Origin of the sequence: Micromonospora sp. LOL_015 (assembly GCF_048060275.1) — a bacterium.
Lineage (GTDB): Bacteria > Actinomycetota > Actinomycetes > Mycobacteriales > Micromonosporaceae > Micromonospora_E.
Genome location: NZ_JBHMIO010000036.1, coordinates 1 through 48,502, shown reverse-complemented (window position 1 = coordinate 48,502; position 48,502 = coordinate 1). Strand labels below are relative to the sequence as shown.

General features: G+C 71.4%; 33 protein-coding genes and 1 pseudogene. 19 read left to right on the top strand and 15 right to left on the bottom strand.

Annotated features, from left to right (window positions below):
- Positions 1-73: 73 nt before the first annotated feature.
- The 5 genes and pseudogenes from ACFHWU_RS23215 to ACFHWU_RS23195 form a co-directional block, all read right to left on the bottom strand.
- Positions 74-385 (bottom strand): SpoIIE family protein phosphatase, encoded by a 312-nt coding sequence (locus ACFHWU_RS23215; RefSeq protein WP_416591562.1) that lies wholly within the window; start codon positions 383-385, stop codon positions 74-76.
- A 242-nt stretch (positions 386-627) separates the two neighbouring features.
- A pseudogene (locus ACFHWU_RS23210) lies at positions 628-2,049 on the bottom strand (MASE1 domain-containing protein); the annotation flags it as partial.
- A gap of 75 nt (positions 2,050-2,124) precedes the next feature.
- Positions 2,125-3,435, bottom strand: coding sequence for a low temperature requirement protein A (locus tag ACFHWU_RS23205; RefSeq protein WP_416591561.1), 1,311 nt, complete (start codon positions 3,433-3,435; stop codon positions 2,125-2,127).
- 50 nt (positions 3,436-3,485) lie between these two features.
- Positions 3,486-3,686 (bottom strand): phosphatidylethanolamine-binding protein, encoded by a 201-nt coding sequence (locus ACFHWU_RS23200; protein WP_282232710.1) that lies wholly within the window; start codon positions 3,684-3,686, stop codon positions 3,486-3,488.
- Positions 3,687-3,784: 98 nt separating this feature from the next.
- The gene (locus ACFHWU_RS23195; RefSeq protein WP_416591563.1) at positions 3,785-3,952 is read right to left on the bottom strand and encodes a hypothetical protein; all 168 of its coding nucleotides are present in this window, start codon (positions 3,950-3,952) and stop codon (positions 3,785-3,787) included.
- A gap of 194 nt (positions 3,953-4,146) precedes the next feature.
- On the opposite strand from ACFHWU_RS23195, the gene ACFHWU_RS23190 reads away from it, so the two are divergent.
- Positions 4,147-4,356: a heavy-metal-associated domain-containing protein gene (locus tag ACFHWU_RS23190; protein ID WP_416591560.1), complete on the top strand. Its 210-nt coding sequence runs from the start codon at positions 4,147-4,149 to the stop codon at positions 4,354-4,356.
- Here the strand turns inward: ACFHWU_RS23190 and ACFHWU_RS23185 are convergent.
- The gene (locus tag ACFHWU_RS23185; RefSeq protein ID WP_416591559.1) at positions 4,346-6,637 is read right to left on the bottom strand and encodes a heavy metal translocating P-type ATPase; all 2,292 of its coding nucleotides are present in this window, start codon (positions 6,635-6,637) and stop codon (positions 4,346-4,348) included. The two genes, ACFHWU_RS23190 and ACFHWU_RS23185, sit on opposite strands and share 11 nt — an antisense overlap.
- An 87-nt stretch (positions 6,638-6,724) precedes the next feature.
- The gene (locus tag ACFHWU_RS23180) at positions 6,725-7,018 is read right to left on the bottom strand and encodes a metal-sensitive transcriptional regulator (RefSeq protein WP_278172303.1); all 294 of its coding nucleotides are present in this window, start codon (positions 7,016-7,018) and stop codon (positions 6,725-6,727) included.
- A 105-nt stretch (positions 7,019-7,123) separates the two neighbouring features.
- Between ACFHWU_RS23180 and ACFHWU_RS23175 the strand changes: the two genes are divergently transcribed.
- The gene (locus tag ACFHWU_RS23175; RefSeq protein ID WP_416556654.1) at positions 7,124-7,723 is read left to right on the top strand and encodes a redoxin domain-containing protein; all 600 of its coding nucleotides are present in this window, start codon (positions 7,124-7,126) and stop codon (positions 7,721-7,723) included.
- A gap of 22 nt (positions 7,724-7,745) precedes the next feature.
- Positions 7,746-8,606 carry a cytochrome c biogenesis protein CcdA gene (locus ACFHWU_RS23170; RefSeq protein WP_416556655.1) on the top strand — a complete coding sequence of 287 codons (861 nt, stop codon included), beginning with the start codon at positions 7,746-7,748 and terminating at the stop codon, positions 8,604-8,606.
- A gap of 35 nt (positions 8,607-8,641) precedes the next feature.
- Here the strand turns inward: ACFHWU_RS23170 and ACFHWU_RS23165 are convergent, their stop codons facing one another.
- Complete coding sequence (locus ACFHWU_RS23165; protein WP_416591558.1) at positions 8,642-9,370, bottom strand: AfsR/SARP family transcriptional regulator; 729 nt, start codon at positions 9,368-9,370, stop codon at positions 8,642-8,644.
- Between the two features lie 649 nt (positions 9,371-10,019).
- On the opposite strand from ACFHWU_RS23165, the gene ACFHWU_RS23160 reads away from it, so the two are divergent.
- From ACFHWU_RS23160 to ACFHWU_RS23125, 8 genes are read left to right on the top strand one after another with little or no spacing between them, the layout of a single operon-like run.
- Positions 10,020-10,892, top strand: a complete 873-nt coding sequence (locus ACFHWU_RS23160) for a TauD/TfdA dioxygenase family protein (protein ID WP_416568865.1) — start codon at positions 10,020-10,022, stop codon at positions 10,890-10,892.
- Between the two features lie 59 nt (positions 10,893-10,951).
- On the top strand, positions 10,952-12,151 hold the full coding sequence (locus ACFHWU_RS23155; RefSeq protein ID WP_416591557.1) for a cytochrome P450 family protein: 1,200 nt from the start codon (positions 10,952-10,954) through the stop codon (positions 12,149-12,151).
- Positions 12,152-12,178: 27 nt separating this feature from the next.
- Entirely contained in the window at positions 12,179-12,748 is a 570-nt protein-coding gene (locus ACFHWU_RS23150; RefSeq protein WP_416568867.1) for an FcoT family thioesterase, read from the top strand.
- A 14-nt stretch (positions 12,749-12,762) separates the two neighbouring features.
- Positions 12,763-19,569: an SDR family NAD(P)-dependent oxidoreductase gene (locus ACFHWU_RS23145; protein ID WP_416591556.1), complete on the top strand. Its 6,807-nt coding sequence runs from the start codon at positions 12,763-12,765 to the stop codon at positions 19,567-19,569.
- A 5-nt stretch (positions 19,570-19,574) separates the two neighbouring features.
- Positions 19,575-21,032 carry a polyketide synthase gene (locus ACFHWU_RS23140; protein ID WP_416568869.1) on the top strand — a complete coding sequence of 486 codons (1,458 nt, stop codon included), beginning with the start codon at positions 19,575-19,577 and terminating at the stop codon, positions 21,030-21,032.
- Positions 21,033-21,055: 23 nt separating this feature from the next.
- Positions 21,056-22,666 (top strand): long-chain-fatty-acid--CoA ligase, encoded by a 1,611-nt coding sequence (locus tag ACFHWU_RS23135; RefSeq protein WP_416591555.1) that lies wholly within the window; start codon positions 21,056-21,058, stop codon positions 22,664-22,666.
- A gap of 27 nt (positions 22,667-22,693) precedes the next feature.
- Complete coding sequence (locus ACFHWU_RS23130; protein WP_416568871.1) at positions 22,694-23,548, top strand: alpha/beta fold hydrolase; 855 nt, start codon at positions 22,694-22,696, stop codon at positions 23,546-23,548.
- Complete coding sequence (locus ACFHWU_RS23125) at positions 23,532-30,899, top strand: SDR family NAD(P)-dependent oxidoreductase (RefSeq protein ID WP_416591554.1); 7,368 nt, start codon at positions 23,532-23,534, stop codon at positions 30,897-30,899. Before ACFHWU_RS23130 ends, ACFHWU_RS23125 begins: the two co-directional genes overlap by 17 nt.
- 45 nt (positions 30,900-30,944) lie before the next feature.
- Here ACFHWU_RS23125 and ACFHWU_RS23120 read toward each other — a convergent pair whose 3' ends face one another.
- The 3 genes from ACFHWU_RS23120 to ACFHWU_RS23110 form a co-directional block, all read right to left on the bottom strand.
- Positions 30,945-31,883, bottom strand: coding sequence for a beta-ketoacyl-ACP synthase III (locus ACFHWU_RS23120; protein ID WP_416556657.1), 939 nt, complete (start codon positions 31,881-31,883; stop codon positions 30,945-30,947).
- A 94-nt stretch (positions 31,884-31,977) separates the two neighbouring features.
- The gene (locus tag ACFHWU_RS23115; RefSeq protein ID WP_416556658.1) at positions 31,978-32,469 is read right to left on the bottom strand and encodes a carbohydrate-binding domain-containing protein; all 492 of its coding nucleotides are present in this window, start codon (positions 32,467-32,469) and stop codon (positions 31,978-31,980) included.
- A gap of 66 nt (positions 32,470-32,535) precedes the next feature.
- Positions 32,536-33,234, bottom strand: coding sequence for a LysE family translocator (locus tag ACFHWU_RS23110; protein ID WP_416591553.1), 699 nt, complete (start codon positions 33,232-33,234; stop codon positions 32,536-32,538).
- A 591-nt stretch (positions 33,235-33,825) separates the two neighbouring features.
- Here ACFHWU_RS23110 and ACFHWU_RS23105 point away from each other — a divergent pair.
- Positions 33,826-35,325, top strand: a complete 1,500-nt coding sequence (locus ACFHWU_RS23105; protein WP_416568874.1) for a SulP family inorganic anion transporter — start codon at positions 33,826-33,828, stop codon at positions 35,323-35,325.
- A 6-nt stretch (positions 35,326-35,331) separates the two neighbouring features.
- Here ACFHWU_RS23105 and ACFHWU_RS23100 read toward each other — a convergent pair whose 3' ends face one another.
- The 4 genes from ACFHWU_RS23100 to ACFHWU_RS23085 all read right to left on the bottom strand — a co-directional run bounded on the left by ACFHWU_RS23100 (position 35,332) and on the right by ACFHWU_RS23085 (position 39,988).
- Complete coding sequence (locus ACFHWU_RS23100; protein WP_416556661.1) at positions 35,332-36,600, bottom strand: cytochrome P450; 1,269 nt, start codon at positions 36,598-36,600, stop codon at positions 35,332-35,334.
- Positions 36,601-36,612: 12 nt separating this feature from the next.
- The gene (locus tag ACFHWU_RS23095; RefSeq protein ID WP_416556662.1) at positions 36,613-37,161 is read right to left on the bottom strand and encodes a DUF5825 family protein; all 549 of its coding nucleotides are present in this window, start codon (positions 37,159-37,161) and stop codon (positions 36,613-36,615) included.
- A 1-nt stretch (position 37,162) separates the two neighbouring features.
- A complete protein-coding gene (locus tag ACFHWU_RS23090) occupies positions 37,163-39,016 on the bottom strand; it encodes a RiPP maturation radical SAM C-methyltransferase (protein ID WP_416591552.1) in 1,854 nt (617 codons plus the stop codon).
- 213 nt (positions 39,017-39,229) lie between these two features.
- On the bottom strand, positions 39,230-39,988 hold the full coding sequence (locus ACFHWU_RS23085) for a ferritin-like domain-containing protein (RefSeq protein ID WP_416556664.1): 759 nt from the start codon (positions 39,986-39,988) through the stop codon (positions 39,230-39,232).
- Positions 39,989-40,280: 292 nt separating this feature from the next.
- Between ACFHWU_RS23085 and ACFHWU_RS23080 the strand changes: the two genes are divergently transcribed.
- The 7 genes from ACFHWU_RS23080 (at position 40,281) to ACFHWU_RS23050 (ending at position 48,342) form a co-directional block, all read left to right on the top strand.
- The gene (locus ACFHWU_RS23080) at positions 40,281-41,516 is read left to right on the top strand and encodes an MFS transporter (protein WP_416591551.1); all 1,236 of its coding nucleotides are present in this window, start codon (positions 40,281-40,283) and stop codon (positions 41,514-41,516) included.
- A 142-nt stretch (positions 41,517-41,658) separates the two neighbouring features.
- Complete coding sequence (locus ACFHWU_RS23075; RefSeq protein WP_416591550.1) at positions 41,659-42,666, top strand: thiamine pyrophosphate-dependent enzyme; 1,008 nt, start codon at positions 41,659-41,661, stop codon at positions 42,664-42,666.
- A complete protein-coding gene (locus ACFHWU_RS23070) occupies positions 42,663-43,616 on the top strand; it encodes a transketolase C-terminal domain-containing protein (protein WP_416591549.1) in 954 nt (317 codons plus the stop codon). Before ACFHWU_RS23075 ends, ACFHWU_RS23070 begins: the two co-directional genes overlap by 4 nt.
- On the top strand, positions 43,613-44,917 hold the full coding sequence (locus tag ACFHWU_RS23065; RefSeq protein WP_416591548.1) for an aminotransferase class III-fold pyridoxal phosphate-dependent enzyme: 1,305 nt from the start codon (positions 43,613-43,615) through the stop codon (positions 44,915-44,917). Before ACFHWU_RS23070 ends, ACFHWU_RS23065 begins: the two co-directional genes overlap by 4 nt.
- 471 nt (positions 44,918-45,388) lie before the next feature.
- Entirely contained in the window at positions 45,389-46,621 is a 1,233-nt protein-coding gene (locus ACFHWU_RS23060; RefSeq protein ID WP_416556669.1) for an RCC1 domain-containing protein, read from the top strand.
- A gap of 348 nt (positions 46,622-46,969) precedes the next feature.
- Entirely contained in the window at positions 46,970-48,145 is a 1,176-nt protein-coding gene (locus ACFHWU_RS23055; RefSeq protein WP_416591547.1) for an IS701 family transposase, read from the top strand.
- Positions 48,073-48,342 carry a transposase gene (locus tag ACFHWU_RS23050; RefSeq protein ID WP_416591546.1) on the top strand — a complete coding sequence of 90 codons (270 nt, stop codon included), beginning with the start codon at positions 48,073-48,075 and terminating at the stop codon, positions 48,340-48,342. The genes ACFHWU_RS23055 and ACFHWU_RS23050 overlap by 73 nt, the downstream gene beginning before the upstream one ends.
- The last annotated feature ends 160 nt before the right edge of the window (positions 48,343-48,502 follow it).

The following is a 48,502-nucleotide window of genomic DNA, read 5'->3' as shown; positions in this document are numbered from 1 at the left end:
CCGGGCAGCGACACGCCGAAAGTCGTCACCCGCCCACGGCCGACTTTGATACACGCCCTAGTAGGCCGTCGGATCACCAGACCAGCATCGCCGAGTCGGGGACCGCGGTCTGGGCCTGGGTCCGTGGCTGCGCGGTCAGCCGGAGCGGTAGCGACCGGGCATCGGTCAGGTAGCGGCTGGTCCCGCCGGCCACCAGCAGCGGCGGCAGGTGACCGGCGCAGGCGTAGCTGAGTATCCGGTTGGTGGGGCTGTACTCGGCGTACCCGACGGTCGCGAAATCGGCCCCGTCGATCGTCTGGCAGGCAGTGTCCAGTGCCTCCAGCACCTCGACCGGTGACGCACCGGTCTGCGCCACCGAGCGCAGCGACTGCTGCAGCCGGCCCATGTGATCGCCGACGACAACCCGTGGCCGACGACATCCCCTACCGCGATACCCACCCGGTTGCCGGGCAGTTCGAACACGTCGTACCAGTCGCCGCCGACGTCGCGGCCGTGCTCCGCCGGCCGGTAGCACACGGCGGCCGTGACGCCCGGCAGGTCCGGCGAGATCTGCGGCAGCAACGCCCGTTGCAACTGGTGCGCGGCAGCGTGCTCGGATTCGTACATCGCTGCCCGGTCGACGGCCTGACCAGCGAGTTCGGCGAGGGTACGGGCGATCGAAACCACCTCCGGGGTGATCGCGTCGTCCCGGCGGAACGCGAACGCCAGCGCACCGAGGCACCGGTCACCGACCTTGACCGGCACCGCCAGCAGGCTGCGGGTGCCGGTCCGTGCGTGGGCATCGGCGAGTGCGGGGTAGCGCGCGTCCAGCGCCGCCCGGGTCGGCAGCTGGACCGGCCGGCTGGTCCGGATCACGTCAACGACCGGCAATCGGCCCGGCTCGTCGAGGGGGAGCGTGGCGAAGCCTCCGGCGATCTGTTCGGCGAGGGTCGCCGTCGGCCAGCTGCGGACCGAGCCGCCGGCCTGATCGGTGAGCGCCACCGCGCCGTGGTCGGCGACCAGACCGACGCCCCGGTCGACCAGCACCCGGATCACCTGGTCCGACGTGGCGGCGGTGGCCAGCCCGGCGGTGACGTCCTGCAGCGCCTGCAGCCGTCGGCGAGCAACCACTTCACGACGTGACTCGGCCTGCGCCCGGTCCCGCTCCGCCACCGCGATCGCCAGCGCCCAGGCGCCGAGTACCACCACCGCCAGGTAGACCTGCAGCGACGCCGCCTCCAGCCGGGGCTGATTCGCCAGCACCGACCACGGCCCGTGCCCGGCGGCGCTGAGCAGGTTCGCGGCGAACGCCATCACGAACCCGGCGGCCCCGATGGTCGCCACCCGGCCCCGGAAGCCGACCGCGAGCAGTACCGGCACCGGCAAATAGGACAGCGGCACCTCGCGGGGCCAGAAACCGATGACGGTCAGCGCTCCGGTGCCGGCCAAAGCCGTACCGCCCCGGACCATCCGCCACGGTCGGACCCGGCCACGGACCGCATCGAGACCGACCAGCGCGGCGCCGAGGGTGAGCACCGCGAGCCCGTCGCCGGCCCAGAACCGGCCCATCGCCGGCCACCAGGCGCCACCGGTGCCGACCGCGCTGGTCGTGGCCCCGATCACCGCGCCGACCAACGGGCCGAAGCCCACCGGGTAGAGCAGGAACGCCGCCGCGTCGCGGTACCGGGTCAGATCGATCCGGCCCGGTCGCAGCCATCGCAGCCCGGCGGCACCGACCAGCGGTTCGACGATGTTGGTCAGCGCGAAGCCGAGTGCGACCGGCGGGCCGATCCCCTGCCACAGGTCGATGCCGAACTCGGTGAGACCGACGGCACCGAGGATCCACGGCCAGTGTCGGCGGCGGGTCAGCACCAGCGCGCCGAGGGTCACCCCGGCCGGCGGAAAGAACACCGCGCCGACGGCCGAAGCGTGGAACAGCAGCCAGGCGCAGCCGGAGCCGAGCGCGTACGCGGCGGCGACGCAGAGCGCGATCAGCGCCGACCGGCCCAGCCGCCCGGTCCGGTGTCGCCAGCGTGCCGGCTCGCCGGCGACCTGTGTCAAAGCTGTCATCCTCCCCGGCCACGCACCAGGAGATCTACCTGGTTGCGCATCAGACGATAATGACAGCGTCGGGCGCCGTACGGCTCACTGGTGCCGTCGGCGCCAGTTGGTCTCCTCGCTCTCCAACGCCTGCTGTTGGGCGAGCTGGCTGCCGCGTAGCGACCGGCGGTGGCTGCCGCCGCGTAGGTTGTCCACCGCGGCCGCGGCGACGGCGATCAGGCTGAGCAGGGCGAGCGCGGCGAGCGGCGGCATGAACGGAGCCATCGGCAGCAGCGCGGTGACGACCAGGACGGGCAACACGCCGAGCGGATCCACGGATCGGACCGTCCGCGCCTGGAATGCGAGCAGGGCCAGCAGGTAGAGCACGACACCGCCGTACAGCACCCACAGGTGGACCGGATCGAGTACCGCCCGGTCCTGGTCGCCGGTGTCGCTGGCCAGGTAGGCGAGGACCTGTTTGATGCCCAGGGACAGCAGAATGACCCCGAGGACCATCGGGAAGTGCAGCAGGGTGTACGCGTCGCGGGCTAGTCGGAGCCGGGTGATGCCGTGGGTGCGGTGCAGCACATGTTCGGCCGCGATAGAGCGGGAGTCGAAGTACCACCACCAGAGGGCGCAGATCAACGCGATGCCGAGCACCACGCCGGCGACCAGGGGCAGCCTCAACGGTGTTCCTGCCAGAAGTTCGGCGCCGATCCCGATCGAGATGACCGACTCGCCGAGAGCGATCAGCACGATCTGGGCGTGCCGTTCCGCCCAATGCCCGGCCGAGACGACGGCGAGGGCCCTGGTCCGGATCACCACCGCGTAGGCGATAGCGACGGCAAGTCCCCACAATGTGACAAAGGCGGCTATCCGGGCATTCCCGGTGAACTGTCGCGGCAGGAGCGCGGCCACCACCAGCAACCCGCAACTGAGGAGCAGCGCTGGTGCGCTGCGCCACCACATCTCACGCAACGAAGGATGGTTCCGCGCGGCATGCCGCAGCGCCACCATCTCCAACGTCCAGATTATGAAATAGCAGGCTGGGAATACGAGTTGCCCGGGGATGGAAAGCGGAGCCGATGGCGGCGTCTCCGCGACCTTGTCGTCGGTGCCGGGCAAGGTCGCGACGGAGACGAAGACCGCCGCCATGATCGCAAAACCGATGACCGGCATGATGCCCTGGTCGGCCCGCAGGTTGTTGCCGAGGACGGCGAACCGTGACCAGGCCAGCCAGAGCGCGGCGAGCAGCAGAATGAAGCCCAACAGGACCAAGGCGTCGAGGTCCTCTGCCACAAGTGTGTTCAGGTGGATGAAGGCGAAGACGAAGACCAGGTCGAAGAAGAGCTCCAACCGGGTGACTTTGGCACCGGGCGCCGCCGGCTGGACCCGGGACCGCCCTCCGTCACTCACCCCACCATGATGCGGAACTGACCGAATCCCATGGCATTTTTGGACCTATTTCATGACGATCGGCGTTCCCCTTTCGGGCCGAGACCCCGTTCGGTACGCAGCACGCCTTGGCGGTCAGCCTGCTCCTGCAGAATCTCGTTGGCGAGCTCGTCGGCACCCGCGTCGTTCGCCGTACCCGAGTTCTCCAAGTCCTTGCGTAGCCGGGCGCGCTGGTTGTCGTACCCCTTGCTGCCTGGTCGTTTCCCCGACATCGTGCCTCCTCGCGGTGACCTGTCCGACTCGGTGTGGCCGTTTGATCGGGCGGGTACCCGCTTCGGCACCGGGTACCCGCCGCAGGACCGGGTATCAGCTACGGGACCGGGAACTCGATCAGGTAGACCGGCGTGCCGACCCGGGTCGTGTCGGCCGGCTGACGTCCGCCCGCCGCGTCGACACCGCCTGGGACACCGCCGAAGTTCGCCGTCGACCGGCACTCGTCCTGCCCGGTCGGGTTGCTGCGCAGCGACAGGTTGGACAACGTCCGCCAGAAGTTGACCAGGGCGATGCAGTCGCCGGGGAATGAACTGTTTCTACCCGCTGGATCGGTCTTTGGCTATGGGGCGCTGGCCGGTCGCCGGCCGACGGTGGTGCCGGATCCGCCAACATACGCATTCCCGGTAGGGGTAAGCTCGCGGTCGAGTCGGATCGGAACCAGTCGCGAGGGAGAGACAGATGGCGGTCAGCACCTACACCGTGCAGGGGATGACCTGCAGCCACTGCGTCGGTTCGGTGTCCACCGAGATCGGCGGGATCGCCGGGGTCACCGAGGTGGACGTCGACCTGGTTACCGGCCGGGTCACCGTCACCAGCGAACAGCCGGTCAGCGACCAGGCGATGGCCGCCGCCGTCGAGGAGGCCGGCTACGAGCTGGTCACCGGCTGAGCACGACCGGCCGGAACCGGCGCAGCCGCAGACTGTTGGCCACCACGAACGCCGACGACATCGCCATCGCCGCACCCGCGATCATCGGGTTGAGCAGGCCTGCCGCCGCCAACGGCAGCGCCGCGACGTTGTAGGCGAACGCCCAGAACAGGTTGCCCTGGATCGTCCGCAGGGTGCGGCGGGACAGCCGGACGGCGTCAACGGCGGCGGTCAGGTCGCCCCGTACCAGGGTGAGATCGGCGGCCTCGATGGCGGCGTCGGTGCCGGTCCCCATCGCCAGGCCGAGATCGGCCTGGGCCAGGGCGGCGGCGTCGTTCACCCCGTCACCGACCATCGCGACCACCCGACCGTCGGCCTGCAGCCGTTTGACCGCGTCCACCTTCTCGGTGGGCAACACCCCGGCAATCACCTCGTCGACCCCGACCTCGGCGGCGACCGCCCGGGCGACGGTGACGTTGTCCCCGGTGAGCAGGACCGGGGTGAGCCCGAGCCGACGCAGCGCGGCGATCGCCGGCCGGCTGGTCGGCTTGACCCGGTCGGCGACGGCCAGCACGCCCCGGGCCCGACCGTCCCAGCCGACCATGACCGCGGTCCGGCCGGCGGCCTCGGCGCCGGTCATCCTGCCGGCCAGCGCCGCGTCCACGGTCAGGCCCTCGTCAGTCAGCAGCGCCGGCCGACCGACCAGCACGGTACGTCCGTCGACGGTGCCCCGTACGCCCAGTCCGTGCCGGCCGGCGAAGTCGGTCACCGGCGGTAGCGGCCCGACCCGTTCGGCGGCGGCCCCGGCGACCGCCCGGCCGACCGGGTGCTCCGATCCGGCCTCGACCGCACCGGCCAGCCGGAGCAGTTCGTCGGGATCTGGGTCGGTGCCGTCGACCAGCACGTCGACCAGCGTCATGGTGCCGGTGGTGACCGTGCCGGTCTTGTCCAGCAGCACGGTGTCCACCCGGCGGGTGGACTCCAGCACCTCCGGGCCTCTGATCAGCACGCCGAGCTGGGCGCCGCGCCCGGTGCCGACCAGCAGCGCCGTCGGGGTGGCCAGGCCGAGCGCGCAGGGGCAGGCGATGATCAGTACGGCGACTGCGGCGGTGAACGCCACGGTGGCCCCGCCCCCGGTGGCGAGCCAGTAGCCGAGGGTGCCGACGGCGAGCGCGATGACGATCGGCACGAAGACGCCGGAGATCCGGTCGGCCAGCCGCTGCGCCGCCGCCTTGCCGGCCTGCGCCTGCTCCACCAGCCGGGCCATCTGGGCGAGCTGGGTCTCGGCGCCGACCCGGGTGGCCGTCACCACCAGGCGGCCGCCGGCGTTGACGGTGGCGCCGACCACCGGGTCACCGGGAGCGACCTCGACCGGCACGGACTCGCCGGTGACCATGCTGGCGTCGACCGCCGAGGAGCCCTCGGTCACCACACCGTCGGTGGCGATCTTCTCGCCGGGCCGGACGACGAACCGGTCACCCACCGCGAGCTGGTCGACCGGAATCCGGCTCTCCGCGCCGTCGCGCAGCACGGCGACATCCCGGGCACCCAGTTCGAGCAGGGCCCGCAGCGCCGCGCCGGCCCGGCGCTTGGCCCGGCTCTCGAAGTAGCGGCCGAGCAGGATGAAAACGGTCACCCCGGCGGCGACCTCAAGATAGATGTTGGCGGCGGCCATGCCCCGGTCGACGGACAGGCTGAACGGGTGGGTCATGCCGGGGGTGCCGGCGGTGCCGAAGAACAGCGCCCACAGCGACCAGCCGAGGGCGGCGAGGGTCCCCATCGACACCAGGGTGTCCATGGTCGCCGCGCCGTGCCGCAGATTCGTCCAGGCGGCCCGGTGGAACGGCAGGCCGCCGTAGAGCACCACCGGGACGGTCAGCGCCAGGCTGACCCACTGCCAGTAGGTGAACTGCCAGGCGGGCACCATCGCCAGGGCCACCACCGGCACGCTGAGCGCCAGTGCGACCCAGAGCCGGGTACGCAGCGAACGGAGGTCGTCGGAGACGGCTGGCCGGTCGGTGCCCGCCGAGCCGTCGGCGTCCCGATCCGTCGGCGGCGGAGCGGGCAGCTGGGCGGTGTAGCCGGTACGGCGTACGACGTCGACCAGCTCACCGGCGGTCACGGTCGGACTCTCGACGGTGACGCTGGCCTTCTCGGTGGCGAAGTTCACCGTCGCGGTCACCCCGTCGATCCGGTTGAGCTTCTTCTCGATCCTTGCCGCACAGGACGAGCAGGTCATCCCACTGATGCTCAGCTCGATCCGGGTCGCCGTCGTGGCCCGGCCCGCTCTGGTGCTGCTCATGCCGTCCTCCTCGCCTGCGGTGATGGCGGGACCTACCATACCCCTAGGGGGTAGATCGTCACGGGTTGGGCAGCGGGTGTGACGAGGTCAACCTCGCTTCATCAGCCGACCGACCGCCGCCATCATCTCGGCGGCCATTTCGTCCGCCCGGCCCTCGGCGGAGCCCTCCTGCATACAGTGCCGGGCGTGCCCGTCCAACAGGCCGAGGGCGACCTTGTCCAGAGCTGCCTGGATGGCGGAGATCTGGGTCAGCACGTCGATGCAGTACCGGTCGTCGTCGACCATCCGCTCGATGCCGCGCACCTGTCCCTCGATGCGGCGCAGCCGAGCCTGGAGCTGGTCCTTGGACGCGGTGTAGCCGCGGGTGGTCTGGCTGGTCATCCTCGTAGGCTAGCGACCCCCAGGGGGTATCTGCGGGGAATGAGCCGGCGGGCAGGTACGGTTACCGGACAATCGTCGGACGGCGGATGGCGGGACGGAGCAGACATGATGCGGATGCGGTCGATGATCATCAGCCTCGTCGTCGCCGGCTCGGTGGCGTTGGCCGGCTGCGGCACTTCGGCTGACGGGGACGGCACGCCGCCGTCCGGCGGGACCGGTACCAGCACACCAGCCGGGGACACTGACCCCGAAACCGGCGCAGACACCGACAATGGTGCCGGTACCGACGGTGGCGGTGTCAGCGCCAGCTATGCCTTCACCGCAGACACCCTGGCCGGTGACACCTTCGACGGGCGCAGCCTGGCCGGGAAACCGGCGGTGCTGTGGTTCTGGGCACCGTGGTGTCCCACCTGTCTCGGCCAGGCCGCCCGAGTCAACTCGTTGGCCGCCGACTACGCCGACACCGCAGGCGTGGTTGGCGTGGCCGGGCTCGACGGGGTGCCGGCCATGCACGACTTCGTCGAGCTGGCCGAGCTGTCCGGCTTTCCGCAACTGGCCGACGAGCAGGGCGCGGTGTGGCGGCACTTCGAGATCACCGCGCAGAGCACCTTCGTCGTCCTCGACGCCGATGGCGAAGTCGTCGACAAGGGGCATGTCGACGTCGACGCGCTACCCGGCATGCTCGACCGGCTGATCGCCGGCTAGCCGACCTCCGCCACCCAATCCGATGACCGACGCACCCCTCGCACTCGCCCTGGCGGCAGGCACCCTCGCCGCGGTCAACCCATGCGGGTTCGCGCTGCTGCCCGCGTACCTCTCCTTCCTGGTGAGTGGCGACGACGCGGCCGCCACCGGTCGGGGGGCCGCCGTCGGTCGGGCACTGACCACGACGGCGGCGATGACCACCGGGTTCGTCGTCGTCTTCGGGGTGTTCGGCCTGGTCGTGGCGCCGGCAGCCGGGGCGGTGCAGCGCCACCTGCCGTGGCTGACCATCGGCATCGGGCTGCTGCTGATCGGGCTCGGCGGGGTGCTGCTGGCCGGCCGGCAGCTGCCCGGCATCGGCATGATGCCGTCCCGTGCCCCGGCCACCAGCCGGTCACTACTGTCCATGGTGGCGTTCGGGATGGCATACGCCGCCGCGTCGCTGTCCTGCACGATCGCTCCATTTCTGGCGATCGTGGCGGCCAGCTTCCGCGCCGGTTCGGTCGCCTCCGGAGTGGCCCTGTTCGTGGCGTACGCCGCCGGTATGGGGCTGACCGTCGCGGTCGCGGCCGTCACCGTCGCGCTGGCCCGCGACGGGCTGCTGCGGCGGGTACGCCGCGCGGCTCCGCTGCTGTCCCGCGTCGGCGGCGCGTTGCTGGTGGCCGCCGGCGGTTACGTCGCCTGGTACGGCTGGTACGAGATCCGGCTGCTGCGCGGCGGGTCGGGCGGGGACCCGCTGATCGACGGTGCCGGCCAGGTCCAGCGGTGGCTGGCCGCCACGCTCGACCAGGCGGGGGCGGCCGTCCTGGCCACGGTCCTGATCGTGCTACTGGCCGGTGCCGGCCTGCTCCGGCTGGCCCGGTCCCGTCGTCGGGGCCGCAGGTAGCCGTCCGCCGGAGTCAGAACGCGTGCGGATCCCTGTCAGGACGCGTGCAGGTACGACGGGTCGTCGAGCCATTCCCGGCGGTCCAGGATCGCCCGGTGGAGTCGTTGCACCAGCAGGTTCGGCTCCAGGCCGAGACCTTCGACGAGGTTGGCCCGCAGCCGGTTGTAGACCATCAGTGACTCGGCAGTCCGGCCACTCCGGTACAGGGCGAGCATGAGCAGGTAGTGCAGCCGTTCGGACATCGGGTATTCACCGACGGACCGGTAGAGGTCGGCGACGACGTACCCGTGCCGGCGCAGTATGAGCGCGGTCTCGAAGTAGCGTTCCTGGGTGGCGACCCGCCGCTCGGTGATCACGTGCGCGGTCGCGGCAAGCACCGGCAGGTCCCGCAGGTCGGCGAGGGGCGGGCCCTGCCACAGAGCGAGCGCCTCGCCGAGCAGGGTGGCGCTGCCGGGCAGGTCGCCGATCGACTCCGCCTGCTGGGCCCGGGTAGTCAGCTCGTCGAACGTCCGCAGGTCGAAGGCGTACTGGTTCAGGTTGAGCAGGTAGCCGGGTGGACGGGTGGCGAGATCGTCGGACGCCAACCCGGCCGCCTTGAGGTGCTGACGCAACCGGCAGACGTAGACGTGCAGTGCGGTGAGCGCGGTGCGTGGCGGGTCGCCGGCCCAGATGGTGTCGATCAGCTGGTCGGTGGACACAGTCCGGCCGGAGTGTACGGCCAGGTACGCTAGTAGAGAGCGGACCTTCAACGCCTGCGGGGTCATCACGACTCCGTCAGATGTCTCCAGTCGCAGCGGTCCGAGAATGCAGAGTTTCATGACAGCTGCCTTCGCAAGGAAATGAATCAGGGCGGCGCCACGGTAAAAATCTGACGCACTGAGGTCTGCTGTTCCGAATCGTTGTTGTGATTGGGTCGCCGAGCCCTCGGGCCCCCGTATGTGCCCGCCCCAGGCTACCACCGCCACCACAGCAGGTCGATGTACAACATCCATCTTGACCGATGTCCAGCGATGCGCAAAGGTGTTAATTCTCGGTCAACGTGTCCATACTTCGCCATACTGTCCATTGGCTGACATCACCGCGTTGCGTGGCCGGTCCGACCGGTGTCCAGCGGGTCTCCGACCCGCGTCGATCGGCTGTCGCGATGGTGCTGCATGCCAGCTGGCCTGGGGTGGCCCGGTCGCGCCAGCGTGAGCCAGGGTGGGCTCTCTGCCGTCTCCTGGCCGGCGGGCCGTGCGGGTCGAGGTCGCTCCGGTCCGTGCTCGCGTCCTATCTGATGAAACGTGCTGTGTGAGCCGATAGATCATTGATGATTATTAATCGTCTTTTAATCGCGGTTTAAGTGGCCCGGGATACGATGGCCGCAGAATGCGAGGGCCTGGCCATGTTAACGCAAGCCGTAGGAGGCTGTCCATGCTCGTGTCCGAACCCAGTGGCGGGCGGATAGGTGTCACGGTCACCGGTTTCGAGGTCTCCAAATCGTCAGCCGACGACGTCGCGACCATCAAGAGGCTCGTCTACGAGAAGAAAATTGTCGTGCTGAAGAACCAGAGCCTGTCGCCGAGCGAGTTCGTCGCGCTCGGCCGCCGGCTCGGCCAGCCAGAGACCTACTACGAGCCGATGTACCACCACCCCGAGGAGCGGGAGATCTTCGTCTCCTCGAACGTCAGCGAGGGAGACAAGCAGATCGGGGTGCCGAAGACCGGGAAGTTCTGGCACGCCGACTACCAGTTCATGCCCAAGCCGTTCGGCATCACGCTGATCTACCCGCAGGTCATCCCGACCAGGAACCGCGGCACCTACTACATCGACATGGGTGAGGCGTACGCCCGCCTGCCGGAGGACCTGCGGCAGGCGCTGTCCGGCACCCGGTCCCGGCACAGCGTCCGGCGGTTCTTCAAGATCCGGCCCTCCGACGTGTACCGGCCGCTCGGCGAGGTGATCGAGGAGGTCGAGGCGAAGACCCCGGGCGTCAGTCACCCCACGGTCTTCCGGCACCCGGTCACCGGCGAGGACGTCCTCTACAACAGTGAGGGATTCACCTACGCGATCGAAGGTGACGACGGCACGTTGCTGCAGCGGGTGTTCGAGGAGACCGGCCAGCTCGATCCGAACTTCAGCCACCCGAACATCCACCTGCAGATCCCCGAGCGGGGCGACCTGCTGATCTGGGACAACCGGTCGCTGATCCACCGGGCACTGCACACCACCACCCCGGAACCGACCGTGTCGTACCGGGTCACGGTGCACGACGACCACCCGTTCCACGACGGCGTCGCCCGCTGATCCCACCACTGCCCCGCCGGCTGTCCCGAACGACCGGCTTTCCCGAACGAAAGGCCGCCATGGTTTCCCGCTGTCCGGTGCACAACCTGCCGTCACCGTTCGACTCCGACTTCCACACCGATCCGTACCCCGTCTACCGGGGACTGCACAGCGAGGGTCCGGTCCACCGGGTCTGCCTGCCGGACAACAGCAAGATCTGGCTGATCACCCGCTACGAGGAGGCCAGTGAGGCGCTCAAGGACCGCCGGCTGGTGCGTAATCGCCGGCACGCCGGACCGGAGTACGAGAACGATCTGCTACCCGAGGTCGTCCGGTTCGGCAACCTGCACATGGAGGACGGGGACATCCACACCCGGCTCCGACGCTTCATGAACTTCGCCTTCACCCCCAAACGGGTCGAGGCGATGGTGCCGCGTATCCAGCAGGTCGTCGACGACCTGCTGGACGAGTTCGAGCGCAACGGCGGCGGGGACATCATGTCCGGCCTCGCCGCCCCACTGCCGATCACCATGACCAGCGACATCCTCGGGGTACCGGAGCGGAACCGGGCCAACTTCCGGGAGTGGAGCGACGCCATGCTCGGCGACGATCCCGCCGCCGGCCGGGCCGCCGCCGGCCAGTTGCTCCAGTTCGTGCTGGAACTGATCGAGCTCAAGAAGCGGGAGCCCGCCGACGATCTCATCTCCTACTGGCTCAACGCAAAGGACACCGAGGGTGAGCCGCTCACCGAGCAGGAGATGACCGGGATGACGTTCTTCCTGCTGCTCGGCGGATACGACACCACCGTGGGGCAGATCGGCGCCTCCACCCTCGCCTTGATCAACTACCCGGACAAGGCCGAGGAGCTGCGCAACGACCCCGGGCTGATCGTCAACGGCGTCGAGGAACTGATGCGTTTCGACGGGTCGACCCACAGCGGTATCCGCCGGTTCGCTCTCGAGGACGTGACCATCGCCGGCACCAACATCCCCGCCGGCGATACCGTGATCATCTCGCTGGGCGCGGCCAACCGGGACCCGCTGCGCTACGACGATCCCGACGAGATCGTCCTCGACCGCGAGCAGATTCAGCAGCTCGGATTCGGCCGCGGCCCGCACCACTGCCCGGGCAAGGAACTCGCCCGGCACGAACTGCGCATCGCCCTCGGCGAGCTGGTCCGGCGCTTCCCGAACCTGACCTGCGCGGCGCCGACGGAGCAGATCGAGTGGCGTCCCTCCTGGTTGATCCGGGTGCCCCGGTCGCTGCCGGTCACCGTCTGATCCACATTCGCCACGACCGGAGACCACGTGCAGACCAGTCACCGCGTACCCGCCGCCGCGGCCGCGTACCCGAACGATCCGGAGTTGCTCGCGCTGGTGCTGCGGCCGTACCGGCCGAACTGCAAGTACCTGCTGTCGGCCGAGCTCACCGTGCACGGTGAGCCGGTCGACGGCGGGCTGCTGACGGCCAACTGCGGGTTCGAGATCCCGGAGTCGTGCTACATCGACGACACCGGCCACTTCAACTCGGTCGAGTTCAACATCTGCTACAACCAGATGCTCTACTACACGGTCGCCAAGGCGGTGCGGGACAAGGCTGTCCGCCCGTTCACACACTGGACCATGGACGACTACTGGCAGCGGCAGCTCGCCGACTTCCTCATCACCAACTTCCAGAGCACGTTCCGGCGGGCGATGCGTGGGCGGCGGTTCTCCGGCGAGCTGGAGATCGTCGAGATCGCCGAATGGGGCGGGAGCGACCTACGGGATCCGCTGCTGGTGCTGCACACCCGGTGCCGTTACTGGGACGAGCGCGGCGGCACCTGTTCCGGCGAAGTCCGGGTCGCCATCGCCAATCCACCCCCGACCGGACAATGACGCGGAGGAACCCCGTGGCTGCAGACCTGGTCGAGCGGCTGCGTGCCGTACCGCCCTTCGAACGTTGGGCGGTGCTGCGCGCCGAGGTGCTCGCCGAATTCCGTACCACCCTGCTGATGTCCGCCGACGACGAGTTGCCGGTCGACGCCAACTACTTCGAGCTGGGCCTGACCTCGCTCGGCGTCACCGAGATCAAGCAGCGTCTGGAACGGCGTCTCGGCCGGGCGGTGGAGGCCGTCTCGCTGTTCAGCCATCCCACCGTGGCGGACCTGTTGGACAACCTGGTCGTCGACCTGCCGGAGCTGTTCGCCGACCCCGACGGTCCCGCCGGTGCCGGCGCGCCGCCGGATCGACCGGCGGCCGCTGTGCAGACTGATTTCCGGTCGGCAACCGACCAGCAGGCGCTGCTACGCGAGCTGCTGTTGGAGAAGTACGAGCCGATCGCGATCGTCGGCATCGGGCTGCGGATGCCCGGCGACAACGACACCCCGGCCGGGTTCGCCGAATTCCTACGCCGCGGCGGCTCCGGCACGGTTCCCATCCCGGCGGACCGCTGGGACGTCGACGCGTACAGCTCCGCCGAAGGCGGACCCGGCAAGGTCCGGACCCGGGCCGGCGGCTTCGTGTCAGGGTACGACCAGTTCGATCCCCGGTTCTTCAACATCTCCCCCAAAGAGGCCCAGTACATGGACCCGCAGCAGCGGCTGGTGCTGGAGACGGGGTGGGAGGCACTGGAGCACGCCGGCATCGACCCGACCGGGCTGCGCGGCGGTGACGGCGGCGTGTACGTCGGTGTCAGCTGCGTCGATTACACGTTGGAGGTCGAGGCGCTGCGGTACGAGGAACTCGACGGGTACGTCGGAACCGGCACCGCGCACAGCGTCGTACCCGGACGGCTGTCGTACTTCCTCGGCTGGCGCGGACCGAGCCTGGCGGTCGACACCGCCTGCTCGGCGTCGCTGGTCGCCCTGCACCTGGCGGTGACCGGGCTGCGCCGCCGCGAATGCGGCATCGCTCTGGTCGGCGGGGTGAACTCGATCCACCATCCGCGCAACCACATCGTCTTCACCCAGGCCGGCATGCTCTCCCCGGACGGCTTGTGCAAGACGTTCGACGACGGTGCCGACGGCTACAGCCGTAGCGAGGCTTGCGGGATGGTGGTCCTCAAACGGCTGTCCGACGCGCGCCGCGACGGCGACCGGGTGCTGGCGCTGGTACGCGGGTCGGCGGTGCGCCAGGACGGCGAGAGCGGCGGCTTGACCGTGCCCAACGGGTCCGCGCAGGAAATGGTCATCCGGTCCGCGCTGGCCGCCGCCATGGTCGAACCGGCGGACATCGGCTACATCGAGGCGCACGGCACCGGCACCTCGTTGGGCGACCCGATCGAGATGGGCGCGATCCGTGCCGTGTTCGCCGACGGGCTGCGGGCCGATCCGCTGGTGGTGGGCTCGTTGAAGACCAACATCGGGCACGCCGAGGCCGCCGCCGGGATCGCCGGCGTGATCAAGACCGCGCTGCAGCTGCATCACGACGAGATCTACCCGCACCTGCACCTGGACCGGCCGTCCCGACACATTCCGTGGCAGGACGCCCCGGTCACCGTGCCGGACGGGTTGCGGCAGTGGCCGGCCGGCGCCCGCCGAGGGGTGGTCAACTCGTTCGGTTTCGCCGGCACGATCGCCTCGGCCGTGCTGGAGCAGGCACCACCCGTTGCGGCCACCGAACCGGAGCTGGCGGCCGGCCCGCCGCAGGTCTTCGCGATCTCCGCCCGCAGCGACCGGGCGCTGCGCAACCAGCTGGAACGCTACCGCGACCACCTCGCCGCCCACCCGGAGCAGCTGCTCGCCGACATCTGTCACACCGCGACCACCGGCCGGGCACACTTCCCGGTCAGGCTGGCCGCCGTGGTACACGACCGGCCGGATCTGGCTGGCCGGATCGACCGGTGGCTGTCTGCCGCCGGCGGTGCCGACGGTGGCCGGGAGCAGCCACGCCCGGGGAACGTCGCGTTCCTGTTCACCGGCCAGGGTTCCCAGTACGTCGGCATGGGAACCGCGCTGGCCGCGCGGTTCCCGCTCTTCGCCGGGCTGCTGCACGAGTGCGACGAGCTGTTCGCGCCGTACCTCGACCGGTCCATCCTGGAGGTCATCGCCGGGCACGGCAAGGATCCGGCCGAGCTGCACGAGACCCGCTACACCCAACCGGCGCTGTTCGCCCTGGAATACGCCGCCGCCGGACTCTGGCGCTCCTGGGGCGTGCAGCCGGACATCCTGATCGGGCACAGCGTCGGCGAGATCGTCGCAGCCACCGTGGCCGGCCTGTTCAGCCTGCCGGACGCGGTCCGGCTGGTGGCGGTCCGGGCCCGGCTGATGCAGGCGGTCACCGCGCCCGGCGGCATGGTGTCGGTGTCCCGGCCGGCCGAAGAGGTCGCCGACCTGCTGACCAGTCATCCGGATCTTGGCTTCGCCGCCTTCAACGCACCCGACCAGTGCGTGGTGTCCGGTGGTCGGGAATCCCTCACCAAGCTCACCGCCGCCCTGGCCGAGCGGGGCATCTCGGTCCGCGCGCTGCCGGTGTCGCACGCGTTCCACTCGCCGCTGATGGCAGAGGTGGCCGAGGAGTTCCGCGACGCCATCGCCGACATCCGGTTCGGTCCGCTGTCGCTGCCGCTGATCTCCAACCTGACCGGCGAGGTGGCCGACCACGCCGCCCTGACCACGGCCGACTACTGGGTCCGGCACATCGCCGAACCGGTCCGGTTCGCCGCCGGAATCCGGGCCATCGAGCAGCGCGGGACGCACACCTTCGTTGAGGTCGGACCAGCACCGACCCTGATCGGCCTGGGCCGACGCGGGGTGCGCCGGGCCGCCGACCACGTCTGGCTGCCCAGTATGCGCGCCGCAGACGACACCGGTGAGACGCTGCTCGGCGCGGTGGCCGCCGGATACGCCGCCGGCCTGCCGGTCGCCTGGGCGCAGGTCCGCCGGGGCGCGCCCGGTCAGCGGACCGACCTGCCGACGTACGGCTTCGACCGGCGCCGCTACTGGCTGCCGATCACCGGTGAACGGCACCTGCGGGCGGCGACCCCAACGGAGCCGGCCCGGGCCCATCCGCCGCTGCTCGGCCCTGAGGTGTCGACCCCGGATCAGCGGGCCGCCGGAATCCGCGAGTTCGCCACCCGGATCGGACCGGACCAGCCGGCGTACCTGGCCGACCATGTGATCCTCGGTCAGCCGGTGTTCCCGGCCGCCGGATACGTGGAGATGCTGCTGGCCGCGCAGGACGCGGTGTACGGCGAGACCAGCCGGCCGTTGCTCGACGTCGACATCCGCGAGCCGCTGCTGCTCGACCACGAACGCCCGGTCGAGCTGCGGCTGCGGCTGCGCGGCGAGCCGACCGGCGGTGCCACGGTGGAGATCGTCAGCACCGAGCCGAGCGCTGCCGACCACGGCCTACGACGCTGCCACGCCACCGCCACCATCGCCGCCGCCGGCCCGCCATCCGACGAACTGGTCGAGGCCGGCTCGCGGATGGCCGAGGTGCACGCCGCCGCCGGCTACCCGGCGGCCGACCGGCCCGGCGCCGACCTCTACGCCGAGTACGCCGAGCTGGGCCTGGAGTACGGCCCGTCGTTCCAGCGGATCGAGTCGATCGGTCGGCTGGACGAGGCGACCGCGGTCTCGGCCATCCAGGGCTGGGACACGGGTGCGCTGGACCATTTGCCGCCGGCCGTACTCGACAACGTGATCCAGTCGCTCGGTCCGCTGATCGACGACGGACAGACGTACCTGCCGGTGCGGTTTCGGTCGCTGCGGCTGCTGCGCAAACCCAAGGGCGAGCGGCTGCGCGGGCTGGTCCGCCGTACCGGCGTGGAGCAGGCCCGCGACGGCGAGTTCACCGCCGACCTGGCCATGTTCGACGGCGACCAGCCGGTGTTCGTCGTCCGTGGACTGGCGTTTCGTCGCGTCACCCGGACCCGCGACGACGCGCGCGGCCTGTTCCACCAGGCCCGGTGGCTGAAGCGGTCGTTGCCCCGCCGGCCGACCGAGGTCGACCGGCGGATCCTGCTCGTCGGCGCCGCCGGACCAGACGAGGGCGTCGCACCTGCCGTCGGCGCCGCGCCGGGAGACGGCCGTACTGTGCCGGCCGGGGTGACGGTCACCGTGGCCCCGGACGCCGACCGGGCCGTCGCGATACTCGCCGAGCAGCCGACCGACGTCTGCTGGTTCTGGCAGGCCGAGGACGGCCCGCTGGACCTCGACCGGTTGCGCCGGGAAACCGAACACAACCTGTCCGGCCTGCTGCACCTGCTGGCCGGGCTGGACCGGGCCGGCTTCGGACGTGACCAGCGGTTGTGGCTGGTGACCAGCGGCGCGCAGCAACTGCCCGACGACCCGGTGACCGACCGGCAGTTGCCCGCCGCCACCGTGTGGGGGTTCGGGCTGTCGCTGTGGACAGAACACCCCGCGTACCGGGTGACCCTGCTGGACCTGCCGCCGGACGCCCCGGCCGGACCGGCCCTGCTCGACGAACTGCTCGCCGGATCCGACGAGTATCAGGTCGCGTACCGGGCCGGCGGACGGCACGTTCGCCGGATCCTGCCGGTACCGGCAGATATGCCCGGCGACGGAAACACCGAACTCGCCGCCCGGGAGTCCGAGGGGCTCGCCGGTCTGCGGATGGTGCCCACCGACGACCCCGCCCCGGTCGGCGACGAGATCCAGGTACGGATGCACGCCGCCGGCCTCAACTTCAAGGACGTGCTGAACGCACTCGGTCTGCTCCGCCAGCACGCCGACACCACCGGTACGCCGTACCAGCCGCTGCCGCTCGGCTTCGAAGGCGCCGGCACCGTCGTCGCGGCCGGACCGCAGGCACGGTTCGCGGTCGGTGACGCGGTGATGATCAGTCACCTCGGCTGCCTGCGTCGCCGGGTCACCGTGTCGTCGGAGCTGGCCGTCGGCAAGCCGGACAACCTGGACTACGCCGAAGCGGCGGGGATCCCGACCGCGTACGTCACCGCGCACTACGCGCTGCACGAACTAGCCGGGATGAAAGCCGGTGACCGGGTGCTGATCCACGCCGCGGCCGGCGGTGTCGGGCAGGCCGCGATGCAGCTTGCCCGGCTCGCCGGTGCGCAGGTGTACGCGACGGCCAGCCCGCACAAGCACGACCTGTTGCACGGCCAGGGTGCGGTGGCCGTTTTCAATTCCCGCACCCTCGACTTCGCTGACGAGGTGCTGGCCGCCACCGGCGGGGCCGGCGTCGACATCGTGCTGAACAGCCTGAACAAGGAGTACATCCCGGAGGGCATCCGGGTCCTCGCCGCGGGCGGGCGGTTCGTCGAGCTCGGCAAGCTCGGTGCGTGGACCGCCGAACAGGTCCGGGCGGTACGGCCCGACGTGGCGTACCACCACTTCGACCTGAGCGAGTTCGCCCCGGAGCGGCTGCGCCAGATCAACCACGGCATCCTCACCGACCTCGCCGACCGGCTGGCCCGGGGCGAACTGCGACCGCTGCCCACCACCCGGTACGAGCTGGACGAGGTCGAGGAGGCGTTCAGCCTGCTCAGCCGGGGCGGCAACGTCGGCAAACTGGTGCTCGTCCTGCCCGGGCCACGACCGCCGGCCCCGGCGCACGGCCCGGTCCGGCCGGACCGCACGTACCTGATCACCGGCGGGTTCGGCGCGCTCGGCCTGCTCACCGCCCGCAAGCTGATCGCGCTCGGTGCCCGGCACCTGGCGCTGGTCGGCCGCCGCGAGGTGCCCGACGCCGAACTGGCCGAGCTCGCCGAACGGCTCGGCGGGCGGGCGCGGCTGACCGCGCACCGGTGCGACCTGGCCGACCCGGCCGACGTGAGCCGGCTGGCCGCCGCACTGCGCGCAGCGCGGCACCCGGTCGGCGGGATCCTGCACGCCGCCGGTGTCCTCGTCGACCGGCCGGTGGCCCGGATGACCTGGTCCGACGTGGCCACCGTGTTCGGCCCCAAGGTGTACGGCAGCTGGCTGCTGCACCACACCTTCGAGGCCGAACCGGAGCTGGACTTTTTCATCGGCTACTCGTCCGTCGCCTCGGTGCTCGGCAGCGCAGCCCAGGCCAACTACGCCGCCGGCAACGCGTTCATCGACGCCCTGATGGACCTGCGCGGCCGTCAGGGCCGACCGGGGACGAGCATCAACTGGGGGCCGTGGGGCGAGGTCGGCATGGCGGCCGGGCTGGACGCGCGACTGGCCCGCGGCATCGAGGCGCAGGGCATGCGATTCCTCCGCCCGGCGCAGGGCACCGGGGCGCTGGCCCGCCTGCTGACCGCGCCGACCACGCCGGTGATGGTCGGCGAGTTCGACTTCGACCGGCTGGCCGGCAGCCGGCCGCTGCCGAACCCGCTGTACGAGCGGGTCGCCCGGGGCGCCACCGAGGCCGACACCGGCTTCCAGGTCGACCAGGTCGTCGGGCTGCCCCGCTCGGAACGGATCGCCGCGCTCAGCCTGCTGGTCCGTAGCCGGCTTGCCACCGCACTGCATTTCGACGGCGCGGACGACATCGGCCCGGACACCCGGTTCGCCGAGCTCGGACTGGACTCACTGGCCGCTGTCGAGCTGAAGAACGTGCTGGAGTCACTGCTCGGCGTCGCGCTGCCCACCGGCATGGTCTTCGACCATCCATCGGTGGACCAGCTTGTCGCGTACCTGGACGGTCTGCTTGCCGGCGGACCGCAGGCCGGTGATGGTTCGGCGGTCGACCCGCGGCGCCCAGACGACGGCGTGGCCGCGCTCAGCGACGACGACGTCGCCGCGCAACTCGCCGTCCTGCAGGAGGGCTGACCGCGGTGCGTGACTACATAGCCTCCCTTCAGCAACTGTCCAGACAGCAGCTCGTGCTGCTGGCCGCCCGGCAGCGGGCCCGCGAGACGCAGGGCATCGCGGTGGTCGGCACCGCCTGCCGGTTCCCCGGCGCGATCAACGACCCGTCGGGGCTGTGGCAGGCGCTGCTGGCCGGCCGGCAGGTTCCGGCGGAACGCGCCGGTGCGCCCCGGTTGAGCACCGGCCGGCCGAGGTGGAACCTGGCCGCGCCCGACCTCGCCCCGCACGCCGAGCTGCTGGCCCGAGGGGTGTACGTGGCCGACGTCGACCTGTTCGAGCCGGAACGGTTCGGCGTCACCGACGACGAGGCACGCTATCTCGATCCGCAGCAGCGGCTGTTGGTGACCTGTGCCGACCAGGCCCTGCGCGACGCCGGGGTGACACCATCGGCGCAGACCCGGACCGGGGTGTTCGCCGCGGTCAGCACCGTCGAGTACCACTATTCGTTGCTGCGCAACGGGGTCGGAGCGGACGGGCTGTCCCCGTACATGGGCACCGGCGCGGCGCTGAGCGCCACCGCCGCCCGCGTCGCGGTCGGCCTCGGCCTCACCGGGCCGATGCTGACCACCGACACCGCCTGCTCCTCGGCGCTGACCGCCGTGCACCTGGCCAGTTCGGCGCTGCGGCGCGATGAGTGCGACGTCGCGTTGGTCGCCGTCTGCCACCTTCAGCTGGCGCCGTTCACCACGGTGGTCTTCGATCAGGCCGGGATGCTCTCGCCGACCGGCCGGTGCCGGCCGTTCGCCGCCGACGCCGACGGGCACGTCCGAGGCGAGGGCTGCGCGGTACTGGTGCTCAAACGGGCACCGGACGCCCGCGCCGACGGCGATCAGCCGTACGCGGTGATCCGTGGCAGCGCGGTCCACCAGCACGGTCGGCGGCCGACGATGACCGCGATGGCCGCGGCCGGCCAGCGCACCGTCATCGAACTGGCGCTGCGCGACGCTGACGTGGACCCGCACCAGGTGGGGTACGTCGAGGCGCAGGCCAGTGGCGCCAAGGTGGGCGGGGTGATTGAGGCGGAAGCGACGGCGCAGGCGTACCGCCGGGACGGGGCCGGGGCGCCGCCGCTGCTGATCGGCTCCAGCAAGGCCAACCTCGGCTACCTGGAGACGGCTTCCGGCGCGGCGAGCCTGCTCAAGACGGCGCTCGCGCTCAGCCACGGCGAACTGCCCGGCCAGCCGGACTTCGACGCCCCGGATCCGGACATCGCCTGGGAACGGCTCCATCTCGACGTACCACGCAAGCGGACGCCGTGGCCGGCGGGGGAGCGCCGGCTCGCCGGGGTGAGTTCGTTCGGCTTCACCGGCACCAACGCCCACGTGGTCATGGAGGCGGTGCCGCAGGCACCGGCCCGGGCTGGGCTGCCCGCCGGACCGGTCACCGGCCGGTCCTACTGGCCGGAGTCGTACACGTGGGCCTGACCGAACAGGAAGGAACGCCAGCCATGTCCGCGTACCATCCGCAGTTGCAGACCCTGCAGGACGTCGTGTCGTTCCACGCCGCCGCCCGGCCGGACCATCCGGCGGTACGGTGCGAGGACCGCCGGATCACCTACCGGGAGCTGGATGAGGCGAGCAGCCGGATTGCCCGCGCGGTGCGGGCCGCCGGCCTGCCACCCGGTGCCCGGCTGGCGTACCTGGGCAAGGAGTCGGAACACTACTACGAGATCCTGTTCGCTGCGGCGAAGTCCGGCACGGTGCTGGTTCCGATCAACTGGCGGCTGGCTCCCGGGGAGGTGAGCCACATCCTCACCGACTCCCGGACCGGGATCCTGTTCGTCGAGGACGAGTTCGCCGAGCAGGCCGCCCGGGTGACCGCCGAGCTGGAGCCGGCGCCGCTGACCGTACGGCTCGACGGGCCGGGCGGGCGCGGTGCCGGCCTGCGCGCCTTCGCCGTCGGCGGTACCGGTTCCGCCGCCGTCGACGTCAGCGCGGCCGGTGTTGGCGAGGATCTCGGCGGTGGCGGTCCGGAGATCCCGGTGGCGCAGCTCTACACCAGCGGCACCACCGGGCTGCCCAAGGGCGTCGTGCTGGCCCAACGCAGCTTCTTCGCGGTCCGGGACGCGCTGGCCGGTGCCGGCCTGAACTGGATCGACTGGCGTGACGACGACGTGGCCCTGATCGGGATCCCCGGTTTCCACATCGGCGGCCTGTGGTGGGCGACTCAGGGGTTCGCCGCCGGGGCCACCCTGGTCGCGTTGCGGATGTTCGTCAGCTCGGACGCGATAACGGCGATCGAACGCCACCGGGTCACCACCGCCTGTGTGGTGCCCGCGATGCTGCAGATGATGCTGTCCGAACCGGGTCTGGACGTGTCCCGACTGGCCTCGCTACGCAAAGTGGTCTACGGCGGCTCGCCGATCTCCGAAACGCTGCTCAAGCAGTGCGTCGACGAGATCGGCTGCGACTTCGCGCAGATCTACGGACTCACCGAGACCGGCAACACGGCGGTGTGTCTGCCACCGGAGGCGCACGTCGGCGCCGATCCCCGGCCGCGTGCCGCCGGCCGGCCATACCCGGGCATCGAGGTCAAAGTGATCGACGGTGCGGGCCGGCCGCTGCCGACCGGTGAAATTGGCGAGATCTGCCTGCGTACCCCGGCTCGGATGGTGGAGTACTGGCAGTTGCCGGAGGCGACCGCGCGGACCCTGGTGGACGGATGGATCCACACCGGCGACGCCGGATACGTCGACCCGGACGGCTTCATCTACATCTGCGACCGGATCAAGGACACCATCATCGTCGCCGGGGAGAACGTCTACCCGGCCGAGGTGGAGAGCGCCCTGGCCCGGCACCCGGCCGTGCTGGAAGCGGCGGTGGTGGGAGTGCCGCACGAGCAGTGGGGTGAGGCGGTGCACGCCTTCGTGGTGTTCCGGCCGGAACTGCATGCCAAGCCACGGGAACTGATGCTTTTTCTGCGCGGCGAAATCGGTTCGTTCAAGATCCCGACAAGCTACGAGGAGATAGACGTGCTTCCGCGCAATCCCAGCGGGAAGATACTACGGCGGGCCCTGCGCGACCGGTTCTGGAGCGACATGGCCCGGCAGGTCAACTAACCGCCCGGTCCACTATTGGGAGCGCCGATGTCCGTACTGGTCAGCAAAGGTCTCAACAGCCTGTCGTACCTGTCACCCGCGCTGGCCGGCCGGGTCGCGTTCCGGTTGTTCACCCGGCCGGTCCGCCGCGCGTCGGTGCGGCCGGGTGAACAGCCGGTGCTGGCTGCCGCGACGGTCGGCGCGATCGACCTCGACAGGCAGCGGGTGCGGACCTACCACTGGGGTGACGGGCAGCGGACCGTCCTGTTCGTGCACGGCTTCGAGGCGCGGGCCGCGTCGTTCGCCGCGTTCGTGCCGCCGCTGCTCGACGCCGGGCTCAGCGTGCTGGCGTACGACGCGCCGGGGCACGGTGACTCGGCCGGCACCGGCGTCACCATCCTGGACCACCGGCGGATCATCGAGCGGCTGCACGGACAGCACGGGCCGTTCCACTCGATCGTGGCGCACTCGTTCGGCGGCCTGTGCGCCTACTACGCGGTCCGGTGCGGGGTGAAGACCGGCCGGCTGGTCACCATCGGTGCGATGAGCGACTTCGACGCGCTGCGACTGGCGTTCTGCGAACGGCTGTCGCTGCGACCGGGGATTTCGCGGCAGCTCCAGTTGCGGACCGAGCGGCTCTTCGCGCCGCTGACCGACATCTGGCAACTGTTCTCGCCGGTGCACCGGCCGGAGGAGATCGACGTGCCGCTGCTCGTGATGCACGACTCCGTCGACCGGGAGATCGCCGTGCGGCACGCGCACCGGCTGGCCGCCGCCTACCCCACGGCCCGGCTGGTGATCACCGAAGGGCTCGGCCACCGGCGCATCCTGCGTGACCAGACGGTGATCTCCACCGTGCTGGACTTTCTCACCAGTCGAGGAAACCGTGATACCCCACAATGACCCGTCCGCCGCGCCGCCTGCGCCGATCGCCGTCGTCGGAATGTCCTGCCGGCTGCCCGGCGCCGACGGCATCGCCGAATTCTGGGCCCTGCTGCGGCGCGGCGGCACCGCGTTCAGCGGGGTACCCGAGGAACGCCGCCGCGACTGGCCGCCGGACGCGCTGCCGCCGGCCGACGTCGGCACCGACCCGCAGGGCGGCTTCCTGACCGGGGTCGACCGGTTCGACGCGGCGTTCTTCGGCATCTCGCCGCGGGAGGCCGCCGCCCTGGACCCGCAGCACCGGCTGATGCTGGAGCTGGCCTGGGAGGCGCTGGAGGACAGCGGCCAGCCACGGCAGCGGTGGGCCGGTCGGCGGGCCGGGGTGTTCGTCGGGGCGATCGCCGACGACTACGCGGCCCTGGTGCACCGGGCCGGGCCGGCGGCGGTCGACCGGCACACCTTCACCGGCCTGCAACGAGGGCTGATCGCCAACCGGGTGTCCCGCCTGCTCGGCCTGACCGGCCCGAGCCTGACCGTCGACGCCGGCCAGTGTTCGTCACTGCTCGCCGTGCACCTCGCCTGCGAACAGCTGTGGGCCGGAGATGTCGATCTCGCTCTCGCCGGCGGGGTGCATCTCAACCTGGCCCCCGACGGCTGGCTGGCTGCCGCCCGGTTCGGCGTGCTGTCCCGCAGCGGCGCCAGCGTCCCGTTCGACACCGCCGCCGACGGGTTCCGCCGCGGCGAGGGCGGCGGGCTGGTCGTGCTCAAGCCGCTGCGGCTGGCCGAGGCGGACGGCGACGACATCTACTGCGTCGTGCTCGGCGGAGCGACCAACAACGACGGCGACGACGCGGATCCGGCGGTTCCCGCCGTCTCCGGCCAGGAGGCGGTGCTGCGGCGGGCGTACCGACGGGCCGGCGTGTCGCCGGCCGACGTGCAGTACGTCGAGCTGCACGGCACCGGCACCCGGCGGGGCGACCGGGTGGAGGCGACCGCCCTCGGCGCGGTGGTCGGCCTAGACAGGCCCGCCGACCAGCCGGCGCGGGTCGGCTCGGTGAAGGCCAACATCGGGCACCTCGAAGGTGCGGCCGGCATCGCCGGGCTGGTCAAGACCGCGCTCAGCATCCGCTACCGTGGTCTGCCCGCCCATCCAGGCCGCACCGGCACCGGCCCGGCGACGGGCGCGAGCGCGGGCCGGGCCGATGACGGGGACGACCCGGGCGCCGGCCGGCTGCCGCTGGCCGACCTCGGTCTGCGGGTGCAGCCGGAGTACGGGCCGTGGCCGGTGCCGGAGCGACTGCCGCTGGCCGGCGTCAGCTCCTTCGGTATCGGTGGCACCAACTGCCATCTCGTCCTGGCCGGGGTGCCGCTGCCAGCTGCGCCGCCGCCACGAGCGGCCGTCGGCCCGGCCGTGGTCTGCCCGCTCAGCGCCCGGTCCGACGCGGCGCTGCGGGCGCAGGCCGACCGGCTGCACCGCTACCTGGTCGGCCATCCGGAGGTTGACCCACGCGACGTCGCGTGCTCGCTGGCGACCACCCGTACGGTGCTGCCGGTACGGGCCGCGGTGGTCGCCGCCGACCGTGGTGAGCTGCTCGCCGGGTTGGCCGCGGTCGCGGCCGCCAGCCCGGCAGCCGGCACGGTGGCTCCCGGCACCGCACCGAGCGGCGGGTACGCCGAACCGGTGCGGCTCGCCCACCGCCACGTCGCTGGCGACCCGGTCGACTGGCCCGAGGCCCCGGCCGTTGGTCGGGGTCGGCGGATCCGCCTGCCGAGCTACCCGTACCAGCGGGAACGCCACTGGCTGCCGGCCATCAACCCGCCGGCGGTGAACCCGCCGACCGCCCAACGGCCGGTGGTCACGTCGCCGGCCGCCTCCCGGCCGGCGGCGAATCCGCCGTGCGCCCCGCGACCGTTGCCGGTCGGCCTGGGTGGCCTGTCGGCCACGCTGGCCGCCGTACGGCGGCACGCCGCCACCGTGCTCGGCCACCCGGATCCGGCCGGCGTCGACCCCGAACTGCCGTTCCGGGAACTCGGCCTGGACTCGCTCGGGGGTGAGCAGCTACGCGACCGACTGGCCGCCGAGACCGGCCTGCCCCTGGCATCGAGCCTGATCTACGACCATCCGACGCCGCAGCGGCTGGCCCGACACCTCGCCGACCGGCTCGGCGGCACGGACGCCGCCGGTCCGAACCCCGACCGGCTCGGCGGCACGGACGCCGCGGTCGACGAGCCGTTGGCCATCGTCGGGATGGCCTGCCGCTACCCGGGTGACGCCGAGTCGCCGGACGAGCTGTGGCGGATCCTCGTCGACGGGGCCGACGTGACCGGCGACTTTCCCACCGACCGGGGCTGGGACGTGGACCGACTGTACGATCCGACGCCCGGCCGGCCCGGCCGGACCTACACCCGGCGCGGCGGGTTCCTCACCCGGGCGGACCGGTTCGACGCCGACTTCTTCGGCATCAGCCCGCGTGAGGCGCTGGCTATGGATCCGCAGCAGCGGCTGCTGCTGGAGGTCGGCTGGGAGACGCTGGAAAGCGCCGGCATCGATCCGACGATGCTGCGCGGCGAGCGGGTCGGTGTGTTCGTCGGTGCGACCGCCGGGGACTACGGACCCCGGCTGCACGAGGCGCCGGACCAGGTGCGCGGCCATCTGCTGACCGGCACCTCGGCCAGCCTGCTGTCCGGTCGACTGTCCTACGTGCTCGGCTTCGACGGGCCGGCGGTCACGGTGGACACCGCGTGCTCGTCGTCGCTGGTCGCACTGCACCAGGCGGCGCGGGCGGTGCGGGCCGGCGAATGCCCGCTGGCTCTTGCCGGCGGCGTGGCGGTGATGTCTACCCCCGGCATGTTCCTGGAGTTCAGCCAGCAGCGGGGACTGTCGCCGGACGGGAGGTGCCGGGCGTTCGCCGCCGGTGCCGACGGCACCGCCTGGAGCGAAGGCGTCGGGCTGGTCCTGCTCGAACCGCTGTCCCGGGCCCGGCGGCTCGGTCACCCGGTGCTCGCCCTGCTGGTCGGGTCGGCGGTCAACCAGGACGGAGCCAGCAACGGTCTGACCGCCCCGCACGGTCCGGCTCAGGAACGGGTGGTCCGCGGCGCGCTGGCCGCCGCCGGGCTGCGGCCGGACGACATCGACGCGGTCGAGGCCCACGGCACCGGCACCCGGCTCGGTGACCCCGTCGAAGCGACCGCTCTGCTCGCCGTACACGCCGGACGGGATCCGGACCGGCCGGTGCGGCTCGGCTCGTTGAAGGCGAACGTCGGGCACAGCCAGGCGGCGGCGGGCATCGGCGGCGTATTGAAGATGATCCTGGCGATGCGGTACGGGATGCTGCCGGTCACGCCGCACCTCGACGAACCCACGCCGCTGGTGGACTGGTCGGCCGGCACCGTCCGGCTGCTCACTGAGCCCGTGCCGTGGCCGCCGGGGGCGCGGCCGCGAAGGGCGGGGGTGTCCTCGTTCGGCATCAGCGGCACCAACGCCCACGTGATCCTCCAGGAGGCGCCGACCGATGAACCCGGGCCGGCACGGGCGGCAACGGCGCCGGCCGCGCCGCTGGCCGGTATGGTCCTCTGGCCGCTCTCCGCCCGGACCCCGCAGGCGCTGGCGGAGCTGGCCGGTCGCCTGCACGACCGGCTCGCCGCATCGGTCGCCGGAGCCGGCACCGGAGCCGGGGACGACCCGGCGGACGTCGGACACGCGCTGGTCACCGGCCGGGCATCGCTGTCCTGTCGGGCGGTGGTGGTCGGGGACGACCGGGAGGAGTTGCTGCGGTCGCTGGCCGCACTGCGGTACGGCGAGCCGGCGCCTGGGCTGGTCCAGGGCACCGCCGTCCCTGGTGGCACCGCGTTCCTGTTCCCCGGCCCGCTTCCTGCGGATGAGACAGCCCGGCTCGCGTCCATCCGCGCCACGGTGGCCGGGCTCGCCCGCCGGCACCGGGTGTTCGCCGAAGCGTTGCGCCAGGTGGCCGGACACCTCGACCCGTACCTGCCCGGCCCGCTGCTGACGATCCTGACCGGGGACCCGGATCCGTGTCCGGTCGGCGGCCGGCACCGGGTCGCCGACGCCGTCCTGTTCGCCGGGTCGCTGGCCGCCCACCAGCTGGTGACCGATCTCGGCCTGCAGCCGGACGTGCTGTTCGGCGAAGGGGTCGGCGAGGTGGCCGCCGCCCACGCCGCAGGCGTGCTGGCGCTGTCCGACGCCTGCCGGTTGGCCATGGCACTGAGCGACCTGACCCGGCCGGCCGACGCGACACCGACGACGGACCCGACGGGGGGTGCCGCCGTCCCGGCCGACTACGCCGAGGTCCTCGGCTCACTCACCTTCGCCGCCCCGCGATTGCCGGTGGTCTCTCCGCTCACCGGGGCGCCGGTCCCGGCCGAGGTGATCACGACTGCCGGGCACTGGCTGCGGTACGGCCACCGGCCAGTCGACGTGGCCGCCGGTCTGCAGCGGCTAACCGACGACGGGATCCGCCGCTACCTGGAGCTCGTCGCGGGATCGGCACCCGCCGGGCGATTCCCGGCCGGCGCCGGGGACCCGCCGCCGCTGGTGTTGCCGGCGGCGATCGGTGACGTCAGCGGGGCGGGTGGCCCCGCCATCGCCGTGGCCCGGATGTACTGTGCCGGCGCCACCCTGCGGCCGGTGGTGCCGCCGGATGGTCCGGTACGCCGGCCGGTGGCCCTGCCGACCTACCCGTTCCAGGGGCGGCGGTACTGGCTGGAGCCGTCGACCGGGCCAGCCGGGGGCCGCAGCACCGATCTGGAACCGACCGGGCATCCACTGCTCGGTGCCGTCGTCGAACTGCCCGACACCGGTGACGTGGTGGCGACCGCGCGGCTCGGTCCGACCGAGCAGCCGTGGTTGGCCGACCACGTGGTGGACGGGGCGGTGCTGGTGCCCGGCGCGGTGTTCGTCGAGTGGGCTCTTCGGCTGGCCGGTCGGTTCGGCGCCGGGGCGGTGGCGGAGCTCGTGCTGGAGTCGCCGCTGCTGGTGGCGCCCGGCGCGGCCGAGGTCCGTCTGGTGCTGCGGGCTGCCGGGGCGGACGGCCGGCGACGGTTGACGGTGCATTCCCGGCCAGCGGCGGACCCGGGCGGGCGGTGGACCCGGCACGCCAGCGCGCTGCTGGGCGACCCGGCGGCGGACGCCGCCCCGACCGCCCCGACCGCCCCGACCGCCCCGACCGGCAGCCAACCGGTCGACATCGGACAAATGTACGTCGACCTAGCTGGCCGCGGCTTCGACTACGGCCCACGCTTCCGGGTCGTCCGGAGGCTCCGGATCGACGGCGACGAACTGTCCGGCGAACTCGACGACGATCCAGCAGACAGCGGATACGGCGTCCACCCGGCTGTCTTGGACGGTGCGCTGCAGGCCGTACTGACGGCCGAGGCGTCCAGCGGCACGCCGCTGCCGTTCGCCTGGCACGGCGTACGCCAGCTTGCCGCCACGACCGGTCGGCTGCGCCTGTACGGTCGGCGGCTGGCCCCGCTGACCTGGTCGCTGCTGCTCGCCGACGGAGCCGGTCGGCCGGTGCTTACTGTGGCGTCGGTGATCTTCCGCCCGGTCGCCGCCGGGACGCTCGCCGCGCCCGGGGAGCCGGCCCGGCCGGTGCTGCTGCGGCCGGTCTGGCGGTCGGCGTCGCCGTCCGTCGCCCCGGCGGTCAGCGGCCGGTGGAGCCTGCTCGGTGCCGACTATCTCGGGCTTACCGGGGCGGTGAAGAGCCGGCTGCAGTTGCACGCGCACGCGTCGCTGCACGAACTCGACGACGAGTTGCGGGCCGGCGCGAACCCACCCGAGGTGGTCCTGGTCTGCGGCGTCGACGACGGCGACGGCGAACGGCGGCTGGCCGCCTCGGTCCGGGCGAGCGCGCAGCGGATCGTCGCCCTGGTGCAGAGCTGGATCGCGGACGAGTCGCTGGACGACAGCCGGCTGGTGGTGGTCACCCGTGGGGCTGTCGCCACCGAGCCGGGCGACGACGCGGACCCGGCCGGGGCCGCCGTATGGGGCGTACTGCGCGGCGTGCGGGCCGAGTACCCGGACCGGTTCCTCCTGGTGGATGTGGACGACGGTGACGACAGCCCGGGGGCCCTCGCCGAGGCGCTCGCCGACGCGGTCGCGTCCGGCGAGCCGGAGCAGGCGGTACGGTCGGGTCGCCGGCTGCTGCCCGGGCTGGAACCGGTGCCACGCCTGACGGAGGAACAGCCGGCCGGCGCCGTCGACCGGGCGGTCGACCCGGTCCGCTGGTCCACCGGCACCGTGCTGTTGACCGGCGGGACCGGTGCGGTCGGTTCGCTGCTCGCCGGGCATCTCGTGGACCGGCACGCCGTACGGCATCTGGTGCTGGTGAGCCGGCGCGGCCCGGACGCTCCGGGTGTCGCCGAGCTGGTGGCCCGGTTGGCCGCCACCGGTGCCGAGGTGCGCGCCGTCGCCTGCGACGTGATTGATCCGATGGCGGTCCGTCGGCTGCTGGCCGAGGTGCCGCCGGACCGGCCGGTACGGGCGGTGGTGCACGCCGCCGGCGTTGTCGACGACGGCACGGTCAACCTGCTCACCCCGCGTCGGCTGGACCGGGTCCTGCGGTCCAAGGTAGACGTTGCGGTACGCTTGGCCGAGCTGCTGCCCGACGGGGCGCCGGACGCGGATCTCGTGCTGTTCTCCTCGGTGATCGGCCTGACCGGCGGTGCCGGTCAGGCCAACTACGCCGCCGCGAACGCGGCCCTGGACGCGCTCGCGTACCGCTGGCACCGGGCCGGTCGGCGGACGCTGTCACTTGCCTGGGGGCTGTGGGGGCTCGGCTCGGGCATGGGTGCCGCGCTGTCCCCGACGGATCTGCGCCGGATGGAACGCGCCGGGCTGGCGGCCCTGTCGGCGGAGCAGGGGCTGGCGCTGTTCGATGAGGCAGTCCGTCGACCCGAACCGGTGCTGGTGCCGGTACGGCGGTATCCGCAGCCACCGGGGCACCGGCGGACCGGGCTGGCCCGCCTGCTGCCGGAGACCGGGCCGTCGGCCGTCGGTCAGTCCGCTCGGCAGCGGTCCGGGCGGCTGGCCGGGGACCCGGCGGAGGTGGCGGCCGGTCAACCGGACGACGTACGGGCGACGCTCGCCGGGCTGGCTCCCCGGCAACGGGAGGAACATCTCGTCGGGCTGGTCCAGCAGCATGTCGCCGAGGTACTGGGACACGGCACACCGGAGGCGGTCGGCGTCGACCGCGAACTGTGGGATGTCGGGTTCGACTCGCTCACCACGGTCGAGCTCGGCAACCGGCTGACCCTGGCCACCGGGCTGCGGCTGCCGCTCTCCGTGACCTTCGAGAACACCACGGTCCGGGCGTTGGCCCGGCAGCTGGCCCGGTTGCTCGAGGCGCCGTGATGGCGGCGGTCGACGGTGGCCGGTGCCGGCGGTGACAGCCGACGGTCACGGGCAGCGGACGACCTGACCTCCGTAGGACAGGCCGCCGCCGAAGCCGAACAGCAGGATCGGTGCGCCGGACGGTATGTCGCCGCGCATCACCAGCTTCGACATCGCGATCGGAATGCTGCCGGCGGAGGTGTTGCCGGACTCGACGACGTCCTCGGCCACGATCGCGTCCGGTGCGCCGATCCGTTCCGCGAGCGATCTGATGATGCGCAGGTTCGCCTGGTGCGGCACGATCGCGGCGAGGTCTGCCGGGGCCACCCCCGCCCGTTCGCAGACCTGCCGGGCGATGGTCGGCAGCATCGTCGTCGCCCACCGGTAGACCGCTTGGCCGGCCTGCTGGAAGGTGCCGGACCGCCCCTCGATCCGTACCGCGTCGGACATCTCCGGGACCGAGCCCCAGACGACCGGACCAATCCCGGGCTGGTCGGCGGCGGTCACTACCACCGCTCCAGCGCCGTCGCCGACCAGCACACACGTCGTACGGTCGGTCCAGTCGGCGAAGTCGGACAGTTTCTCCACTCCGACGACGATCGCGTTGCGAGCCGCGCCGGCACGTACCGCGTGATCGGTTGCGGCCAGCGCGTAGGTGAACCCGGTGCAGGCGACGTTGACGTCGATGACCGCCGGGTGGCCGAGCCCGAGGCGGGCGGCGACCCGGGCGGCCATGTTCGGCGACCGGTCGATGGCGGTGCAGGTGGCGACCGAGACGTAGTCGATGTCGGCAGGGGACAGGCCGCTCTGGGCGAGTGCCTTGCGGGCGGCGTGCGCCGCCATCTCGTCGACGGTCTCGCCCGGCTCGGCGATGTGCCGGGTCTGGATCCCGACCCGGGACTGGATCCATTCGTCGCTGGTGTCGACCATGTTGGACAGATCGTCGTTGGTGAGGATCCGGCTGGGCTGGTAGTGCCCAACGGAGAGGATGCGTGAGCCAGTCATCGGAGTCCTTCCGTGGATACTCCGGCCTTCCGGCCGGAGCGGCAACGGAACCCCTACGGAGCAGGGCTGGCAAGGCCGATCCGCCGCCAGTCGACTATAGTGCCTCCCGCCGCGCAGCCGAGACATCCGCCATGGCCTGACTGCATTGAATAGTTGACTCGGCGTCTGGGTGGCGATCGTGAGCATGGCCGGGATCGAGGTTTGCCGACGACTCACCTCGGGCGTCGTCTCCGGCGACAACCCGTACGGTGCCGTTGGTGATGGTGAGCCGGCCTCGGTCCGCCTCGGTGTCGTCGGACTTGATGCCGTCACCGCCGGCGGTGACATTGAGGCTTCCCCTGGTGATGTCGAGGAAGTCCTTGCCCGGATGCCGTCGTTGACAGCGTCGACCGTGATCGTGCCCGACTCGATGGCGCGGCTGAACAGGGCGGCGTTCGGCTCGTCGGTGTCCGGGTCGGGATAGCCGTAGTCGGTCGCGTCGGTGAGCCGGCTGGTGGTGCCGGTGGCGAGCGTGATCACGACCTAGTCGGCGTCGGTGACCTGCAGTGGTGCGTTGCTGGAGTTGGTGATGGCAGCGCCGGGACACGCGCGTGAACACATCGATATCACTAGATGAACTTCGGTGGTTTTGGCGAACCGCGTTCCAGCCCGACTACCTCGATCCCAGGCGCGCGGGAGGCTCCGGGCCGTCGAGCAGCAACGTCAGTTCGGTGGCGAGGTGCAGGCTCAGCCCGAGCAGCGTGAGTCCGGTCAGTACGTTGAGCGTGCGGGCGGCCACCGGTCGCCGGAGGAAGCCGCCGGCCCGGTCGACCGTTACCGCCAGTATCGGATACCAGATCATCGCCAGTAGCACGATCAGCAGAGCCAACATGGCGGTAGGCGGCCCGACCGGCACCCCGGTAGGAACGAACTGCGGAATCAGGCTGGCGAAGAACACGAACACCTTGGGATTCGTCACATCGGTCACCAGGCCTTGCCGGTACGCCCGCCAGACGCCGCTACCTTGGATCCGACGATGACGGCGTACGTCATTTTCGCCGCGGACCGCCCGGCCGGACGGCGGGTCCGTTCTCGGTCGACTGCAGAGCAGCCGGATGCCCAGATAGCAGAGATAGCCCATGCCGACGAACTGGATCGCCCGGTAGGCGGTCGCTGAGGCAATCATCAGCGCCGCGATTCCGAGTGCAGCCAGTGACGAGTGCAGGAGCAGTCCACTGATGATGCCGCCGGCGGTGGCCAGCCCCAGTTTGCGGCTGTCGAGTGCGTTGCGTACCACCATGGTGAAGTCCGCTCCCGGCAGGACGACCATCGCGGCCGCCACGCCGATGAACGTGACGAGGTTGCCGCTCAACAAAGGCGGCACCCCTCAGGCATCTTTGACAGTTGCATCGTGGGGTGCCTCCTGATGGCGCGGTCAGGCATGCGTCGATCTGCGCGTGGGGACGAGTCACATCCGGGTGTGCGCCGCCCGTCGCACCAGGCCCCGGGGGAGAGACCGACATGACCATACACCGGCCGGTGCATGCCCAAAAGAGGGAAAAGTCAGGTAAGCGGATCCGGAGTGCGGCGCCAACCCATTCGACCTAAATGGAACTGCAACGTGCCGACTGGCCGTGTACAGTCGCGATACGAATCCCGCCACTGGTGGGGTCGGCGTCCTGGCCCCGCCGCCGCGCCACCATCCGGCAATGGTGACGATTGCCACTCCGCGTCCATCCCTACCCGTCCGCGACGGTAGATTCACCCTGCTGCCCGTGCTAGTCGACCGGCGCGGCGAGGGATGATTTCCGAGGCGACGACGCCAGGAAACAACCAGGTCATCTTCTCGGGGCATCGTGATCGTGACGGATCGTGTCGCCATGACCACCGGGATCGGTGCTGGTCCGCGAATCCCGACACGAGACCCTGCGCGCGGCCGCGCGCCCTGATCGGAAAAGGCTGTATGTCTGCGTTCTCCCCTGCGGCGTTCCGGCCGCGTCTGTCCCGCCCGTCGTGGTTGTCCCCGAAGGTGTTCCGTACCGAGGTCCTCGCTGGCCTGGTGGTCGCGCTCGCGTTGATCCCGGAGGCGATCTCGTTCTCCATCCTCGCCGGGGTCGACCCACGGGTCGGGTTGTTCGCGTCGTTCACCATGGCGGTGACCATCGCGGTCTGCGGTGGCCGGCCGGCGATGATCTCCGCGGCGACCGGCGCGATCGCGTTGATCGTCGCCCCGTTGGCCCGCGACCACGGGCTCGGCTATCTGCTGGCGGCGGTGATCCTCGGCGGGGTGCTGCAGGTGCTGCTCGCCGTGCTCGGCGTCGCCCGACTGATGCGGTTCGTCCCGCGCAGCGTAATGGTCGGCTTCGTCAACGCCCTGGCGATCCTGATCTTCGCAGCGCAGGTGCCCTACCTGATCGGGGTGCCGTGGCTGGTCTATCCAATGGTCGCCGTCGCGCTGGTGATCATTGTCGGGCTGCCCCGGCTGACGAAGGCGGTGCCGGCGCCGCTGGTCGCGATCGTCGTGCTGACCGTCGTCACGGTCGTCGCCGGCTTCGCTGTGCCGACCGTCGGTGACCAGGGCGCTCTGCCGGACAGCCTGCCGATGTTCGTCCTGCCGCAGATCCCGTACACCTGGGCGACCCTGCAGGTGATCGCCCCGTACGCGGTCGGGGTCGCGCTGGTCGGGTTGATGGAGTCGTTGATGACCGCCAAGCTGGTCGACGACATCACCGACACCCACTCGAACAAGACCCGCGAGTCGTGGGGGCAGGGCGTGGCGAACATCGTCACCGGCTTCTTCGGCGGCATGGGTGGCTGCGCGATGATCGGCCAGACGATGATCAACGTCAAGGTGGCCGGTGCCCGGACCCGGCTGTCGACCTTCCTGGCCGGGGTGTTCCTGCTGGTCCTGGTCGTCTCCCTGGGCGACGTCGTCGCCCGGATCCCGATGGCCGCCCTGGTCGCCGTAATGATCATTGTCGCGGTGTCGACGTTCGACTGGCACAGCGTCGCCCCCGCCACCCTGAAGCGGATGCCGTGGGGGGAACTCGCGGTGATGGTTTCCACCGTCGCCGCAGTGCTGATCACCCACAACCTCGCGATCGGCGTGATCATCGGTGTCCTGACCGCCATGGTGATCTTCGCCCGCCGGGTCGCACACATGGTGGAGGTCACGAGCGTGCTCGACCCCGACGGCACCACCCGGATCTACTCGGTGCACGGCGAACTCTTCTTCGCCTCCAGCAACGACCTCGTCTACCAGTTCGACTACGCCGGCGACCCGGACCGGGTGATCATCGACATGACGCACGCGCACATCTGGGACGCCTCGTCGGTGGCCGCGCTCGACGCCATCACCACCAAGTACGCCAGTCGCGGCAAGACCGCTGAGATCATCGAGCTGAACCAGCCCAGCGCCCGAATCCACGGCACCCTCGCCGGGCAGCTCAGGGTCGGCCACTGACATCGGTCAGGCCGGCGGTACGCCGCCGGCCGCACCGGTGGACGTCCGGCCCGTCGGCCAGTCGACCGGCAGCGCGAGCGGGCCGCGCACGATGGTTCCGGCGCGCCACCGTACCCCGTCCGGGTCGGCCAGCCGCAGACCCGGCGCCGCCGCGACCAGCGCGCCGACCACTTCCTGGATCTCCATCGTCGCCAGCCAGGCCCCGAGGCAGCGGTGCGGACCGTAGCCGAAGGTGACATGCCGGGCCGTCGGGTGACGGTCCGGGTCGAAGGTATCCGCGTCCGGGAACACCTCGTCGTCACGGTTGGCGGAGATGGTCGAGGCGAACACCGCCTCCCCGGCCCGGACCGTCACCCCACCCAGCTCGACGTCCTCGGTCGCCACCCGGGGCAGCCCGCTGCCGCCGTTGAGCGGCACGAACCGGAGCAGCTCGTCGACCACCGCCGGCACCCGGTCCGGCTCCCGGCCCAGCAACTCCCAGAGGCGCCGGTGGCGCAGCAGCAGGTACGCCGAACTGGCCAGCTGGCTGGCCGTGGTCTCGAACCCGGCGGCGAGCAGGGTCACACCGAACGACACCAGCTCCTGCTCGGTCATCCGGTCGCCGTCGTCGGTCGCCCGGACCAGCATGCTCAGCAGGTCGCCGGTGGCCGACTCACGGCGGTGCGCGATCAGCTCCCGCAGGTAGTCCTCCAGTGCGGCGGCGACCGACCGGAACTCATCGGCCGGCATCGGCCCGGGCATCAGCAGCGCGTGCGTCCAGGCGCGGAACCGGTCGCGGTCGGCCAGCGGTACGCCGAGCACGTGGCACAGCACGGTCAGCGGCACCGGCAACGCGACAGCCGCGTACAGGTCGCCCGGTGCCGGGCCGGCCAGCAGCGCGTCGATCCGTTCGGCGGCGACCTGCCGGACGTTCGGGCGCAGTTGCTCGATGCGCCACTGGGCGAACGCGCTGGCCGCGATGCGTCTCAGCCGGCCATGTTCGGGTCGGTCCAGATCCAGGATGGTGGTGGCCACCGGCGGGGCCTCGGTCTGCCGGGGCACGTCCGGACCGCAGGCGGCGGCCCGGCTGAACCTGGGGTCGGCGAGCACCGTCGTCACGTCGGCGTACCGGGTGGCGAGCCAGGCGTCGCCGCCGTACGGCAGCCGGATCCGGGACACCGGGCACTCGGCGCGCAGCCGGGCCAACCGTGGGTCCAGCTCCAGCTCGTCGTAGTCACGGAACGGGTACAGCGGCGGGTCGTGCGGCTGCGGGACGTGCGGCGCGGAGGCGGTCACGGTCGAACCGCCTCACACTGCCACGTGCGGCACCGGCCAGTGCCGCATCCGGTAGGGCAGGATCAGCACTGCGTCGCCGGCGGCGCAGGCCAGCCCGGCTTCGACGGCGACGGCGGCCGCGTCGACGTCGCCCGGCGCCGGCACCCCGGACGGGTCCTCGGCCAGCCGCAGGAACGCGTCCGCGCCGTCGGTGATCACCATCCGGCTGGCCTGGACCCCGGGCCGGACGTCCTTGACCACCACCATCCCCGGCCCGCGACGGTAGTAGCAGCTGCCGTACCGGTAGGCCAGGCCCCATTCGCCGGCGTAGGCCCGGCTGGCCTGGTCGGTGCCGGCCGACGGCGCGACCAGGTGTACGTGGGTGTCCAGCGGGAACGACGGCCGCCCGCGCAGGGTCCAGCGCAGCCGTACCGCGTGGCTGGTCACCGCGCGCAGGAAACGCAACTGGGCCAGGTCCTGCTCGGGGGAGTGGCCGAAGTCCAGCGGCTCCGGCAGGGTCACCGTCCGCAGCGACCAGGCGGCCAGATCGGTACGGTCGGTGAGTAGCGTCGCCGTACCCATCTCAAGCCACCTTGACCGGTTCGGCGGTGGTCGCCAGGGTTATCCAGCGGCCGTTCTCCTCGAAGACCAGCCCGGCGTCGTCGAGTTCGGCCAGCCACCGCGCCAGCCGGTCGGTCTCCACCGGCAGCCCGGCGGCGGCGAGCCGCCCGGCCAGGGCCGGGACGGTACGGCCGTGCTCCAGTTCGGCGTAGGCGCGGCGCAGCCGGGGGTCGGCGATGCGGTGTTCGTGGTCCGGCCAGCCGACCCGCCGGTCGACGATCACGATCTCGTCGGCGTCCAGGCCGGTGAGCAGCTGCAGCGCGCTGGCCGGATAGCCGTCGGTCCAGCGTTTGAGGAGCTCGTTCAACGGCTCGGCGTCCTGCTCGGACAGGCCGGCGGGTTCGGTGTCGAACAGGTAGACCAGGTCGGCCAGCTCGTTCTCGGGCAGGCCGTAGACGTGCTGGTAGAGCCGGGCGGCCCGGCGGGTCGGGAAGCCGAGCACCGGGTTCTCGAAGTACGGGCTGAAGCGTTCGAGCAGGATTCGCGACGAACCGGCCGGCGGCTGCAGGTGCATCAGCCGAGGGAGCTGACGCAGCACCGAATCGTAGTCGACGCGGCGTTCACCGGGGAACCCGTACAGCCAGTTCCACGACACGGTGAGCCCGGCGGACTCGCAGTCGCGCAAAGTCCGTACGTTGTGGACGCCGGAGACGCCCTTGTCCATCAGCTTGAGCACCGGGCTGACCAGCGATTCGATACCGGGCTGTACGTGGGCCACCCCGGCCGCGCGCAGCGCGTCGATCTCGGTCGGCCGTAGGTTGGACTTGACCTCGTAGTGCAGCCGCAGGTCCCAGCCGAGCGCGGCGACGCGGGGCAGGAACTCGGCGTAGTAGTGGTTGTCGATGATGTTGTCGACCATGATCACGTCGAGGGTCTGGTGCCGGCCGACCAGCTCGGTCATCTCGGCGATCATGCGTTCGGCGGGCTTGGCCCGGAACGTCATCGCGGTGCCGTTGAGCCCGCAGAAGGTGCAGTGGTGCTTCTCGCCCCACCAGCAGCCCCGGGCGCCCTCGAGGACCAGCTTGGGTTCGATGTACTCGCCGACCGGCGATGCGGCGAGCTGGTCGAACCAGTCGTCGAAGTCCGGGGTGGGGATGCGTGCCGGGGGCAGCAGCGCGCCCTGCGGGTTGTGCCGTGCGGTGCCGTCGGCCCGGTGCCAGGACAGCCCGGGTATCCGCGAGAGCCGGGCGTCAAGGTCGTCACCAGCGTCGAGCGCGTCGAGCAGCATCGGGAACGCGACCTCGCCTTCGCCGCGTACCACGAAGTCGACGAACGGGAAGTTGCGGTGCAGGGCGATCCCCATCGCGCCGTCGCAGTTGCCGCCCCCGAACGCGATCCGTACGCCCGGGTCGAGCTGGCGGATCCGCCGGGCGACCGCGAGACTCGGCACGTTCTGCATGAACGTGGTGGTGAAGCCGACCAGCCGGGGATTGTTGGCGAGGATCTCGGCGGCGGCCAGCTCGACGAAGTCGGCGGCGTACTGGCGCATCGCGGTAGGGCCGGCTATGCCGGTACCGTACTCGGCCGCGTAGCGGCGCAGCGTCTCGACGCCGAACTCGGGGTCGTCGTGCAGCACCCCGGCGAAGACCCAGTCGCCGAGGCCGTCGAACAGGCCCACCTCGGCGACCTCGGTGTAGTCGGCCGGGCTCAGCTCGCCGCCGCTGCTTCCCATCAGGAACTCGGCCCAGCGCAGGCTGCCGTGGTACGCCGTCGGGGCGGGCCGCCCGGCGGCGACGGTCACCGCCTTGAGCAACCCGATCGGCAGTGATGGTGATTCGATGGCCTGCCAGGGCATGGCGACCAGACATACGGACATGGGCCGGGCCTCCAGTTGGTGAGCGCGTCGTACCGAGGTGCGCCGGATGGGGCGGGACCGCCCCATCCGGCCGATCACGTCTTCGGCCCTCCACGCGGTCCTAGCCACGCTTCGCCGGCCGCGGTCACTTCTCGGCCTTCCGAGTCGGGACCAGGTACTTGCAGGTGCCGTGAGCCGGCGTCTTGATGGTGACCTTCTTGATGGTCAAGATCTTCACCTCCCTCCGTCCATGTCGACTCCGCCGGCGCTCAGGCGGGCCCGGTGCCGGCGGAGAAACCAGTGCCGCAGCCGGTCGGGCTCGCGGCCGGTCAAATCGGCGAGGGACACCGAGATCTTGTCCAGGTAGGTCAGTCGCATGCCGATCTCATGCCACTGCGACCCGTACTCGCGCCACAGCTCGCGCCCCTCGCCCGTGGCGGACTCGCGGGCCAGGTAGTTCAGGCCGATCGCGACGTGCTGGATCTCGTCGCGGCGTACGTGGTGGTAGAGCAGGCCGAGCGGGTCACCGGCGAACACCTCGTGCAGCAGGATGAACTCGTCGGCGGCGAACCCCTCCAGCATGGTGTGCACCAGCGCCCGGCCCAGGTACGGCAGCCGGGTCAGCGCCGTGTCCAGCGGCTCCATCAGCTCGGGCGCTTCCGGCTCCGGCTCACCGCCGCCGACCAGCTTCGCGTACTGGTAGAAGGCGTCCGCGTGTCGGGCCTCGTCGGCGGTGGCCAGGGCGAGGCTGAACCGCAGCGGCGCGTCCTCGGTCTGCGCGGCCAGTGTCGCGGCGGCGACCAGCCCGGCCTGCTCGGCGTAGTAGCCGCGCGAGGACATCCGCCAGGCCAGCTCGGCCCGCTCCCAGCTGGGGTCCGCCGGCCCGTCGGCGATGATGTCCGCGGCGCGCCACGGCGTCTTGTCGCGGGTCATGCCGAAGACGCGGTACGCCAACTCGTTGCAATCAAGATCATTGGCATCGATGAGTGCCATTGGCAACTCCCCAACAGGCTTGCCGCCCAGCGTCGGTCACGGGATTACGACAAGCAGGAGATTCTCGGTGCGCTGATTCGTGTGCCTCGGCGAGGATGCGCGCCGTCTGCGGCGCACGATGTGATGAGCATAAATGACCTCGCGCCGGAACGGCAAGCATTACCGGGCCGTCCAGTGGTCGGTTCGCGGCCAGGAAACGGGCGAAGGGTATTTACCTTGATCACCGTGACTTCCGATGGTGACCGCGGCTGTGGGAAGGTGACCCGACCGACCGAGCCGAGGAGTGGTGCCCATGCCCGGCCGTCTCGCCACGTCGATCGCGGTGGATCGACCGCTGCGCCCGGCCGTCGCCGCTCAGGCCGCCAGCGTCGTCGGTACCCACGTCGCCGCGCTGGCCCTGCCGACCGTCGCGGTGGTGGCGCTGCACGCCTCGCCGGTGGCGGCGGCCACCCTGTTCGCCCTCGAGTACGGCGCCCAGGCGCTCGCCGCACCGCTGCTCGGGGTGGTCGTCGACCGGGTCGTCGACCGGCGCCGGCTGCTCATGGCCGCCAGCGCCGGAACCGCCGCCGTGGTGCTGGCCGTACCGGTCGCCGCGCTGGCCGGAGTGCTCTCGCTGCCGCTGCTGTACGCCGTGGCCGGCCTGTCCGGCATCCTCGGTGGGCTGGTCACCATCGGCCTGCAGGCCACCGTGCCGCAACTGGTCGAACCGGACCGGCTGGTGCCGGCGAACGCCGCGCTGGCCGGTGCCCAGTCGGCCGGCCAGATCGCCGGGCCGGCGCTGGCCGGCTGGCTGGTGCAGACCCTCGGCGGGGCGCTGGCGATGTCGGCGAACGCTGCGGCGCAGGCGCTGGCCGCCGCCGGTTTCGCCGCGCTGCGGCCCCGGCCGGGCGGGACGCCGCCGGTGCCGGAACATCCACTACGGGCGTTGCGCTACGGAGTGGCGGCGCTACGCGGCCGTCCGGAGCTGGTCCGGATCGCGGTCACCGCCGCCGCGCTGAACCTCGGCGGGTCCGCGATCGGCGGCCTCTACGTGCTGTACGCCTACCGGGTCCTCGACCTGTCGCCGTGGGTGCTCGGGTTGACCTTCGCGGTGAACAGCGTCGCCGCCGTCGTCGGCGTGGCCACCGCGCGACGGGTGATCGCCCGGCTCGGCCATCCCCGGGTGGTCCCGGCGTTCGCCCCGCTCGCCGGGGCCGCTCTGATGCTGATCCCGCTGGCCGCCGTCACGCCGTCGGTGCTGACCCTGATCGTCTACGAGATGATCTTCGGGTACTGCGCCACGGTCTGGCTGATCGCCTCAGTGTCGCTGCAGCAGTCCGTGGTACCCGGCCCGCTGCTGGGCCGGGTGCTCGCGTTGAGTCGGGCGCTCGCGGTGCTGGCGGTGCCGGTCGGATCGCTGCTCGCTGGTGTCGCGGCGCAACTCTGGGGGCTGCTGCCCACCCTGATCTGCTTCGCCGCCGTAGCTTTTCTGGGCACCGTCACCGTCGTTTCCCGGCGGGTGGCCACCCACAACCTGACCTCATCCTGACCGGACCCCGACCAATTCCAGTATTGCGACCAGCGTCGATCAGTAACCTATAATTAGCAACATTCAGCAGGTGATCATGATTGCTTCCGATGCGGCCGGTGCATGGTTCTCCGCCGGCGCAGGGACGGGGAACGCCCAGACGATGGACCTGTCGGACGCGTACCGCGAGATGGTTCGGATCAGGGTTTTCGAGGAGCAGGTTCTGCGGTGCGCCGCCGCCGGCCAGGTGCCCGGATCGGTCCACCCGTGCACCGGGCAGGAAGCTGTCGCGGTCGGGGTGCTGGCCGCCCGGCAGCCCGACGAGTGGGTGGTGAGCTTCTACCGGTGCCACGGGCACGCGCTGGCCGCCGGGGTGGCGGCCGCTGGGCTGGCCCGGGAGATCCTCGGCCGGGTCGGCGGGGTCTGCGGCGGCAAGGCCGGGTCGATGCACATCGCCGACCGGTCCCGCTACCTGCTCGGTGCCAGCTCCATTGTGGCCGCACAGCTGCCGATCGCGGCCGGAGCAGCGCTGGCAGAGAAGACCGCCGGCAGCGGCCGGGCGGTCGTCGCGTTCTGCGGTGACGGCGCGTTCGGCGCCGGTGCCGCCTACGAGACGCTCACCGTCGCCGCCGTGCTCGGGTTGCCGCTGCTGCTGGTCTGCGAGGAGAACGGCTGGCAGGACCACACCCCGAGCGACCTGGTGCGGCACCGTACCCCCGGTGAGGTCGCCCGCGGCCTGGGGCTGGACTGCGACGAGGTCGACGGCAACGACGTGGCCGCGGTGCACCGGGCTGCGGCGGCGGCCCTGGCCCACTGCCGGGCCGGCCGCCCGCAGGTCCTCGTCGCCCACACCTACCTGCGGCACTTCCATGCCCAGATCGGCCCCCAGCCGCCGGGTGAGTACCGTCCGGCCGCCGAACGCGAGCGCTGGCTGGCCCAGGATCCGCTGTCCCGCGTCGAGGCGGCCCTCGCCGGACTCTCCGCCGAGATCCACGAGCGGACCGTCGAGATTCGCGAGCAGGTCACCGCGGAGCTGGCCGAGGTCTTCACCGACGCGCTGGCCGCCGACCGACCGGATCCGGCGAGCGCGGTCACCGCGGTCACCGCCGCGGCCTGGCCGCCCGGTGCCACCTGGCCGGAGGCCGTCACGGTGCGGGAGCCGGTGGCATGACCCGCCGGCACCCGTCCGTCGGGGCGGTCCGCGGCGCCCTGGCCGACCAGCCCACGATGAGCATGTTCTGTACGTACCAGCAGCCCGACCTCATCGAGCTGTTCGGTGCCGAGCGGATGGTCCGGCTGCCGATCGCTGAGAACACCATGCTCGGCATGGCGGTCGGGATGGCGCTGCTCGGCCGCCGGGTGCTGGTCAGCATCGCCCGCGCGGCCTTCCTGTTCACCGCCTTCGACCAGCTGGTCAACGAGGCCACCAAGTGGCGGTACATGTCCGACGGGCAGTTCACCGTACCGGTGGTGGTGCGCGGGCTGACCCAGGGCGGCGAGCAGCTCGGTGCCCAGCACGAACACGCCGCGCACGGCCTGCTCAGCCAGATTCCCGGGCTGGTCGTCGCGGTTCCCGGGTCACCGAACGCCGCCGCCGGGCTGCTGCGCACCGCGCTGGTGCACCCGGATCCGGTGGTGGTGCTGGAATCGCCCCGGCTGTACGCCGCCGACTGGGCGTCGCTGCCCGAGCCGGAGCCGACCGACGCCGCGCTGCCGTTCGGCGTCGCCGGCCGCGCCCGCCCCGGCCGCGACCTCACCCTCGTCGGCATCGGCAACACCGTCGCCACCTGCCTGCGGGCCGCCGCCGTCCTTGACCGGGACGGGCTACACGCCCAGGTGGTCGACCTGCGTACCGCCGCACCGCTGGACCTCGACGGCGTCACCGCCATGGTCCGGGCCGTCGGTGGTCAGGTGATCCTGGTCGACGAGGCCCCGGCCGGCGTCAGCGTCATGTCCGCGCTCGGCCTGCATCTGGTACGGGCCGGCGCGGTCGCGCCGCACCGGCTCGACCTGCTCGCCGGTGCGCCGGTCCCGGCGCCGGTGAGCCCGCCACTGAGCGCCGCCCTGCTGCCGGACGAGGAACGCGTCGTATCCGTCGCCCGCCGAGGAGTCACCCGATGATCGACCGGTCCACCTACCACGCCTGGCACGGCATCACCCCGATGGGCGAGTTCCTCGCCGACTCCGACCCGGACATGTTCCTCGTCGGCGGCGACGGCAGCTACGCCGTCGACCAGGCCGGCCGACGTTACCTCGACGCCCGCTCGTCGATGTGGAACGTCACCCTCGGTTACTCGTGCGAGCCGGTCAAGGCGGCGATGCGCCGCCAGCTCGACGAGCTGCCGTCCGGCACGGTCATGCGCTACGAGCATCCGCCCCGGGTCACCGTGCGGTACGCCGCCGCCCTCGCCGCGACGCTGCCGGCGACCCTGCGGCACATCCGGTTCGGCAATACCGGCAGCCAGATGACCGAGGCGGCCGGCATGCTGTCCCGTTTCCACCGCAGAATGACCGGCGAGACCGGCCGTGACCGGATCATCGCGGTGCACGGCAGCTATCACGGCACCGGGCCGTTGGCCACCGCGCTCACCGGTGAGCAGATCCTGCACGAGTGGTCGGCGCCGCTGGACGACCGTGTGGTGCACGTCGCCGGGGGCGACGGACTGCTCGACGCCGTCGCCGGTGTCGTCGACCGGCTCGGCGCGTCGCAGGTGACCGCCGTCATCGTCGAACCGGTGATGGGCAACTATCTGCATGCCGCCAGCGTCGACCAGTTGGCGGCGCTGATCGACTACTGCCGGGCCCGGGACATCCATGTCGTCGCCGACGAGGTGACCACCGGCGCCGGCCGGGTCGCGGCGATGACGGTCAGCGAGCGGCTGCCCAGCCCGCCCGACATGATCGTGCTCGGCAAGGGTCTCAGTGCCGGCTACTTCCCGCTTGCCGCGCTCGCGGTCGCCGATTCGATCTTCGACGCGCTCGCCGAGCCGCCGTTCCGGCTCGGCTTCCCGAACGGCAGCACCACCGACGGGCACCCGCTCGGTGCCGCCGCCGGCCTCGCCGTCCTGGAGATCCTCACCGCCGACGGGTTTCTCGACGGCGTCCGCGACCGTGGCCGGCAGCTGTGCGACATCCTGCGTGACACGGTGGCCGACGATCCGCACGTCGATGACGTACGCGGTGAGGGGATGCTGCTCGGCCTGGAGCTGCGCTACCGCGACGACGGTACGCCGTGGACGGTGCGCGACGTCTACCGGCTCCGGCTGGCCTGCCGGGACAACGGGCTGCTGACCAGCTACTCCGACGGCGTGATGCCGCTGCTGCCGCCGGTGACCATCAGCACCGACGAGTGCGCAGAACTCGCCGGGATCCTCCGCAAGACGATCACCGCGTACGCCGCCGAGCACCTCGGCGCGCGGTAGCCGGCACGGCCCACCATCGCCGCCGTCGCAGTTGCCCGGACGGAGTGGCCGACCTGTCAGGCAACGGCCATTCGGTCGATGTCCGGGGAGTGTCCGGAGAAACCGTGGCGAGGTGCCGCCGACAAGGTCGCATTCCTCAGCGTACGACTGGCAGACGGTGCTGTCGTGCAGTCCTCCACCAGCCTGCCACTGTCCACGTAGGTACTGGTGGCGGTAGCAGGCCCGCCAGCACTACGCCGCGATCCTGGTGGCGCGGCTGACCATACATCATCAGGAAAGCGCGTTCATGTGACGTATTCCTACAGTGCTCTCATGCGGGGCATTCCCGTCACTGGCAACGGTGTCCCGTGGCCTCGGTAAGGGTTCGATCTGCATCGATGTATAGTTCACTGGCATGTAGTTGCGGGTCGCTGGTGACCTGCCGGGGCAACGCCGCCTCACCGGAACCGACGATGTCTGGGAGAACAGGACATGAACGAACGCCAGGAGAGTTGGCTGCGGATGCGATGGCGGCGGGCAGCCCGAACCGCTGTCGCGGTGACGGCCTCCGTCGGGATCACCGTATTGGCAATCGGGTTCACGGCGGGCGCAGCAACTGCAGGTGTCGGCTCCGCCGACCGGAACGCGCGGGAGGTGGCGATCGCCGCCACGTCGGCATCCCAGGTCGCCGCCGGCAATCTGCACACCTGTGTGACCCAGACCGATGGAACCCTGTGGTGCTGGGGCAACAACTTCTACGGCCAGCTCGGCGACGGGACCACCACGAACCGGACCAGTCCGGTTCAGATCGGCAGCGCCACCACGTGGGCGGGTATCGACGCCGGTAGCGGCAATACCTGCGGGGTACGCACGGATGGAACGCTCTGGTGCTGGGGCAACAACTCCAGCGGGCAGGTCGGCGACGGCTCGACCACCAAACGGACCAGCCCGGTGCAGGTAGGCGCCGCCACCACCTGGGCGAGCGTCAGCACCGGCAGCAACCACACCTGCGCCGTTCGGACCGACGGCACCCTGTGGTGCTGGGGCCTGAACCGTCACGCTCAGCTCGGCGTCGGCCTGTCTCCCTACAAGGCGACGACCCCGCTGCAGGTGGGTACGGCGACCACCTGGGCGAGCGTCACGACCGGCTACGCCCACACCTGCGCCGTTCGGACCGACGGTACCCTGTGGTGCTGGGGCAGTAGCTCGGACGGCCAGCTCGGTCTCGGCATCCTGAGCTACCGGGCGACACCGACGAAGGTGGGCACCGCGACGACGTGGGCCGAGGTGACGGCTGGCTACGTACACACCTGCGCGGTCCGCGTCGACGGGACGCTGTGGTGCTGGGGTGAGGACGGGTACGGCCAGATCGGCGGGGGCGTCGGCTCCCAGACCACCCCGCTGCGGATCGGCACCGCCAGCAACTGGGCAAGCGTGGACGCGAGCCTCGACTCGTCGTGCGCGACCCGTACCGATGGCAGCCTGTGGTGCTGGGGCAAGAATTCGTCCGGGCAGCTCGGTGATGGCACCACCACCCACCGGTCGACCCCGGCATCGGTCGGCACCGCGACCACCTGGACGGACGGATTCTCCGTCACCTACCACGCCTGCGCGGCACGCATCGACGGCAGCCTGTGGTGCTGGGGTGACAACACGTTCGGGCAGCTCGGTGACGGCACCACCACCCACCGGTCGACCCCGGCACAGGTGACAATGCTGGGCTGAGCGCCGCCGGTGCCGCGCCGAGCCGCAGTCAGAAACCGCCGTACGGGCCGCGCCGCTCAACCTGAGCAGCGCGGCCCTGCCCCGTGCCAAAACTGGTTCATCGGCGGTGAACTGGTGCTTTGATGATCATTTCAGGCCGCTCGGTGGTACTCGTTGATTATCCCGTTGAGGCGTCTTCGGCGGCGTATGGGCTTGTCGGTGGGGATGACGGCGGACGGATCATGGTCCGGCGGGACCGATTGGCGCGCTCGCCTAGTAGTACTTTGTTAGGTCGTTGCGGCGTGTCGCTTGTAGGGCCGCCGAGGCTGGGTTTGACTTCCGTGCGTGGACGAGCGGGGACTCACGCAGGTGAGGGAACGGTTGGAGGACTTCGCGGCCGGGGTGTTCGCGGGGTTGCCGAGGTCGGATCAGCGGGCGACCGGGCTGCGGTACCTGCGAGGGCTGATGCTGGACGGCCGGCGTAAGTCGATGCAGCCGATGGCGCAGCGCCTCGGGGTGGACCACCAGCAGTTGCAGCAGTTCCTGACCTCGTCGACCTGGGACGTCACCGACGTGCGGCGTCGGTCGGCCACGGCAGCTGTCGACCTGGTCGACCCGCAGGTGTGGGTGGTGGACGACACCGGCTTCCCCAAGGACGGTAAGGCGTCGGCGTGCGTGGCCCGCCAGTACTCCGGAACCCTTGGCAAGGTCGCCAACTGCCAGATCGCCGTGAGTGTCCACGCCGCGACCGACACCGCGTCGGCGGTGCTGGACTGGCGGCTGTTCGTACCCGAGTCCTGGGACGAGACCTGCGTCCCCGACGCCGACGGGAAGATCACCAACCCGCACGCCCGCAGACTCCGCCAGCAACCCACGACCCGCGACCAGGCGGGGGCGAAGAAGCCGTACACACGCCGGCAGGCTCCGCCCGCCGAACAGATCGACCAGATCCGCAGTCGGCGGGCAGCGTCGAAGCTACCCGACGGTGAACGGTACCGGCCGAAGTGGATGATGGCGTTGGAGATGCTCGACGAGCTGGCCGGGTGGGGTCTACGCCCACCGCTGCTGACCGCCGACGCCGGCTACGGCCAGGTCGCCGAGTTCCGCCAGGGCCTGACCGAACGCGGCATCAGCTACATCGTGGCGACCACCTCGTCCACCACCGCCCAACCCGGCGACGCCCGACCGGTGCACGTTCCCTACGCCGGAGTCGGCAGACGTCCGACCCCGAGATACCCGACACCCGCACGCAGTATCAAGGCCATCGCCCTCATCCACGGCGCTGACGCGACACGGCTGGTGCGCTGGCGTGACCGGGCCCCGGCAACCGGCGCCGACCGTGCCTCCGGCCAGCAACCCGGCCGTGAACTGGCCGGGCACTTCCTCGCCCTCCGGTCCGGCCAGCGGGCCGTGTCATCCAACGCGGACCACAATGCGGCGACGACGGCGTCCTACCCGAGTGCTGGCTACTCGTGCAATGGCCACCCGGCCGCGACGAACCCACCGACTACTGGCTGTCCGACCTACCCGCCGACACACCCCTGACCGAACTGGTCCGCCTGGCCAAGAGCCGCTGGCGCATCGAACACGACTACCGCGAACTCAAGACCGCCCTCGGACTCGACCACTTCGAGGGCCGCTCCTGGATCGGCTGGCACCGCCACGTCACCCTCGCCGCCACCGCCCAACTGTTCCTCACCCAGCTACGGCTCGCCGACCCAAAAGCGGCGGGGCAGACCTGAGCCTGTACGCCGTCCTGCGTGGACTGCAGTACCAACTCGCAACCTGGCTCGGGTTCTGCCCTCTCTGCCACCAACTGGTACCGACCTAACAAAGTACTACTACGGCAGCCGCCGGATCCGAGTGGTGTGGTGGAAACAGCGCTGGTCATGCCTGAACGAA

Coding starts and splice junctions, on each gene's coding strand:
- ACFHWU_RS23105 (WP_416568874.1), top strand. CDS start 33,826: ATGTCTGCGTTCTCCCCTGCGGCGTTCCGGCCGCGTCTGTCCCGCCCG.
- ACFHWU_RS23180 (WP_278172303.1), bottom strand. CDS start 7,018: ATGACCAGCCAGACCACCCGCGGCTACACCGCGTCCAAGGACCAGCTC.
- ACFHWU_RS23085 (WP_416556664.1), bottom strand. CDS start 39,988: ATGGCACTCATCGATGCCAATGATCTTGATTGCAACGAGTTGGCGTAC.
- ACFHWU_RS23095 (WP_416556662.1), bottom strand. CDS start 37,161: ATGGGTACGGCGACGCTACTCACCGACCGTACCGATCTGGCCGCCTGG.
- ACFHWU_RS23165 (WP_416591558.1), bottom strand. CDS start 9,370: ATGACCCCGCAGGCGTTGAAGGTCCGCTCTCTACTAGCGTACCTGGCC.
- ACFHWU_RS23120 (WP_416556657.1), bottom strand. CDS start 31,883: ATGACTGGCTCACGCATCCTCTCCGTTGGGCACTACCAGCCCAGCCGG.
- ACFHWU_RS23130 (WP_416568871.1), top strand. CDS start 22,694: ATGTCCGTACTGGTCAGCAAAGGTCTCAACAGCCTGTCGTACCTGTCA.
- ACFHWU_RS23170 (WP_416556655.1), top strand. CDS start 7,746: ATGACCGACGCACCCCTCGCACTCGCCCTGGCGGCAGGCACCCTCGCC.
- ACFHWU_RS23080 (WP_416591551.1), top strand. CDS start 40,281: ATGCCCGGCCGTCTCGCCACGTCGATCGCGGTGGATCGACCGCTGCGC.
- ACFHWU_RS23155 (WP_416591557.1), top strand. CDS start 10,952: ATGGTTTCCCGCTGTCCGGTGCACAACCTGCCGTCACCGTTCGACTCC.
- ACFHWU_RS23065 (WP_416591548.1), top strand. CDS start 43,613: ATGATCGACCGGTCCACCTACCACGCCTGGCACGGCATCACCCCGATG.
- ACFHWU_RS23090 (WP_416591552.1), bottom strand. CDS start 39,016: ATGTCCGTATGTCTGGTCGCCATGCCCTGGCAGGCCATCGAATCACCA.
- ACFHWU_RS23060 (WP_416556669.1), top strand. CDS start 45,389: ATGAACGAACGCCAGGAGAGTTGGCTGCGGATGCGATGGCGGCGGGCA.
- ACFHWU_RS23175 (WP_416556654.1), top strand. CDS start 7,124: ATGATGCGGATGCGGTCGATGATCATCAGCCTCGTCGTCGCCGGCTCG.
- ACFHWU_RS23215 (WP_416591562.1), bottom strand. CDS start 385: ATGGGCCGGCTGCAGCAGTCGCTGCGCTCGGTGGCGCAGACCGGTGCG.
- ACFHWU_RS23075 (WP_416591550.1), top strand. CDS start 41,659: ATGGACCTGTCGGACGCGTACCGCGAGATGGTTCGGATCAGGGTTTTC.
- ACFHWU_RS23190 (WP_416591560.1), top strand. CDS start 4,147: ATGGCGGTCAGCACCTACACCGTGCAGGGGATGACCTGCAGCCACTGC.
- ACFHWU_RS23070 (WP_416591549.1), top strand. CDS start 42,663: ATGACCCGCCGGCACCCGTCCGTCGGGGCGGTCCGCGGCGCCCTGGCC.
- ACFHWU_RS23185 (WP_416591559.1), bottom strand. CDS start 6,637: ATGAGCAGCACCAGAGCGGGCCGGGCCACGACGGCGACCCGGATCGAG.
- ACFHWU_RS23135 (WP_416591555.1), top strand. CDS start 21,056: ATGTCCGCGTACCATCCGCAGTTGCAGACCCTGCAGGACGTCGTGTCG.
- ACFHWU_RS23200 (WP_282232710.1), bottom strand. CDS start 3,686: ATGTCGGGGAAACGACCAGGCAGCAAGGGGTACGACAACCAGCGCGCC.
- ACFHWU_RS23160 (WP_416568865.1), top strand. CDS start 10,020: ATGCTCGTGTCCGAACCCAGTGGCGGGCGGATAGGTGTCACGGTCACC.